Genomic DNA, 57,671 nt, shown 5'->3' on the forward strand with positions numbered 1-57,671 from the left:
TCGACCGAGCCGGAGGAGTAGCCGAGTCCGATGCTCGGCTTCAGCCCGCCGGGCACCTCGGGGACACCCATGTCGTAGGACCAGGCGAAGTCACCAGTGTTGAGGTTGGTCTGCCAGGTCGCGGACGGGGCGAGAGTGGTCGCCTTGTAGTCGCCGATGGCCGCGCTGTCATCCGCCACGGCGGCGAGCACGGTCGGCTGCGCGGAGCTGAGCCGCACCGACGGGGCGGTGAGCGCGCCGCCCTCCGTGTCGTTCACACTCTCGAGCGGCTTCTGAGTACGGCACTTGGCCCGTTCCGGCGTCCTCAGGACGCAGGCGGGCAACTGGACCAGGCCGAGCCGGGCGCCGTAGCCGCCGCCGTAGGCCTGTGCGAGGTCGCGGTAGTCGACGCGTACCCGGGCAGCGCCGTCGGTGAAGTCCGTGCGCTCGGGGGCGAGTGTCACGAGCAGCCCGTCGATCGCGGCCTTCCGGGTCTGCCCCCGCCCGGCCAGCTCGACCCGCACGGCACCGGCGGCACCGCGCGTCTTCGCGGCTCCGACGGAGACCGGCAGCTTGCCTGCCCTGACCGGAGCCTGAGCCGCGCCCTTCGAGCCCTGCGCGTCCTTCCCGCTCGCCGATCCCTTCGCTCCCGCCGGGGTCCCGGTGAGTGTCACCCGGCCCGAACCCGCCCCCGGCCATTCGGCCTTGGGAGCGGTCCGCGGGGTGCGCGGGCCGCGTTCAAGGGTGCGGGGCTTCATCTTGGCCGCGGAACCGGCCACGGGCCGCTCCGCCTTCGGCAGGGCAGGCCGGCCCCGTCCGTCGTCCGCCACGGCTCCCGCGTTCGCGGGCGCGGTGATGCCCTGGAGCAACGTGGCGATCATGACTATTCCGGAAGCCAGTGCGGTCTTCCGTCTCCATCGGGCCGCGCGGCCAGGTCGTCCCGTATCCCTCATTGTTCCCCTTGATGTGTGACAGCTCGTGTGAAGCCGGCGGCGGCCCGGGCCAGACCCGGGCGGTGGCGCGGTGCCGGCCCGTACGCACAGGGCGACGGGTCGGCACCGCTTCCGGTCAGTCAGTGCCGGGTACCTCGGTGCCGACGCCAGGCATGCCCAGCGACAGATGAGCGATCTGGGACTCGCTCAGCGTGCCCTGGAAGGCCCAGACGTCGTCGATGGCGCCGGGCCAGTACTCGCCCCACGCCCCCGCCGTGCGGGCGCGGCCGATCTGGAGTCCGCCCGTGGCCTTGTACGACAGGACGTTCTCGGACCACGACAACCGGTCGGCGCAGGTGGTGTCGTCGGACTCGCCGTCACCGTCGTCGTCCGCGCAGGCGACCTCCTCCAGCTGCCCGTTCACATAGAGGCGGGCCTCCTTGGCGAAGCCGTCGTAGACGAGCGCCAGATGGTTCCAGTCCCGTGCGTCGTAGAACTGCTGGTTCTCGGTGCGTACGACGGTGGCGTCCGCCGCGTCGGAGTCCGGCATCGAGATCTGCCAGCTCCCCGCGCCCGCCTCACCCTCGGCGGCCGGTACGTGCCGGATCGCGAAGGCGCTGTTGGACGCACCGGGTGCGCTGAGGACGGCGGCGCTGTCGGTCGGCTCACCGGCGGACTGGGCCCAGCCCATCGCCGTGAAACTGGCACTTGTGTCGAGCGGCGCCGCGGTGGTGGCCGCGTAGTCGTCGACACCGTCCAGTTCCAGCGCGCCATCGTCGACCCAGCCGAACCCTGTCTTCGCACCGCCGCCCACGGTCAGGGCCCGGTTCTCGGCGGAGGCGTCCGGGCTGGTGGCCGGGGTGCCGGTGGCCACCGTGTCCAGCAGCCAGCGGCCCTTGACCAACGGCCGCTGCCGGAACATCTGCCGGACCTCATCGCCGGAGACAGGCCGGTCGAACAGGCTGACCTCGTCGATCTGGCCGGGGAAGAACGATCCTGGCGCGCCGTCGTAGGAGCCGGCGCCGATCTGCACCGCGCCGCCCGCGTACCACCCGGCCTGGAGATCCGTGTCCCCCGCCTTGACGCCGTTGACGTAGAGGGTGAGCTTGTTCGCGACGGTGTCGTGTACCCCCACCAGGTGGGTCCAGGTGTCGCCGTAGGCGGTCTGCCCATCGGCCTGCATCGCCCGGACCGGGGTGGCGGTCGAGGTGTCCGACGAGTACTGGTTGACCGCCCACCGGTCGTACGCCTTGGAGTAGTAAAGCTCGAGGCCGGGCCGGTGAGCGCCCGTCTGGGTCACGACGACCGCGGCGTGGTCAGGCTTGGTCTTGGGCAGCTTGGCCCAGGCCGAGACCGCGAAGCTGCGCTGGTTGTTCAGCAGCGGCCGCCCGGTGGAGGCGTAGTCGCCGTTCCCATCGAGGGTCAGGGCCTTGCCCGCGACGCCGGGCTGCCCCGGCGTGACGCCTCCGTAGAACGTCGCGGGCGCGACCTCCGCGGCACCGGTCAGGACGGTCGTGGGGTTGCCCGCGCTGTCCGTGGCCTTGTCGTCCAGCGGGAACACCGTCCGTGCGCTGCGGCCCGAGATGAGCGAGTCCTTCCCGTACAGCCGGGTCACCTCGCCGGACGACACCGGCTTGTCGAAGATCTGAAGCTCGTCGATGGCCCCGGGGAAGAACGACCCCGGCTGCCCGGTGTAGGAGCCGGCGCCGATCTGGAGCCCGCGCCGCGCGTCCCACGGCGAGTCGTACGTCGTGGTCCCGGCCGTCTGTCCGTTGACGTAGAGTTTCATCTCGTCGCTGGTCGCGCTGTAGGAGCCCACCAGATGGGTCCATTCACCGGCCTTGACGCCGCCCGGCGACGCCTGCATGGCCCGTACGATGCCCGCGCCCGCGGTGTCGGACGTGTACTGGTTGAACGCCCACCGGTCGTAGGCCTTCGAGTAGTACAGCTCGAATCCCGGGGAGTGGTTGCCGGGCTGCGCCGCGATGATCGCCGCCCGGGCCGGCATCGCCGACAGCTTCGCCCATGCCGAGACCGAGAAGCCGGTCGAGGTGTCCACCGTGGGGATGTCCGTGACCGCGTAGTCGTCTACACCGTCGAACGACGCCGCGTTACCCTTGACCCCCGCCACACCGAGAGTGACACCGCCGCGCAGCTCCGCGGTGCGCTCCGGCGCCGAGCCTTTGGCCGCGCTCGCCCCGGCGCCCTCGTCCAGCTGCCAGGTCGCCCGCTCCGGCTGTCCGGCCTTGACCCGGAACTGGTAGGTACGGATCTCGCTGTCGTTCCCCGCCGAGTCGAACGCCTGCGCCGTGATGAAGTTGAGCCCGGCCTTGGCGGGCAGCACAGGGGCGGTCTTCAGGGCACCGGAGGACGTGGTCAGCGTGTTCTTCGAGGTCGGGTCACCGTTGATACCGAACCAGTACTTCGTCACATCGGTCTCGGCCGCGTCGATGTCGAAGAAGCCGTACTTGCCGACGCCGTCGTACCACGGGTCCCCGGGGTTCTCCGGGTCGGAGGCCGGGTACTCACCGGATGCGATCGTCGGTGCCTTGGGCACCTTGGTGTCGTAGACGAAGTAACAGCCCGTGGGGTCACCGGTGTACGACCACGGCGAGTACTGGCCCCCGTCATAGGAGCGCGCGTACCAGTGCACCGTCTTGTTCGCGGTGACCGATGGCAGCGTGACGGAGAAATTGGAGCCCGACTTCTTGTACGAGGTCAGCGCGGGCTTCCACCGGGCGATGAGGCCCTTGCCGTCACCAGAGTCCCACTTGGCCTGGAACTGGACGGCGATCTTGTCGCCGTCGGGGTCGGTGACGTTGTTCGCGTAGACCTTGCCCAGCGTGCCCACGCGGGCAGGCGCCGAGGGCTTCTTGCAGGTGCCGCCGTACTCCGCCGTCAGCTGGGACATCTTGATCTGGGACGGCGGGCGGTTGTACTTGACCCGCAGGAACGCGTCGTCCGAGAAGCGCTTCCAGCCGTACTTGTCTGTTTCGCTGGATGCTCTCAGACCGAAGGTCATCGTCGGCCACTTGCCGCTCGCCGCCTGCTGGACCGCTGAGCGCACGTCGAACTCCGCGTCCTTGGCCGCGCAGCCGTCGTAGCCGTGGGCGAAGCTTTCCGTCTTGAGATGGTCGTTCCAGAAGCTCGACTTGTCCTGGGAGTTCCAGGTGGTCGACGAATTGATGTCATCGGTGAGCCACAGCTGGACCCCGCGGTCCGAGCACGACGCCGACCAGGTGTTGCGCACCACGAACTCCGCCGACAGGATGCTCCGGCCCGCGAACTTGGAGACCGGGATGCGGTAGAAGAGCCGCTTGGTGTCGTGCGGTTGGCAGTAGTGCCAGCCGCAGTAGCCCATGCCGGCGGTGGACTCGCCATTGAACTTCCACTGCGGAGCCGACGCCCAGTACTTGGACACCATCGTCCACGCGGTCGCCTTGGGCGAGTACCACTGCGGGTCGATGAAGACTGGGTACTGCGTTTCCAGGCCCCTCAGGACGGCCTGGTCCGGCTTGAGGACCAGTTCCCGGCCCGTGGCGAGCAATTCCACGTCGACGGGCGCGAGCTTGCCGGACTCGGCGGCGGCGGTCCCGTCGCCGCTTCCTCCCGTCGGAGCGGCCTCCCCGCCCCCGGCCACGAGGGCGACCTTGGCACGCTCCACGCTTCCGCCCGACTTGGCCGCGGCGGTCGCGCTCTCGCCGGTGCTGGAGTCCCACATGACTGGTCGCGGCGCCTCGAACACCGTGCTGCCCGCACCCACGTCGACGGCTTCCAGACCGCCCGTGGCAGTCTCGCGTACCTCCAGATCCTGAGCGGACAGCCTCAGCCGAAGTTCATTCAGTTCTGGACTGGCGGCTGCCTCGGCGGACTTGACGACGAGCAGTTGGGTGAAACCGTCCTCCTGCGCGCCCATACGCAGGTCCACCTCCGGAAGAACGTTCCGGTAGGTGGCGATGTCCCCGTCGAGTTCCGGTGCCGGAAGCTGCGTCGGCCAGGACAGGGCGAGTTCACGTCCGGCGCGCTCCATGCGTACCAGGGGTTCGTCGCCGCCTCCGGAGAACTCCAGCCGTACCGTGGTCGCTCCGGGCGCCACGGTACCGTCGGCGCGCTTCGCGAGGCCGGTGTCGATCGGCTTCCACGCGCCGTCGACCCGGGCGCGTACGGGGCGCAGGTGTTCCCGCGCTTCCAGCTTGCCGTCCGGTGTCGCGTACACCTCGTTGCTCTCGCCACGCAGCGACAGGATCTCCACGTCCTTGCCGGTCCGCTTGGCCTCGGCCAGCGCGTCGGCCTCGGACAGGGTCTCAGCACTCATGGTCGGTGCGGACGTCTGCTGCTGTGCCGAGGCCGATGCGGTCGTGGTCGCCGCAGGTGGCAGTGCGACCACCAGGCCCAGCCCCAGGGCCACGGACAGCGCGCCGCCCACGACGCGTCTTCGCGACTTCCCTTCGGTGCTCACACACCTCACCCCCCTATATGAAGATTTCATGAGAACAAGCTGACGGACTGTACTCCGAGGAAAGCGTGATGATCGAGAGGAGAATCAGGGCATACGGAAACCGCCTCACGCGGGTGATCATGATCTTGGTCACATCACTGGTAGCAACGTCCGTACGAGAACAGGAAGCCGACGTCATGACCGACAAGCTCACCGTGAGCGTCCTGGGCACCGGCATCATGGGCGCCGCGATGGCCCGCAATCTCGTGAGGGGCCGGGCACACCGTCCGCGCCTGGAACCGCACCCGGGCCAAGGCCGAACCCCTGGCCGCCGACGGCGCCTTCGTCGCCGGCACCCCCGCCGAGGCGGTCCAGGGTGCCGACGTCGTCCTGACCATGCTGTACGACGGTCCCGGGACGCTGGACGTGATGCGGGGGGGGTCGGCGCCCGGGCTGCGCTCCGGTGCCGCGTGGATGCAGTCGACGACTGTCGGCATCGACGCCATGCCCGAGCTGACCGGATTCGCCCGCGAGCACGGCCTGGTCTTCTACGACGCCCCCGTCCTGGGCACCCGACAGCCCGCCGAGGCCGGTCAGCTGACCGTGCTGGCAGCGGGGCCGGTAGAGGGGCGGAAGACGCTGACTCAGGTGTTCGACGCCGTCGGCGCCCGGACGGTGTGGACCGGTGAGGACGGCGGGGCGGGCACCGCGACCAGGCTGAAGCTGGTCGCCAACAGCTGGGTACTCGCGGTGACCAACGCCGCCGGTGAGGTGCTCGCGCTGTCCAAGGCCCTCGACGTCGACCCGCAGCGGTTCTTCGAGGTGATCGACGGCGGCCCGCTCGACATGGGGTATCTGCGGGCCACGGCCGGGCTGGTGCTGAACGACGGGCTGTCCCCGGCACAGTTCGCGGTGGGGACGGCCGCCAAGGACGCGCGGCTCATCGTGGAGGCCGGCGAGCGGTACGGCGCCCGCCTGGACGTGGCCGAGGCGACTGCGCGGCGCTTCGAGCGGGCGGCCGCGCTGGGGCATGGAGACGAGGACATGGCGGCGGCGTACTTCGCCAGTTTCGCGGGGGACGGGGAGCAGGCCGCCGAGTGAGCCGGGCGCTCCTCGCCGGGCGGAGCCCGTGCCACCCTTGCCCCATGACTGAGGACACTGCCCTGCTCGTGATCGTCGACGCCGCGAACGTCGTGGGGTCGGTGCCCGACGGGTGGTGGCGGGAGCGGCGGGGGGCCGCGGAGCGGCTGCGGGACCGGCTGGCGGCGGACGGGGTGCCGGGGCGGGCAGGGGCGGACGTGGAGATCGTGCTCGTCGTCGAGGGGGCCGCTCGTGGTGTGGAGAGCGTGCCGGGGGTGCGGGTGGAGTCCGCCGCCGGCAGCGGGGACGACCACATGGTCGAGTTGGTCGCGCGGGCGGGCGGACGGCCCTGCCTGGTGGTGACCGCGGATCGGGAACTGCGGCGGCGAGTGACGGAGTCGGGGGCGGAAGTGGCGGGGCCGCGCACGGTTCGGCCGTAGCCGATTGCCGTGCGCGGCCCGCGCCCGGGCTCCGGGGTCCGGCTACGCGCTGCTTCCGGGCTCGCCCTTCTCCGCCTCCTGCACCGTCGTCTCCTCGTGCCGGCCCAGTCGGCTGTGCGAGCGGCCGTAGAGGAAGTACACGACGAAGCCGGCGGCCATCCAGATCGCGAAGCGGACCCACGTCTCGGCGGGAAGGTTGATCATCAGCCACAGCGAGGCGCACACCGACAGGATCGGGATGACCGGCACCCACGGGGTGCGGAAGGCCCGGGGCAGGTCGGGGCGGCTCTTGCGGAGGATGATCACACCGATGGCGACGACCACGAAGGCGAACAGCGTGCCGATGTTGACCAGCGCGGCCAGCTCCGTCAGCGGCGTGAACCCGGCGAGGACGGCGATGATCACACCGAGCAGGATCGTCGGCCGGTGCGGTGTCCTGAACCGCGGGTGGACGCGCGAGAAGAAGCGCGGCAGCAGGCCGTCGCGGCTCATCGCGAAGAACACACGCGTCTGACCGAGCAGCAGGATCATGCACACGGTCGTCAGGCCGACCGCGGCGCCGAAGCTGATGAAGCCCGCGTACCAGGGATGCCCGGTGGCCTTGAACGCGTCGGCGAGGGGGGCGTCGACGGACAGTTGGCTGTAATGCTGCATGCCGGTGACGACGATCGACACGAGGACGTACAGCGTCGTGCAGATGACGAGGGAGCCGAGGATGCCGCGCGGCATGTCGCGCTGCGGGTTCTTGGTCTCCTCGGCGGCCGTGGCCACGACGTCGAAGCCGATGAAGGCGAAGAACACGACCGAGGCGGCGGTGAAGATGCCCATCACGCCGAAGTTGGAGGGCGCCCAGCCGAACATCAGCTGGATCAGCGGGGAGTCGAGACTCGCCCCGGCCTCCACGGGCTGCGCCTTCGGGATGAACGGGTCGTAGTTGTCGGCCTTGATGAGGAACGCGCCCGCGATGATGACGACGAGGACGACCGTCACCTTGATGGCGACGACGACCGACGTGATCCGCGCGGACAGCTTCATGCCGACCACGAGGATGCCGGTGAGGACCAGGACCAGCGCGGCGGCGAGGATGTCGAAACCGAAGGTGCCGGCGCCCTCCCTGCTGCCCAGGGCCGCGGGCATCACCCAGCCCGCGTTGTCCATGAGCGACTGGATGTAGCCGGACCAGCCGACGGCCACCACCGCCGTGCCGAGTGCGAACTCCAGAACCAGGTCCCAGCCGATGATCCAGGCGGGCAGTTCACCGAGGGAGGCGTACGAGAACGTGTAGGCGGACCCGGCGACCGGGACGGTGGAGGCGAACTCGGCGTAACAGAGGGCGGCCAGGGCGCAGGCGACACCGGCCACCACGAACGCCAGAGCCGTGGCCGGCCCGGCGTTGTTCTTGGCGACTGTGCCGGTGAGAACGAAGATGCCGGTACCGATGATCACACCGACGCCGAAGACGGTCAGATCCAGCGCGGACAAGGACTTCTTGAGCGCGTGTTCCGGCTCCTCGGTGTCGAGGATGGACTGCTCGACCTTCTTCGTCCGGAAGAGGGTACTGCTCACGGGGTTACCTCCCACGCTCGTCGTCCTCGACATGATCGAGAGGTGGCATCACCCGTATGCCCCGGCACGGACGAATTCACGCCAACGGGCCGGTTCCCCCACCCTCTTGGTGGGGAAACCGGCCCGTCCGGTAACCGTCCGGTACCCGTTCGGCCGCATCGGCCCCGTCGGCCCGGTCAGTCGCGCGCGCTCTCCACGGCGTCCGCGGCACTGCGGCCGGTGGGGAGTCCGTCCAGCTTGGCGACCAGGCCGGTCACCTGCCGGGCGATGTCCGGCGCGGTCAGACCGATCTCGGCCAGGACCTCGGCGCGGGAGGCGTGGTCGAGGAAGCGCGGCGGGATCCCGAAGTCCCGCAGCGGCACGTCCACGCCCGCGTCGCGCAGCGCCTGGGCGATCGTCGAACCGACGCCACCGACCCGGCTGTTGTCCTCGACGGTGACGACCACGCGGTGCTGTTCGGCGAGCGGCGCCATGGCCTCGTCGACGGGTTTGACCCAGCGCGGGTCGACGACGGTCGTGGAGATGCCCTGCTTGTCGAGCAGACCGGCGATCTCCAGGCACATCGGCGCGAGGGCACCGACCGAGACCAGCAGCACGTCCGGCCGGTCGGTGCCGGGCTCGCGCAGGACGTCCATGCCGCCGACGCGCCGCACGGCGGGCACGGCGGGGCCGACGGCGCCCTTGGAGAAGCGGACCACGGTCGGCGCGTCGTCGACGGCGACGGCCTCGCGCAGCTGGGCGCGCACCTGGTCGGCGTCGCGCGGCGCGGCCAGCCGCAGCCCCGGGACGACCTGAAGGATCGACATGTCCCACATGCCGTTGTGGGAGGCCCCGTCGGTGCCCGTGACGCCGGCCCGGTCGAGCACGAAGGTGACGCCGCACTTGTGCAGGGCCACGTCCATCAGCACCTGGTCGAAGGCGCGGTTGAGGAACGTGGCGTACACGGCGAACACCGGGTGCACGCCGCCCGTGGCCAGACCGGCCGCGGAGACGGCGCCGTGCTGCTCGGCGATGCCGACGTCGTAGACGCGCTTGGGGAAACGCTTGGCGAACTTGTCCAGGCCCACCGGCTGGAGCATGGCCGCCGTGATGGCGACGATGTCCTCGCGCTCCTCGCCGAGTTGGACCATCTCCTCGCCGAAGACGGACGTCCAGTCGGCGCCGGCGCTGGCGATCGGCAGGCCGGTGTCGGGGTGGATCTTGCCGACGGCGTGGAACCGGTCCGCCTCGTCCTGGAGGGCGGGCTGGTAGCCGCGGCCCTTCTCGGTGAGGCAGTGCACGATGACCGGCCCGCCGAACCGCTTGGCCTTGGCGAGCGCCGACTCCAGGGCCTCCAGGTCGTGCCCGTCGATCGGGCCGACGTACTTCAGGCCGAGGTCCTCGAACATGCCCTGCGGGGCGATGAAGTCCTTCAGCCCCTTCTTGGCGCCGTGCAGGGTGTCGTAGAGCGGCCGTCCGACGACGGGCGTGCGCTCCAGGACCTCCCTGGTGCGGGCCAGGAAGCGCTCGTAGCCGTCGGTGGTGCGCAGGGTCGCCAGGTGGTTGGCGAGGCCGCCGATGGTCGGCGCGTAGGAGCGCTCGTTGTCGTTGACGACGATGACGAGCGGGCGGTCCTTGGCGTCGGCGATGTTGTTCAGCGCCTCCCAGGCCATGCCGCCGGTCAGCGCCCCGTCACCGATCACGGCCACGACGTGGTCGTCGCGCTCCAGGATCTGGTTGGCCTTGGCGATGCCGTCGGCCCAGCCGAGGACGGTCGAGGCGTGCGAGTTCTCGATGACGTCGTGCTCGGACTCGGCCTGCGAGGGGTAGCCCGACAGGCCGCCCTTCATCTTCAGCTTCGAGAAGTCCTGACGGCCGGTGAGCAGCTTGTGGACGTAGGACTGGTGGCCGGTGTCCCAGAGCACCTTGTCCTTGGGCGAGTCGAAGACCCGGTGCAGGGCGATGGTGAGCTCCACCACGCCGAGGTTGGGGCCGAGGTGTCCGCCGGTCTTGGAGACCGCTTCCACGAGGAAGGTCCGGATCTCCTCCGCCAGCTGGTTCAGCTCCTCCAGGTTGAGCCGGTCCAGATCGCGCGGTCCCCTGATGCGGGTCAGCAGCGGCACCCGTGCCTCCTTGCAGTAGAGCTGTTGCCGGGCTTGTCGAGTCTAATGTTCCGCCGCGGCGGAAGGCGTCCGGGCGGTGCGTCGTACGTCACCCGATGTGCCGTACCCGGTTACGGCCCGCTCCATGACACGGCTGTGCCCGGCACCCCTGGGGTGCCGGGCACAGCTTCCGGACGGCCGTCGGCGGCGTTACGCGCGACCCGCCGTCCGCTGGGTCTTGCGGGTGACCGAGTCGATGACCACGGTCGCCAGCAGCACGCCACCGGTGATCATGTACTGGACCGGCGCTCCGGTGCCCTGGAGGGCCAGGCCGTACTGGATCGAGGTGATCACCATGACACCGAGCAGGGCGTTCCAGATGCGGCCGCGGCCGCCGAAGAGGCTGGTGCCGCCGATGACGGCCGCCGCGATGACGTTCATCAGCAGGTCACCGGCGCCGGCGCTCTGGTTGGCGGCCGCGATCTTGGAGGCCCAGAAGAGGCCGCCGATCGCGGCGAACAGGCCCGCGAGGGCGAACACCGAGACACGGACCGCGACGACGTTGATGCCCGCGCGGCGGGACGCCTCGACGCTGCCGCCGAGCGCGAACACCTTGCGGCCGTACGAGGTGCGGCGCACCAGGAAGTCCATGGCGACCAGGACGACGAGGAACAGCAGCAGGGCCAGGGGCAGGCCCTTGTACTGGTTGAACATGACCGCGGCGGCGTAGGCGACGACGGCCAGCAGACCGGTGCGCAGCAGAATGTCGCTCAGCGGCCGGGACGGGACTCCCGCGGCCTCCCGGCGGCGGCTGTCGAAGAAGGCGGAGAGGAAGTAACCCGCGACGGCGAGCGTCGCCAGGCCGTACGCGGCGGCGACGTCGGAGAAGTAGTACGTGGTCAGCTGCCCGACCACGCCCTCGCTGTCGAGGTTGATGGTGCCGTTCTGGCCCAGCAGCTGGAGCATGAAGCCGTTCCAGAACAGCAACCCCGCCAGGGTGACCGCGAAGGCCGGAGCCCCGATCCTGGCGAAGAAGAAGCCGTGCAGGGCGCCGATCGCCGCGCCGCCGACGACGGCGATCACCAGGGCGAGCCATTCGTTCACGCCGTGGGTGATGGAGAGGACGGCGAAGACGGCACCGGAGACACCGCTGACCGAGCCGACCGACAGGTCGATCTCCCCGAGCAGCAGCACGAAGATGATGCCGACCGACATCATGCCGGTCGCGACCATGGCGACGGAGATGTCGTTGAGGTTCTTCGCGGACAGGAACGCCGAGTTCAGGCTCTGGAACGTGACGCAGATGACGACCAGGCCGACGACGACCGGGATGGAACCCAGGTCACCGCCGCGGATCTTGCGCTTGAACTCGGTGAGGTAGCCGGCGAAGCCCTGCTCCCGGACGAGCAGCCGGGGGTCGACGGCGGTGTCGGAGCCGGGGGCGGCCTCGGGGTTCTCCACGACGTGCCCGTCGGTGGGCGTGGAGGTCTTTTCGATGCTCACTTCTGAGCCTCCCCGTTGGTGCGCGCCGCACGGCGGGTCACGGCGTTGTCCGTGGCACCGGTGATGGCGGAGATGATCTCTTCCTGTGAGGTCGACTTGACCTCGAAGACACCGTTGTTGCGCCCGAGGCGCAGCACGGCGACCTTGTCCGCGACCGCCTTCACATCGGCCATGTTGTGGCTGATGAGCACCACGGCGTGGCCGCGCTCACGGAGCCGCTCGACCAGGTCGAGGACCTGTGCGGTCTGCTCCACGCCGAGCGCCGCGGTCGGCTCGTCGAGGATGACCAGCTTCGGCTCGCCGAGCATGGAGCGGGCGATGGCCACGGTCTGGCGCTGACCGCCGGAGAGCGAGGCGATCGGGATGCGGACGCTGGGGATGCGGATCGACAGCGTGTCGAGCAGCTCGCGCGAGCGGCGCTCCATCTCGACCTCGTCGAGGACGCCGCGGCGGCGCACTTCCCGGCCCAGGAACAGGTTGCCGACGACGTCGATGTTGTCGCACAGCGCGAGGTCCTGGTAGACGGTCGCGATGCCCAGGTTCTGGGCGTCGTGCGGCTTGTTGATCGATACGGCCTTGCCCTCCCACTCGATGACGCCGTCATCGATGGGGTGCACGCCGGCGATCGTCTTGACCAGCGTGGACTTTCCGGCGCCGTTGTCGCCGACCAGGGCGACCACTTCACCGGCATGGACCTCAAGCTCTACGTCGGTGAGCGCCTGGACGGCACCGAATCGCTTGGAGACCCCGCGCAACGCCAGCACGGGCGTAGCGGACACGTGAATCATCTCCTTCGCCGCCTGACCCGGCGGAAGGTAGTGCAGAAGAATTGGGGGTTCCGTCCGGCGCCCCGCCTAGCTTGCGGGGCTGGTGTGTGCGGGGCGCCGGAGGAGCTGTGCGCGGTCGTCCCGCAGGCCTGGTGACCTGCGGGACGACCGTCGGACCGTTTAGTTGAGGCCGATCTTGTCGCAGGCGGCCTTGTACTTGGCGGTGCAGATCTCGTTGACGGTGTAGACGCCGTCCTTGATGACGGTGTCCTGGATGTTGTCCTGGGTCAGCGAGACGACCGGGACGAGCACGGAGGGGACGCCCTTGGTGGTGGGGCTGTCGACCTTGTCCTTGGCGACGGAGTCGAGCGACTCGCCGTGGGCCAGCGCGACTGCCATCTTCGCGGCGGCCTCGGCCTCGGGGGCGTACGGCTTGTAGACGCTCATGTACTGCTCGCCGGCGACGATGCGCTGCACACCGGCGAGTTCGGCGTCCTGGCCGGTCACGGGCGGCAGCTTGTCGAAGCCGCCGGCCTTGAGCGCGGTGATGATACCGCCGGCCATGCCGTCGTTGGCGGAGTAGACGCCGACGATCTTGTCCTTACCGAGGGCGGAGATGGCGCCCTCCATGTTCTTGTTGGCGTTCTCCGGCTTCCACTCCTTGGTGTCGTACTCCTTGCCGATCTTCACCTTGCCGTCGAGGACGGAGTGGGCGCCCTTCTTGAACAGGGCGGCGTTCGGGTCGGTGATCGACCCGTTCATCATGACGATCTGCCCGTCCTCGGCCTTGTCGCCCAGGGCCTTGAGCAGGGCCTCGCCCTGGGTCTTGCCGACCTGCTCGTTGTCGAACGAGGTGTAGGCGTCGATCGGGCCCTCGGCCAGGCGGTCGTAGGCGACGACCGGGATGCCGGCATCCTTGGCCTTCTTCACCGAGTTGGCGATGGCCTTGGCATCCACGGCGTCCAGGATGAGCACGTCCACCTTGTTGGTGATCATGGTCTCGACCTGCTGGTTCTGGGTCGTGGCATCCTGCTTGGCGTTGGCGTAGACGACCTCGCCCTTGTTGTTCGTCAGCTCCTTGATCTGCTTCTCGATCAGGGGCCGGTCGAACTTCTCGTAACGCGCGGTCTGGTTCTCCGGGAGCAGGAGACCGACCTTGATGTTGTCGCCCTTCTTGGCGGCCGCGTCCGACGAGGAGTCACTGCCGCCGTCGGCCTCCTTGGCGCTGCCACAGGCGGCGAGGGAAACGGCCATGGCCGTGGCGGCGACGGCGAAGACGGTGCGGCGCATGCGGGTGTTCACTTCTAGAAACCTCCCTGACGAGGCCGCGACATTGCGGCCGAGGTGGCTGGAAGTCAACTCGGCCACACGTGCGACGTCAAGAAGTAAATCCTTAACGAGATGGCAACGGTGCCATCCGTTCTCTAAGTGAAGGCAGGGGCAGTGGCCTTCAGGGGGCCCGTGGCAGTCCCGTCCAAAAGGGTCGAATCGCCCATCTCGCTGAGAGCGAGAGCGAGCGCTCCGAGCACCTCCGCACGGCCGCCGAGGGCACCGGGGAGAACGGACAACTGGCGTGCCGCACTGGGGATCGCGTAGCGGCCGACAGACTCCCGGATCGGCCCGAGCACCAGCTCACCGGCCTCGGCGAGATCACCGCCGAGGACCACCCGGCTCGGGTTCAGCAAGTTGCAGAGATTGGCCACCCCACTGCCGATGTGGCGGCCGACGTCGGCGATCACCCGACGACAGCCCGGGTCTCCGTCCCGAGCGAGCCGTACGACGCCCTCCATGGTCAGATCGGTGCCGTGACTGGACTGGAGGAGCGGGAGCACGTACCGCGCGGCCGCGAAGGTCTCCAGGCAGCCGCGGTTGCCGCAACGGCACACCGGGCCGGATTCATCGAGTGTAATATGTCCTATTTCTCCAGCGGTGCCGCCGGGTCCGCGATAAATCTTGCCGTCGATCACCAGGCCGGCGCCGACACCGCTCGCGACCTTGATGTAGGCCAGGTCGCGGACGCCCCTGCCGCTGCCCCAGACCATTTCGCCGAGGGCGCCGAGATTGGCGTCGTTGTCCACGTGCACGGGGACGCCGAGGCGTCCGCGCAGCTCCTCGGCGGGGTTGGTGCCGGTCCAGCCGGGGAGGATGGCGGTCGAACCGAGGGTGCCGGACTCGACGTCGATGGGGCCCGGGACGCCGAGACCGACTCCGGCGATCTTGGAGCGGTCGACGCCCGTGGCTTCGATCAGGCGGCTGACCAGCTGTTCCGCGCGGTCGAAGCCCTGCGTGGACGAGGCGTCCACGTCCAGCGGCTCGGACTCCTCGGCGAGAACCTGGTGGGCGAGGTTGCCGATCGCGACGCGCAGGTGGGTGTGGCCGAAGTCGACGCCTATGACGATGCCGGCGTCACCGCTCAGCGACACGCTGCGGGCCCTGCGGCCGCCGGCGGAGGTCGGAGTGACCTCGACGGTGCCGCCGTCCTTCAACTCCCGGACGATGTTGGAGACCGTCGCCGCGGACAGACCTGTCGTCCGCGCGATCTCGGCCTGGGTGAGGGAGCCCGCCAGGCGCACGGCTCGTACGACCCGCTCCAGGTTGGCTCGGTGCAGCGACGACTGCGACCCCGGAGTCTCCACGACGACCTCCTGCGCACGGGGCCGCATCGATGAGACCCCGTCTATGTCCAACTAGTGAACTCTAAGCTGAGCCGTTCGGGTCGCCTCCCGTCAAGAGGTTGAACTGATTCCGGGGTGTACGCGGGTCGTCGCGGAGCGCTATGTGGGGGTACGCGCTTTCTGCTGGGGTGGTGGCTGTGCGGCTGTCCGGGGTGTTTCGGGGGCACCTCCTCACCGGGCGCCGACGGCGGGTCGGCACCGGAGGGTGTCCGTCCTCGGAGCGGCGCGATGGGGTTGCGTGCCGACCGGCTGTTCGTTGACGCGCCGACCGCTGCGGGCGGACATCCCCCGGCACGGCCCCTCGCGTACGACGGCGCGTGCGGGAGCGTTGTGGTGCGCGCCCGTCCCGCCCGGGCTGCGGGCAAGGCGACAGCGCCGGGCGCCTACCGCCGCTCAGGGCTACTTCAGCGCGCCGGCCGTCAGGCCTTGCACCACCTGCCGCTGGAAGATGATGTACGCGGCGAGGACCGGCAGCATCGCCATCACCAGGCCCGCGAAGAGGCCCGACCAGTCGCCCTTGTAGCCCTGGCTGACCGCCAGCTGGACCAGGCCCTGGGTGAGGACACGCTTGTCCGGGTCGGTGTTGAGGACCGTGGGGAGCATGTACTGGTTCCACTGGCCCAGGAAGTTGAAGATGCCGACGCTGATCAGGCCGGGCTTGGCCATGGGGAGCATGATCTGGAAGAACGTGCGGCTGTGCGACGCGCCGTCGACGAAGGCCGCTTCGGCGATCGACGTCGGCAGCGTGCGGAAGAACGCCGTCAGGAAGAACACCGTGAACGGCAGCGAGTAGGCGATGTAGACCAGGATCAGGCCGTGGATGCTGTTCAGCAGGCCCATGTTGTTCACCACGTAGAACAGCGGGACCAGCGCGAGCATGATCGGGAAGCTCATGCCGCCGATGAACAGGTAGTAGATGAAACGGTTGCCCGGGAAGTCGAAGCGGGCCAGGACGTAGGCCGCCATCGAGCCGAGGACCAGTGTGCCGATGAGCGAACCACCCACCACCGGGACGGTGTTGAGGAAGTAGTCGCTCATGTCGGCCTGGGTCCACGCCCGTGACCAGTTGTCGAAGCGCAGGGAGTCCGGGAGCGACCAGGGGGAGCTGAAGATGGAACGGTCGTCCTTGAAGGAGGTCATGACCGCCCAGAGCAGCGGCATGACCACCATGAACGCCCAGATGACCAGGACGCCGTGGGAGAAGACGTTGAGGACGGTGCCCTCTTTCTTCTCCCTGGGGGGTGCCGGCGGCCGGATGTCCGTCTTGGTGATCGGGGCTCCGGACTCGGCCGGCAGCAGCGCGGGGGTTTCGGTCGTCTTCATCGGAAATCTCCGTGGATACTCCGCCCTCCAGGGCGGAGAGGAAACGGACCCCTGCGAAGCAGGGCATTGTGCGGGGTTTCGCCCCCTGGGCGAAACCCCGTGCTCTGACCAGCAGCTTTGTTCTTTACCTGTCCCGACGCTAATTTGTGAGAGTGGCCACGACGCATGTGAAGCGGGCGTTCAAGTACCGCTTCTATCCCACGGGTGAGCAGGCAGCAGAGCTGTCGCGCACGTTCGGCTGCGTCCGCAAGGTCTACAACATGGCGCTCGCCGCCCGCACAGAGGCATGGACGCGGCAGGAGCGGGTGAACTACAACCAGACGTCGGCGATGCTGACGGCGTGGAAAAAGACCGAGGAACTGGCGTTCCTCAACGAGGTCTCTTCCGTGCCGCTGCAGCAGTGCCTGCGCCATCTGCAAGTCGCGTTCACACACTTCTTCGGCAAGCGGGCGAAGTACCCGCGCTTCAAGTCGAAGAAGAAGTCCCGGAAGTCCGCCGAGTACACCACCAGCGGTTTCCGCTTCCGCGACGGTGAGCTGACGCTCGCCAAGATGCGCGAGCCGCTGGACATCGTGTGGTCCCGGCCGCTCCCCGAGGGTGCGAAGCCGTCCACGGTGACCGTGTCGCAGGACGCGGCTGGGCGCTGGTACGTGTCGATGCTGTGCGACGACCCGACGGTGAAGCCGCTGCCCGCGAGCAATGCCGCCGTAGGTGTGGATGTCGGCCTGGATCACCTCCTCACGCTCTCCACTGGCGAGAAGGTCGCCAACCCCAGGCACGAGCGCAAGGATCGTTCCCGTCTCGCCCTGGCTCAGCGGCGTCTGGCGAAGAAGGCCAAGGGGTCGGCCAATCGCGTCAAGGCGCGGCGTAAGGTCGCCAAGATCCATGCCCGTATCGCGGACCGTCGCCGTGACGGGCTCCACAAGCTGACCACTCGACTCGTTCGTGAGAACCAAACGATCGTGATCGAGGACCTGACCGTGCGCAACATGGTCAAGAACCGGACCCTGGCCCGCGCCATCAGCGACGCGGCGTGGTCGGAGTTCCGGAGCGTGCTGGAGTACAAGGCCGCCTGGTATGGGCGGGAAGTGATCGCGGTGGACCGCTTCTTCCCCTCGTCCAAGCTGTGCTCCACCTGCGGCACCCTCCAGCAGAAGATGCCGCTGCACGTCCGCACATGGACGTGCGACTGCGGCACGACCCACGATCGGGACGTGAACGCAGCGAAGAACATGCTGGCCGCCGGACGGGCGGTGTCGGCCTGTGGAGCTGGTGTAAGACCTCAACGGAGCACTCCGGGCGGGCAGTCGGCGATGAACCAGGAAGTCTCACGGCGCGAGCCGTAAGAATCCCCTCCCTTCAGGGAGAGGAACGTCAACGGTCAGTACTCCAGCCGCTCGCGACGGCCCAGCCGCATCACCACGGCGGCGAAGGCCAGCGTGACGACGAGCAGGGCGACACCGATGGTGGTGGCGTAGGCGGCCTGCCCGTCGCGGAACGCCTTCTGGTACACGTACAGGACCATGACGGTGGTCGAGTAGTCGGGACCGCCCGGTCCGGTCGTCATGATCTGCACGACCGCGAACGACTCGGCGCCCAGGGCGAGGATGCCCATGTAGACCCAGCCGGACTGCACCGTGTCCCAGAGGAGGGGCAGGGTGACCCGGAAGAACGTGGTGACGCGGTTCGCGCCGTCCAGGAGCGCCGCCTCGTACATCTCCGCCGGGATGGAGGCCATGCCTGCGGAGAAGAGGACCACGAAGAAGCCGACCGTGGACCAGACGAGGACCGCCATGACGGCCCACAGCGCCAGGTCGGGGTCGCCGAGCCACAGGGGCTGGACGTCGTCGAGGCCGATGCCGCGCAGGAGCGAGTTGATCGCGCCGCTGTCCGGCCTGTACACGAACGCGAACAGCAGCGCGACGATGGCGATCGAGAGGACCTGCGGGAAGAAGTAGACGATCTTGTAGAACGAGGAGCCTCGGACGCCGGTGATCACCGGGCCGTTCCTTCTCTTTCTGCCGCCCACGTTGATCATGAAGGCGAAGAACAGCGCGAGACCGATCGTCACCACCGGCAGCAGGAGGGCGAACAGCAGGCTGTGCTGCAACGACTTCCAGAAGATGTCGTCATCGAGCATGCGGCTGTAGTTGCCGAAACCGACCATCTTGTATTCGGGGCTCAGGCCGGTCCAGTCCGTGAACGAGTAATAGATGGACTGGATGAACGGCCAGACCACGAAGAGCGCGTACAGGCCGAGGGGCAACGCGAGGAAGCCCACGATGAACCGGTACTTGCCGTGCTGCATCGCCACTCCGGTGCCGTTGCGGGAATTGGGTTTCCGGTGCCGTTACTGGTGCTTGTAGTGCTTGATGGAGTCGTCCTCGGCGGCCTCGTCGGCGAAGGCCTGGATCTTCTTGATGGCCTCGGCCGGGGTGAGGCGGCCGGCCATCATCTCGCCCAGACCGGACACGCCGATCTTCTCCTTCTGCAACTGCACATACCAGTCCTGGAGACGGGGATTCACCACGTTCTCCCCGGCCTTGTCCAGCGCCGCGACACCCGACTTCAGACCGGGGGTGAGGGCGACGCCGTCGGTACCGCCGTTGTACGCGGTCAGCGACTTCACCTTGCCGGTGAAGTTCTTCGAGGAGGCCTCGCTGAGCATGATGCGGAGCTGTTCCATACCGCCGGCGGCGTTGTTCGCCTTGGCCGGGACGATGAAAGGCTCTCCGCCGGAGGCCCAGATGGTGCCGAAGGGCATCTTGTCGGAGGAGTCGAGGCCGGTGGGCGCGGAGACGGCCAGGTCGAAGTCCTCCGGGATGACGTTGGCGGACTCGTTCTCCACCCAGGAGCCGTTCGGGATGAACAGCGCCTTGCCCTCGGCCCAGGCGGTTTGCGACTGGATGTGGTCCAGGCCCGGGGTGCCCTTGAGGACGTAGCCCTTCCTGTAGAGCTCGTAGTACGCCTCGAAGCAGGCCTTGACGGCCGGGTGCTTCCAGGCGTTCGGCTCCAGGTTGTCGATCGCGTCGAGGACTTCACGGCCGCCGACCTTGCCGATCATCGGGTAGAGCGAGAAGGGGAGGTAGTACGGGTATTTGCCCGCGTACGTCCAACCCGCCATGCCCTTCTTCTTGGCCTTCGCGCACACCGCGAGCATCTGGTCCCAGGTCTCGGGGTACTGCTCGTCGAGCGAGTCCAGGGCCTTCTGCGAGTACCAGACGCCGTACACCGTGTAGGCGTAGTACAGGATCCAGACCTTCTCGCCGTCGAACTGGCCCATCTCCACGATGCCGGGGCGCAGCGTGTCGCGGACCTTCTTGTCCGGGTCGTCGTAGGAGGGCGCGTCCAGCAGCGGGGTGAGGTCGGTGAGCTGGTTCTTGCCGACCAGGACGCCCATGTCCATCTGCTCGGCGCCGGAGTTGTCGATGAGGTCCGGCGGGGTGCCCTGGTTGAAGCGGGGCTGGAGGGTGGACTGGATCTTCTGGGTGGCGGAGAACTTCACCTGGGCCTTGGGGAAGTTCTTCTCGTAGATCTTCACGGCGTCCTCGGCGTACTCCTTGCCGAAACCGCCGTCGAACAGGACGAATTCCATGCGGGCCGTGTCATTGACGGCGAGCGGGTTCTTCGCGGTCTTCTTTCCGGCCTTGGCCTTGTCTCCACTGTCGCCGCCGCCGCTGCTGGCGCAGGCCGACAGGAAGCTCATGGTGGGGACGGAGATCAGACCGAGCGCGGCAGACCTCCTGATCAGATCGCGGCGGCCGACACCTTCGGTGCCGTGGTTCTCGGCGGAAGTGGATCCCATGCTCAAGTCCTCGCCTTCTCCAGGACTCAGGCGGTGAACCGGATCCTCCGGCACCGCGATCGGGTCAAGCTGGGTCGTGCAGGGAAGTGCGGGTGCTGACGTGCGGATCGTGTGAATGCCCGACAGGTATAGTCCATTTTCCGTCGGCGGATCAAGATCGAGTACAAGGTTGGCCATGGGTCTTATCCGAGTTGAGACCTCGCGGAAGTATGAGCGGCTTGCGGGTGCTCCGCCGGAAATATCCCGGACACCACGCCCTGGTGCCACAGCAACACCCTTGACACTCTCCGCCACTTGGGCAACTACTGGTCCTTGCGCATCGAAGGTGACAACGTTGTCCACTGCGCAGGGAGGGTACCCGTTGATACAGCGGAAAGCTCGGCACAGATGGGGTTCGGCGGTCGTGTCGGCGACCGCCTTAGCTCTAGCCCTGGCTTCACAGGGCGTTGCGATCGCACTGCCCCTGGCCCCCGAGAGACCCGATCGGGAGTTCAGGTCCTCCTTCGAGGCGGACGACCCGCTTCCGGAGTGGACGAACACGGTCGACACCGGTCCCGGCGGCGGCAAGCGCGCCTCCGGAGTGGACGGCGGCTACAGCAGCGGCATACCGGGCCATGTGACCGACCGGGTCACCGACGTCCGGGCCAGCGCCGAGAACACCGGCGGTGGCGAGGTGAAGGAGAACCTCGTCGACGGCGAGCCGAGCACCAAGTGGCTGGCCTTCGAGCCCACCGGCTGGGTGGAGTTCGACCTGGACAAACCAGTCAGAATAGTGCGATATGCACTGACCTCGGCCAATGACGCCGATGAACGCGACCCCGAGGACTGGACCCTGAAGGGCTCGGCCGACGGCACGGAGTGGACGACGCTCGACATCCGTGCCGGCGAGTCCTTCACCGAGCGGTTCCAGACGAAGACCTACGACCTGGCCGAACCCGCCGACTACCGGCACTTCCGGCTGGAGGTCACCCGGAACAACGGCGGCGGCATCCTGCAGCTCGCCGACCTCCAGCTGTCCACGGGCGGCGGCGCCGGACCGGCCCCGCCGGACATGCTCTCGCTGGTCGACCGGGGGCCGAGCGGTTCCCCCACCGCCAAGGCGGGCGCCGGGTTCACGGGCAAGCGCGCGCTGCGCTACGCCGGCCGGCACACCGCCGAGGGACGGGCGTACTCGTACAACAAGGTCTACGACGTGAACGTCGCCGTCGGCCGGAACACGCGGCTGGCGTACCGGATCTTCCCGTCGATGACCGACGGCGACCTCGACTACGACGCGACGAACGTCTCCGTCGACCTGGCCTTCACCGACGGCACCCACCTGAGCGACCTGCGCGCCACCGACCAGCACGGCTTCCCGCTGACCCCGCGGGGGCAGGGCGCCTCCAAGATCCTTTACGTCAACCAGTGGAACGACGTGGCCTCACGGATCGGCTCGGTCGCGGCCGGGAAGACCGTGGACCGGATCCTGGTGGCCTACGACTCCCCCGAGGGCCCGGCGAAGTTCCGCGGCTGGCTGGACGACGTGAGCATCGCCTCCGTCGCCCCCGAGCGGCCGAAGGCGCATCTGTCGGACTACGCGGTGACCACCCGCGGCACCAACTCCAGCGGCGGCTTCTCGCGGGGCAACAACTTCCCGGCGACGGCGGTGCCGCACGGCTTCAACTTCTGGACGCCGGTGACCAACGCCGGTTCGCTGAGCTGGCTGTACGACTACGCGCGGGGGAACAACGCGGACAACCTGCCGACGATCCAGGCGTTCAGCGCGAGCCACGAGCCGAGTCCCTGGATGGGCGACCGGCAGACCTTCCAGGTGATGCCGTCGCTCGCCACCGGTACTCCGGACCTCGGCCGGGAAGCGCGCGAGCTGGCCTTCCGGCACGAGAACGAGACCGCGCGGCCGTACTACTACGGGGTGCGGTTCGAGAACGGGCTGAAGGCCGAGATGGCGCCGACGGACCACGCGGCGGCGCTGCGCTTCACCTACCCGGGTGACGACGCGAGCGTCCTGTTCGACAACGTGACGGACCAGGCGGGGCTCACACTCGACAAGGACAAGGGGGTCGTCACCGGCTACTCGGACGTGAAGTCCGGGCTGTCGACGGGCGCGACCCGGCTGTTCGTCTACGGCGAGTTCGACCAGCCGGTGGCCGAGGGCGACTCCAGCGGCGTCAAGGGCCACCTCCGCTTCAAGGCCGACGACCGCACGGTCACCCTGCGCCTGGCGACCTCGCTCATCAGCCTCGACCAGGCCAGGGACAACCTCCGTCAGGAGATCCCGGAGGGCAGGTCCTTCGAAGCGGTGAAGAAGAGCGCCCAGCGGCAGTGGGACCGGCTGCTCGGCAAGGTCGAGGTGGAGGGCGCGACCCCCGACCAGCTGACGACGCTGTACTCCAGCCTGTACCGGCTGTACCTGTACCCGAACTCCGGCTTCGAGAAGGTCGACGGGGAGTACCGGTACGCCTCGCCCTTCTCCCCCATGCCGAACCCGGACACCCCGACGCACACCGGCGCGAAGATCGTCGACGGCAAGGTGTACGTCAACAACGGCTTCTGGGACACCTACCGCACGACCTGGCCGGCGTACTCGCTCCTCACGCCGGGCCAGGCGGGTGAGTTGGTCGACGGGTTCGTGCAGCAGTACAAGGACGGCGGCTGGACCTCGCGCTGGTCCTCCCCCGGCTACGCGGACCTCATGACGGGCACCTCGTCGGACGTGGCGTTCGCGGACGCGTACGTCAAGGGCGTGGACTTCGACGCCAAGGCGGCGTACGAGGCGGCCGTGAAGAACGCGACGGTCGTCCCGCCGAACTCGGGCGTCGGCCGCAAGGGCATGACCACCTCCCCCTTCCTCGGCTACACGAGCACCGAGACCCATGAGGGCCTGTCCTGGGCGCTGGAGGGCTACCTCAACGACTACGGCATCTCCCGCATGGCCCGAAAGCTCTACGAGGAGACGGGCGAGCGGCGCTACAAGGAGGAGTCGGAGTACTTCCTGAACCGCGCCCGGGACTATGTGAACCTCTTCGATCGGAAGGCCGGGTTCTTCCAGGGCCGGAACGCCAAGGGCGACTGGCGGGTCGCGTCCTCGACGTACGACCCGCGGGTGTGGGGCCACGACTACACCGAGACCAACGGCTGGGGGTACGCCTTCACCGCCCCGCAGGACAGCCGGGGCCTGGCCAACCTGTACGGCGGGCGCGAGGGCCTCGCCGGCAAGCTGGACGCGTACCTGTCCACCCCCGAGACGGCCTCCCCCGAGTTCGTCGGCTCCTACGGCGGTGTCATCCACGAGATGACCGAGGCCCGGGACGTGCGGATGGGCATGTACGGGCACTCCAACCAGGTCGCCCACCACGCCCTGTACATGTACGACGCGGCCGGGCAGCCCTGGAAGACGCAGAAGAACGTGCGTGAGGTGCTGTCCCGGCTGTACACGGGCAGCGAGATCGGTCAGGGCTACCACGGCGACGAGGACAACGGCGAGCAGTCGGCCTGGTACCTGTTCTCCGCGCTCGGCTTCTACCCGCTGGTGATGGGCAGCGGCGAGTATGCGATCGGCTCGCCCCTGTTCGAGAAGGCGACCGTGCATCTGGAGAACGGGCGCGAGCTCGTGGTGAGGGCGCCCCGGAACAGCGCCAAGAACGTCTACGTGCAGGGGCTGAAGGTCAATGGCCGCACCTGGTCGAAGACCTCGCTGCCGCACTCGGTGGTCGCCAAGGGCGGTGTCCTGGAGTTCGACATGGGCTCGCGACCGTCGTCCTGGGGCACGGGCAAGGACGCGGCGCCGGTGTCGATCACCCAGGACGACGAGGTGCCCACGCCCCGGGCGGACCTGCTGAAGGGCGACGGTGTCCTGTTCGACGACACGTCGGCGACCGATGCCGCGGTGACCTCCGTGGACCTGCCGGTCCGCGAGGGCGCCGAGGCGCTCCAGTACACCCTGACGTCGTCGACGGACCGGGCGAAGGCACCGGCCGGCTGGACGCTCCAGGGCTCCTCGGACGGCGAGACGTGGCGGACGCTGGACCGGCGCTCCGGGGAATCCTTCGCCTGGGACCGGCAGACCCGCGCGTTCTCGGTGACGTCACCGGGTACGTACGGGAAGTACCGCCTGGTCCTCGACGGCGAGGCGACGCTGGCGGAGGTCGAACTGCTGAGCTGAGCAGCTGAGTTGGGAGTCTCATGCCGCTTCCCGTGCCCGCCCTGCCCGACGGTGTCGACCCGGCCTGGCTGCCACCCGCGGCCTTCCGGGCGATCGGTGGCCGCCGGACGCTGATCCGAGGATCGGGTTTGCTGGTGGAGACGGTGCACGGGGAGGTGGCGGAGGCCTGCCGGAGGTTCGGGGGCCGGGTCGTACGGGACGCGTCGGACGACGGCCCGTACGACCTGGTCCTCGGCCTCGGTGCCGACGGCCTCGGCGACGAGGGCTTCGCCACCGCGCGCGAGGGCGGCACGACGACCGTCACCGCCTCCGGCGGTCGCGGGCTGCTGTACGGGCTGTTCCACGTCGTGCGCCTCGGGGAGGCGGCCTTCACCGGCACGTGGGCGCGGGAGATCCGTCGTCCCGCCCTCGCGCCGCGCATGCTCGACCACTGGGACAACGTGGCCGTGCACCCGGTCATGGGCCAGGTGGAGCGCGGGTACGCGGGCGGCTCCCTGTTCTGGGAGGACGGCAGGGCACGAGGCGAACCCGGCCGGGTGCGGGCCTACGGCAGGCTGCTGGCGGCGTGCGGGATCAACGCGCTCTCCGTGAACAACGTCAACGTGCACGCCACCGAGGCGCGTCTGCTGACCGACCGGATCGGTGAAGTGGCCGCGATCGCCGAGGCGTTGCGGCCCTACGGCATCCGCACCCACCTGTCGGTCTCCTTCGCCGCCCCGATCACGCTCGGCGGACTCCCCACGGCCGACCCGCTGGACGAGGCCGTGCGCTCCTGGTGGGCCGGGGTGACCCGGCGGGTGTACGAGGCGATACCCGACTTCGGCGGGTACGTCGTGAAGGCCGACTCGGAGGGGCAGCCGGGCCCGTCCGCCTACGGCCGCGGTCACGCCGAGGGCGCGAACCTGCTGGCGGCGGCGCTGGAGCCGTTCGGCGGCACGGTGCACTGGCGGGCCTTCGTCTACGACCACCGCCAGGACTGGCGGGACCGGACGACCGACCGCGCCCGGGCCGCGTACGACCACTTCGTGCCCCTGGACGGCGCGTTCGCGGCGAACGCCGTGCTCCAGGTGAAACACGGGCCGATGGACTTCCAGGTGCGTGAGCCGGTCTCGCCGCTCATCGGGGCGATGCCGCGCACCCGGCTGGCGGTGGAGCTGCAGGCCACCCAGGAGTACACCGGGCAGCAACGGCACGTGTGCTGGCTGGGGCCGATGTGGAGCGAGGTGCTGCGTTTCCGGCACGCACCCGGGTCCGCGGTCGGCGCGTCGGCGCGGGGCGGGCTCGTCGCCGTGTCGAACGCCGGTGACGACCCGTTCTGGACGGGGCATCCGCTGGCGCAGGCCAACCTGTACACCTTCGGGCGGCTGGCCTGGCAGCCGGACGCCGAGCCGCGCGCGGTGCTGGACGAGTGGATCGCGCTCAGCTTCCCGGACGCCCCCGCCCGGCTGGCCGACGGGCTGCACGCCGTGCTCGACGGTTCATGGCGGACGTACGAGAAGTACACCGCTCCCCTGGGCGTGGGCTTCATGGTGCAGCCGGGACACCACTACGGGCCGAGCGTGGACGGGTACGAGTACAGCCCGTGGGGGACCTATCACTTCGCCGACCGGGACGGGATCGGCGTCGACCGCAGTGCGACGACCGGCACGGGTTTCGCCGGGCAGTACGGCAAGCCGTGGTCCGAGCTGTACGAGTCGCCGCAGACCTGCCCCGACGAGCTGCTGCTGTTCTTCCACCATGTGCCCTACGGGCATGTGCTCACGAGCGGGAAGACCGTTGTCCAGCACATCTACGACACGCACTTCGAGGGCGTCGAGGAGGTCGAGGAGGCCCGCCGGGTGTGGGCGGGCCTCGCGGACCTCGTCGACCCGGGGCGCCACGCGCGGGTGGCCGAGCGCTACGAGGAGCAGCTCCGCGGTGCCCGCGAGTGGCGCGACCAGATCAACAGCTACTTCCTCCGCAAGTCCGGGGTGCCGGACGCGCGAGGGCGGCGGATCTGCTGAAGGACCGCCACGCCCAGGGGGCCGAGGACCAGGGGGGCGCCCGGGGCCGCCCGTTCGCCGGTGAGCAGGTCGGTGGCCGGGGCGTGGGCGGTCAGCCGGGCCGGTCGCGGGGCGTGGTTGAGGAGGAAGAGCAGACGGGTGCCGTCGACCGCCACCCGGGTGGCGGTCTCCACCGCCGGCCCCTTGACCATGTACAGGGCGGGGACGAGGACCACGTCATGCGGTGAAGTCCTTCCGCGTCTCGGCGATCACGGCCCGGCTGCCGTGCAGCAGGGACAGCAGCAGCGGGGCGGCCAGCAGGGCGGGCAGGGCCTCGGTCAGCAGGGCCGTCGACGCGGCCGTGAGCATGAGCAGGGAGGCGGCGGAGAGGGTGGCGTGGCCGTGCCACAGGAAGTACGCGGCGAGGCGGGCGGTGTCGCGGGCGCGGAAGGTGAACAGCGAGGTGAGGACGAGGGCGTGGGCGCCCCACAGGAGGGAGCCGGCGCCGATCACGGCGAGCAGAAGCGCCCACCAGCGGGGCAGGCCGGTGGCGGGGAAGTGCGTGAGGGTGAAGGCGATGACCGTCAGCCAGGCCAGCAGGGGTGCCCACAGCTTCAGTGCCGGTACGGCGTTGAGCCGCCAGCCGCGGAGGTAGGTCCGGGCCGGGTGCAGCTCGGTCACGTCGCGGCCGCGGTGGTGCAGGGCGTAGAGCCCGGCGGACAGGGCCGGACCGAGGGGCAGCAGGCACAGGGCCGCAAGGGGAAGGTTCGCGGGGTCGGGGCCCAGCAGGAGCAGCCCGGCCAGGCCCGGGGAGGCGGCGAGGAGCAGCAGTGCCTCGACGGTGAGGACGGTGTGGATGAGGGCGGAGGCCCGGGAGAGGGGGCCGGTGCCGAAGTCGGAGGTCCGTGCGGTGCTCACGCCGTGACCTCCCTACCCGGTGCCGGGTGGGGCCGGGTGACGGCGGGCCGGTCGCGGGGCGTGTCGGGGACCCGGTTCACCCGTTCTCCTTCCTGTACCGCTCGTACGCCTTGTTGTGCAGGTCGACGAGTTGCTGCATGTTCTTCGCCTTCAGCTCGGCGAGGTAGTCGTCCCACTGGGACAGCGGGCGCTTGCCGAGGACGAACCGGAGGGTGTTCTGGATGACGTGATCCTTGAGCGGGGTGTCCCAGAGGGTCGCCTGCTCCTGCTCGAAGGACTGGAGGGGGTGGGCCGGGTCGATGGGCAGTTCCTCGCGCCGGGCCATGACGTCCTGGAACTTCTGCTCGTCCGGGCCGAACGAGGAGGAGACCAGGTCCCAGCTGCCGCCGTAGGTGAAGACGCCGTTGAAGAAGCCGTAGTCCTTCTGGAGGTCCTTCGGCGCGTCCGGGTCCGAGCCCATGAGCGAGATGCCGGGCTTCGGCTCGAACCGGCCGCCGGAGCGGGTGTAGGTGACGCCCTCGACGCCCCACTTGCAGAACCTCTGGCCCTCGTCCGAGTACCAGAGCCAGTCGAGGAACTGCATCATCGCGACGAAGTGGTCGCTCTCGAGGGCCTTGCTGGACACCATGACGCCGTTCTCCAGCCGGGTGCCGCCGAGCACCACGGGACCGGCCGGGCCGAGCGGCACCGGCACCATCTCGATCGTCGCGCCCTTGACCTGCTTCCCCAGGTTGTAGCGGTAGTTCTGCACCAGCTCCTGCGGATTGGCGCTGATCACGAACGACTTCCCGGCCAGCAGCTTCTGCACCGCCTGCTCGTCCTGCTGCGCGAAGCTCTCCGGGTCCAGCAGCTTCTCGGCGACGACCTTTCTCAGGTACTCGATCATGTGGCGGTAGCCGTCCGTCGCCCCGTTGAAGACGAACCGGCCCGCCTCGGCGTCGAAGGTGATGTTGTCGTACGTCCAGCCCGCCTTGACCCCGTGGGCCTGGCCGAGGTAGCTGAACAACGCGCCGCAGGGGAAGGGCGTGTTGGTGCTCCAGCGGTCGGTCCAGGGGTAGGTGCCGGGGTGCTCCTCCTTCAGGGCCTTGAGGACGTCGTACACCTCGTCCCAGGTGGTGGGCAGGCGGAGGCCGTGCCGGTCGAGGACGTCCGTGCGGAAGGACAGCGAGTAGTTGGACTTGGGCTTCTCGTGCAGGCCGGGCAGCAGGTAGTACCTGCCGTCGGACTGGCGGATCGAGTCGAGTTCGGGCTCCAGCTTCCACTTGCGCACCTTGTCGCGGAAGTTGGGCATCAGCTTCACGTAGTCGCTGACCGGCAGGATCGCGCCCGAGGAGACGAAGGCCACCTCGGAGGGGTGGTACGTCTTGGGGATCAGGAAGGGCGCGTCGCCGGCGCCGATGAGGACACTGCGCTTCTTCTCGTAGTCGGCCAGCGGGACGTCGACCGGCTTGAGGGTCACACCGGTGCGCTGGGTCAGCTCCTTCCAGAACAGCCAGCCGTCCTTCATCGGGTAGACCGGGTTGTTGTTGTGCAGCACCGAGAAGGACAGCGGCCGTGCCGCTTTGAAGCGCTGTCCGGCCCGGTAGTTCTTCATGGCCCCGTCCTGCTTCTTCGACAGGTCCTTCCCGTCGCCGCCGCCGTCCCCGCCGCCGCAGCCGGTGACCGTGGCGAGACCGATGGACCCGGCGGCGGCGAGGATCTGACGCCGCGACAGCTGCCCTGTGTTCTTCACGGAAACTCCCTTGTTCCGTAGACCAGTTGAGGGGTGGTGCGGCGTCAGCCCTTGACCGCCCCGAGCATCACGCCCGAGACGAAGAAGCGCTGGACGAAGGGGTACACGAGGAGGATCGGCAGGGCGGTGAGGACGATGGTGACCGCCTGGATGCTCGCGCCGACCTGGCTGAGCTCCGCGGTGCCCGCGCCCGCGTTGGCGCCTGCGGTGGCTCCGGCGATGAGATTGCGCAGATAGACGGTGACCGGCATCAGGTCGGAGTGGTCCATGTACAGGAACGCGCTGAACCAGGAGTTCCAGAAGGACACCGAGTAGAAGAGCAGCATCGTCGCCACGACCGCCTTGGACAGGGGCAGCACGATCCTGAGCAGGATGCCGTAGGTGCTCAGGCCGTCGATCTGCGCGGCCTCCTCCAGTTCCGTCGGCAGGTTCTCGAAGAAGGCCTTCATCACCAGCAGGTTGAAGACGCTGATGGCGTTCGGCAGGGCGATCGCCCACACGCTGTTCTTCAGGCCGAGGCTCGTGACCAGGAGGTAGTTCGGGATCAGGCCGCCGGTGAAGAACATGGTGAACACGGCGATGCCGACGAGTACGCCGCGCCCCTTGAGGTGCCGTTTCGACAGGACGTAGGCGTAACAGGTCGTCAGGACCATGGCGATGGCCGTCGCCACGACCGTGTAGAACACGGTGTTGCCGTAGGTGCGCCAGAACATCGAGTCCTGGAACACGATCTTGTACGTGGTGAGGTTGAACCCTTTGGGCCACAGGCCCACCTCACCGGCCCGGATCTGGCGCTCCCCGCTGAAGGACCTCGCGATGATGTTGACGAAGGGGTAGAGGGTCACCAGCACGACGAGCGTGAGAACCACGCCGTTGACGCCCTGGAAAACCCGGTGGGAACGGCTCGGCTTCACCACAGGCTGGTCCCCACTGTGCGGCGCGAGAGCGTGTTGGCGGAGGTGATCAGGACCAGGCCGATGATCGCCTCGAACAGGCCGATGGCGGCGGCGTAACTGAAGCTGCTGGACTCGACACCGGCCCGGTAGACGTAGGTCGAGATCACGTCGGCGGTCGGATAGGTCAGCGGGTTGTACAGCAGCAGCACCTTCTCGAAGCCGACCGCCATGAAGGTGCCGACGTTGAGGATCAGCAGCGTGATCATGGTGGGGCGGATGCCGGGCAGGGTGACGTGCCAGATCTGCCGCCAGCGGCCCGCGCCGTCGATCCGGGCGGCCTCGTACAGGTCCTCGTCGATCGTGGTGAGCGCGGCGAGGTAGAGGATCGTGCCCCAGCCGGCGGTCTGCCAGATCTCCGATCCGACGTAGATGGTGCGGAACCACTCGGGTTCCTGGATGAAGCGGACCGGTTCGTGGCCGAGCATCCCGAGGACGTGGTTGACCGGGCCGTCGCTCGCCAGCATCTGCATCGTGATGCCCGCGACGATCACGATCGACAGGAAGTGCGGCAGATACGACACCGATTGCACGAACCGCTTCAGGGAACGCCGGCGCACCTCGTTGAGCAGCAGCGCGAGCACGATCGGGATCGGGAAGCAGAAGACGAGCGTGAGGCCGCCCAGCCACAGGGTGTTGCGGAACACCTGCCAGAAGGTGGGGTCGCCGAGAAACATCCGCACATAGCGCAGGCCCACCCATTCCTCGCCGAAGGGCGAACCACCGGGCTCGAAGCGCCGGAACGCGATCACGTTGCCGATCATCGGCAGATAGCGGAACACCAGGAAGAACAGCAGCGGCAGGATCGCCAGTGAGTACAACTGCCAGTCGCGGCGCAGCGCCCGCCGCCAGCCGGTCCGGGCGGGTGTCCGCCCGCCGGGCTCGGGGGCGGCCCGCTCCGCAGGCGGATCCTGGGTGCCCGGCGGGGCCGGTGTGGTGGAGGTGCTCATTGCTCGGGCCTCCCGTGAGCGGGGACACGGAACCGAAACTTTCGAGCTCTTACCGGTAACTCGCGGCAACTTAGGCGCAGCAGAAAGCGCTGTCAATGGGAACCGCGCGAGTCGTACGGGGCGCCTGTTCCGGGATGGATCCCCGTCGAGGGCGGTGACCACCGGGGATCAACCCCCCTGGGACCGCCGCAAGTTTCTGTCATGCGGCCGATTCCTGCGAGGGGCCGCCGCGCCCGCGCGCCACCCGGCTCCGACGGAGCCGGGTGGCGGGGATGACGACGGGGACGACTGCGACGGGGATGGGGGGCAGGGACTGCGACGGGGATGGCGACGGCGCGCTGTTCGCACGACGGCACCGCCGGCTTGGGGGACAGGGCGTTCGGCGGCGGAACGCCGGGAGTACCGGCCCGCGGCGGAACGCCGGGAGTACCGGCCCTCGATGGACCACCGGGAGTACCGGCCCCCGATGGAGCACCGGAGCACCGGTCCTCTCGTAGCCGAGATGCGCAACAGGACCCTGTGTGCCGGCCGTAGACAACCGGGCCGACTGACGCTACCTTCCGCAACAGGCGGGGTGGGAGCGCTCCCATAGCGGTGGACCGGAACCCGCCCTCGAGTGCCCCCACCCCGCGCATCCGTGCACACACATCCGCAGGCCCGTACCCCCACGAACGGATGATGCTGTCATGATCACGACAAGTCGCCCGGGAGGATCCGCGATGCCACGATCAGCGCTCCCCCACCGGGCCAGAGCCCTCTTACTGGTGCTGCTCTCCCTCCTCGTCACCATCCCGGCCATCGGCCTGGTCATGACGGCCGGTGGTGAGGCGGAGGCGCACGGCACCCCCATGAAGCCCGGCAGCCGTACGTTCCTGTGCTGGCAGGACGGACTGACCGACACCGGCGAGATCAAGCCGGTGAACCCCGCGTGCCGGGGCGCGCAACAGGTCAGCGGCACGACGCCGTTCTACAACTGGTTCTCGGTGCTCCGCTCGGACGGCGCCGGCCGCACCCGGGGCTTCGTACCGGACGGCGAGCTGTGCAGCGGCGGCAACCCCAACTTCACCGGGTTCAACACGCCCAGCAAGGACTGGCCGCTCACCCATCTCACCCCGGGCGCGACCGTCGACTTCTCGTACAACGCCTGGGCGGCGCACCCGGGTTGGTTCTACGTCTACATCACCAAGGACGGCTTCGACCCCACCAAGACGCTCACCTGGAACGACATGGAGGAGCGGCCGTTCCTGAGTGTCGACCACCCGCCGCTGAACGGCTCACCGGGCACGGTCGAGGCCAACTACTCCTGGGCCGGGAAGCTCCCCGACAACAAGTCGGGTCGCCACATCATCTACATGGTCTGGCAGCGCTCCGACAGCCAGGAGACTTTTTACTCCTGCTCCGACGTGGTCTTCGACGGCGGCAACGGCGAGGTGACCGGCATCAAGCAGCCGGGCACCCCGTCCGAGCCGGTGCCCGGCACCTGCACGGCCACCCGCAAGACCACCGGCACCTGGAACGGCGGCTACCAGTCCGAGGTGACCGTCACCAACACCGGCACGGTCCCGATGCTCGGCTGGATGGTCGACTGGACCCTCCCGTCGGGCCAGAAGGTCGAGAGCCTGTGGAGCGGCAGTCCGACCTACAACGGCCAGGCGGTGATGGTCCACAACACCGACTGGAACGGCTCCCTCGCCCCGGGCAAGAGCACGACGTTCGGCTACGTCGTCTCCGGGCCGGGGGGTGACAGCGCGAGCGGCCTGCCCTGCCGGGTGGGCTGAACCGTCCCCCACGGCGGGCCCGGTGACCGGAAGGGTCCGGTGACCGGGCCCGTCGGCACGGCAGGTGCCGCAGGACGGCGTGCGGCCGGAGCACACCGGCCCGGCCCCCTCGCCGGGATCTTGACCGCGCGGTTCGACGCCATGGTGCGGGGGCCGTGGCGGCACCGGTCGACACCGGGGTGCGGGGGTGAGGGCGGTGGCCGATCCGTCGGGGGCGCGAGGGCCGCGGCCGATGCGGCGGGAGCACGTGAGCCGCAGCCGATCCGGCGGGCGCGCGAGGGCAGGCCGATCCGGCGGGAGCGCGAGGGCAGGCCGATCCGGCGGGCGCGCGAGGGCAGGCCGGGGCCCGCAGCAGCGCCCGGCCCGGGCGCGGCGGAAGCCGGTGGGGTGGGACGCCGGGACCCGTCGGGCACCGTCGGCCGAACCCGGCCGTTCGCCCCATATGTCACAGATATCAAGGTATGCGATTCTGTTGGAGGGTGCCCTGCCGCTCATGTGCGGCGTGGATCCACCATGGGAGGCGCGACGCCGCGCAGCCGCTCCCGTGCCCGCGTCGTCGATCACCTGAGTTCCGGGACTCCCACCTGCCGGTGGCTGCGGCATGGACGGGAGGTGGATGCGGAACATGCCCCATTACGGCGATGCCCGGGCCGCGGTCCCGGACCTTCGGGCGCCGGGAAACGGAGGCACCGGTCCGTCACGTCCCACGCCGGAGCTCGCCGCCCGGGCGCGCGTGCTGGCGTTCGCCGGGGTGGCCCTGGCAGCGGTGTACGTGCGGTGCGAGGACGGCACGGAACTCGGGCTGACGGAGGTGGCGGCGGCCGGGTCCGAGCCGCCTTACGAGGTGCCGGGGCGTGTGGTCACAACTGCCGCGAAGGGGGCTCCGGGCTCGGGGGCGGGCACTCCTCCCGGACCGGGCTCGAACCCCACTCCGGACCGTACGCGCTCCCCCGCCTCTTCACCTTCTTCCGCCTCACCACCCTCTGCCGCCTCATCGCCCTCTCCCACTCCCCGGGATGCCAACGCCCCGGCGCCCCCGGACCCGTCGGGCACGGGCGGCGACGGCTCGCCCGTCGCCGAGGCCTATCTGCGGGGGCGGCCGGTGTGGCGCGCCGCTGCGATGCCCGTCGGCCGGGAGGAAGGCACGGCCGCCTCCGTCCCGCTCGGGGCGCTGCCGCTGGGGGCCGGCGGCGGGTGGCTGGGCTGTCTCCTCGTCGTGGGAGAGGCCGGGGAGGGGTTCGGGGCCGAGCAGCGGGAGTTCCTGGAGCGGTATGCCGAGGCCGTCGCCGAGCGGCTGCGGGGCGAGGCCGACCGGTCGGCCCCCTCACCGGTGCTGGATCCGGCCCTGCGCGCCATGGGGGTCGGTTCCTTCGCCCTGTCGCCCGGCACCGGGCTGGTCGAGACGGACTCCGCCCTGCTCGAACTCGTCGGCATCCCCGCGGGCGGCTTCGACGGCAAGACCGACACCCTGCTCTCGTGCAGTGTCCCGGAGGACGTCCCCGCCCTGATGTCGGTCATCGAACCGTCCGCGCAGACGCCGGGCCGCCGTGAGCTGGAGTTCCGCATCCGCCGCCCGACCGGTGAACTGCGCTGGCTGCGGCTGAGCTGCCGGGTGCTGAAGGGGCCCGAGGGTGCCCCGGAGCGGGTGCTGGGCGTGGTGACGGCGGCCCCCGTGCTGCGCCGCAGCGCCAGCGACGTGGCCCGGATCCAGTGGCTGACGGCCGCGCTGGACGACGCCATGACCGTCCGGGACGTCAGCCGTGTGGTAATCGCCGCGCTGCGAGAGCCGCTCGGTGCCGACCGGGTGGCGCTCGCCGAGCTGCTGGAGGACCGGCTGGCGGTCACCGTGCTCGATCCGCCGGGTCCCGGTGCCTGGCCGGAGCTGTGGCGGCGTGAATGGCGCTCGGAGTGGCCCGACGCGCCGGTCACCGCCCTGCCCACGCTCCAGGCGGCGCTGCGGGACGGGCGGCTGAGCCTGTGGCCGACGGGTTCCGTGCTGGAACCCGGGCTCGCGGGGATCGGCCCCGGGGGGCTGGCGGTGCTGCCGCTGCCGGCCAAGCGAAGGGTGGCCGGGGTGTGCCTGATCGGCTGGGACACCCCGCACGAGTTCGCCCCCGAGGAGCGGGCTCTGCTGACCGCGACCGCCGGGCTGGTCGGGCAGGCACTGAAACGCGCGCACGCCTACGACGCCGAGCAGGAACTCGCGACGATGCTCCAGCGCAGCCTGCTGCCTCGCCGGCTCCCCCAGCTGCCCGGGGGCACCGCCGTGGCCCGCTATCTGCCCGCCCGCCGCGGACTCCAGGTGGGCGGCGACTGGTACGACGTGATCGCGCTGTCGGAGAGCAAGGTGGCCCTGGTCATCGGGGATGTGCAGGGGCACAGCGCCGGAGCCGCGACGATCATGGGCCAGATGCGTACGGCGGTCCGGGCCTACGCCGTGGAGGGGCATCCGCCGGACGTGGTCGTCGCGCACGCCAACCGGCTGCTCGTCGGCATGGAGACCGACCTGTTCGCCACCTGCTGCTATGTCGAGCTGGACATGGAGGAGGGCAACGCGCTGTTCGTGCGGGCCGGGCATCTGGCCCCGCTGGTGCGGCACCCCGACGGCGGCACCGCGGAGATCGCGGTCGAGGGCGGACTCCCCTTGGGCGTCCTCGCGGACGCGGAGTTCCCCCTGACGGCGCTGGCGCTGGCCCCGGGCTCGGTGCTCACGCTGGTGACGGACGGCCTGGTCGAGTCGGCGGATCTCCACGTGGACGAGGGGATGCGGCTCGTGCGTCAGGCACTCGCCGCGGCCGATCCCGCGGACCCGGGACGGATGGCCGACGCGTTGCTCGGCGAGGCCGGGCGCCGTGAGGACGACGTGGCGGTGCTGCTGCTGCGCTACGACGGGATGCGGGTACGGCCGGTGCGGGCGGGCTGGGTGGTGTGGCGGCTGCCGGACGCGGTGATGCACGCACGCCGGTTCAGTGCGCGCACGCTGCGTTCGTGGGGCATCACGGACGAGGCCGACACCGCGCTGCTGGTCGTGTCGGAGCTGGTCACCAACGCGCTGGTGCACACACAGGGCGCGGTCCGGGTGGAACTGACCCTGGCGGCGGACCGGCTGCGGGTGACCGTGAGCGACTCCTCGCCCCGGGCGCCGGCCAAGCCGGTGGTCGTGGACTGGGAGTCGACGGGCGGCCGGGGGCTCTTCCTGGTCGAGGCCGTGTCGGCGGCCTGGGGCTCGGTGCCGGTGGGCGGTGGCAAACAGGTGTGGAGCGAGATCGTCGTCACCCGCACGGACCCGGACGCGGAACCCGATGAGGAGCCGGAGCCGGAGCCGGAACCGGAGACCGCGCCGGAGGCGGATCGCAGGCCGGGCCGCGGGTGGGGCCTCGGCCGTGACCGCACCTGGGGCCTGGGCCGCAACCGCGACCGCCGCAGGGCACGCGAGCAGGGCCGGGACCGCGACGACCGGCCCCCGGCCCGCGAGAGCGAACCCGCCACCGACCACGACGGCGACCCGGCCACCGACCGCGACAGCGACTCGGCCGCCGCCCGCGACCCCGCCACGGACCGCGACAGCACCCCGGCCACCGACCGCGCCGGCGGCCCCGCCACCCACCACCCCGGCAACCTCACCACCAGCCACCACGGCGACCCGCGCCAGGGCCGGCCCGACCCGGGAGGTGCCTGATGCGTGGTCCCGGCCGGCGTGGTGCCGCGTGGCTGCTGGCGGTCGTGCTCGCCGTGTCCCTGGCGGGGTGTTCCGACAGCGGCGGGGAGAGCGGGGACGGCCTGACCATCGGGCTGCTGCTGCCGAGCCGGGCCGTGCCGCGCTGGGAGAAGTCCGACAAGCCCCTGATCGAGAGGCGGATCAAGGAGCTGTGCCCGGACTGCACGGTCGTGTACGCCAACGCCGAGAACGACGCGGCGAGCCAGCGGCAGCAGATGAACTCCATGATCACCCGGGGCGTCTCGGCCCTGATCCTGGACGTCGTCGATCCCAAGGCCCTGCGCTCCTCGGTCCGGGCGGCCCGGCGCGAGGGCATCCCGGTCCTCGCCTACGACCGGCTCGCCGAGGGCCCGGTGTCGGGTTTCGTCAGCTTCGACGGCGGCCAGGTCGGCCGGCTCCAGGGCCGCGCACTCCTCAAGGGCATGGGCGCCAGGGCCGACGGCGGCGGTGTCGTCATGATGAACGGGGATCCGTCCAGCCCCAACACCGCCTGGTACGAGGGCGGGGCCCGGTCCGTCCTCCGGGACGAGGCCCGGATCCTGAAGTCGTACAACACCCTCGGGTGGCGTACGGAGAACGCGAACGACCACATGTCCGCCGCGATCAGCGACCTCGGCCCGAACCGGATCGACGGGGTGCTCGCGGCCAACGACTCGATCGCCGCCGGTGTCATCGCGGCGCTCAAGAGCGCCCGTGTCTCGCCGCTGCCCCCGGTCACCGGGCAGGACGCCGACCTCGAGGCCGTGCAGCGCATCGTCAAGGGCGAGCAGTACATGACCGTCTACAAACCGTTCCGGCTGGAGACCGAGGCGGCGTCCGCGATGGCCGTCGCCCTGGCGCGTGGCGAGGACATCGACGCCCTGGTCACGACGACGGTGGACAGCCCCACGAACGAGGGCGTCCCGGCACTCCTGCTCACCCCGACGGCCGTGACGCGCGAGACGATCGTCCCCACGCTCGTCCGGGACGGTGTCTACACGCTCGGCCAGATCTGCACCCCGAAGCTCCGCCCGGCCTGCGACCGGGCCGGGCTCACCCGGTGAGCGAGGTGGTTCTCCGTGGTCCATCCACCCGTGCTGGTGCTGCGCGGCATCACCAAGCGGTTCGGGGGCGTCCAGGCCCTTGTGGACGTCGACCTGAAGGTCCGGGCCGGTGAGGTGGTGGCCTTGGCGGGCGACAACGGGGCCGGCAAGTCCACCCTGGTCAAGGTGATCTCCGGGATCAGTCCCGCCGACCGGGGCGTCATCGAGTGGGAGGGTCGGCCGGTGCAGATCAAACGCCCGCACGACGCCCACGCCCTGGGCATCGCGACCGTCTACCAGGACCTCGCCATGTGCGACAACCTGGATGTCGTGGGCAATCTGTTCCTCGGCCGCGAGATCGACCGGGTGGGCATCCTCGACGAGGTCGAGATGGAGCGCCGTGCCCGTGACCTGATGCGCGCTCTGTCGATCCGCATCCCCGACGTGCGGATGCCGGTCGCCGCGCTGTCGGCCGGGCAGCGGCAGGCCGTCGCGATCTCCCGCTCGCTCATGGGTGCCCCCAAGGTGCTGCTGCTCGACGAGCCCACCGCCGCCCTGGGCGTGGAGCAGACCAGCCATCTGCTCGACCTGATCGAGGAGGTGCGCGACCGGGGTATGGCGATCATCCTCATCAGTCACAACATGGGCGACATCAAGGCCGTCGCGGACCGGGTCGCCGTACTGCGGCTGGGCCGTAACAACGGCTTGTTCGACGTGAGCACGGTGACCCAGGAGCAGATCATCTCCTCCGTCACGGGGGCGGCGGACAACGCCGTCGCCCATCGCACGAAGGGGGACGAGGAGGCCTGGCCGTGAGCCGCGGCGGGACGCAACGCGACGGCGGACCGTCCGAGCCGGGCAGCGCGGGGCCGGTCAACGCCGGCGGCGAGCAGCGCGCCCGCGGCCGGGGGGACGGCCTGCGGGAGTACGTCCGGGGGATCCGAGTCAGTGTGGGGGACGGCGAGCGGGGACCGTTCCTGGTCATCACCGGGTTGCTCGTGATCTGGATCGTCTTCCAGAGCCTGGACGACAAGTTCCTCTCGCCGCGCAACCTGTCCAACCTCAGCGTGGACATCGTCGGGACCGGCCTGGTCGCCGTCGGCATCGTGTTCGTCCTGCTGATCCGCGAGATCGATCTGTCGGTGGGTTCCGTCAGCGGGCTCGCCGGGGCCGCCTTCGCCGTGCTGAACGTGAACCACGGGGTGCCGGAGTGGCTCGCGGTGATCGTGGCGGTGGCCGCGGGGACGGCCGTGGGCGCCTTCCACGGGGCCTTCTTCGCCTGGCTCGGCGTGCCCGCGTTCGTGGTGACGCTGGCCGGGCTGCTGATCTGGAACGGCCTGACGCTCTACCTGCTGGGGGCGAGCGGCACGATCAACATCGACGAGGAGGGCCTGGTCGCCTCCCTGACCAGCCGGCACTTCGGCGACGACCTGGCGGCGTACGCGGTCGCGGCGCTCGGCACGGCCGGCTACTTTCTGGCCGCCCGCCGCCGGCAGAGCCGCTACCGGGCCGCCGGGATGCCCTACCGGCCCGCGGGTGACATCTGGCTGCGCACCGGTCTGCTCGCCGTGGTCGCCTTCGCCGCGGCCCACACCCTCAACCGGTTCCAGGGGCTGCCGCTGGCGCTGCTGATCTTCCTGGTGGTCCTGGTCGTCTCGGACTACCTGCTGCGCCGCACCCGCCACGGGCGGCGGGTCTACGCGCTCGGCGGCGGGGTCGAGGCGGCGCGCCGGGCGGGCATCGGCGTGGAGCGGGTGCGGGTCGCGATGTTCATGGTGTCGGGGACACTGGCCGCGGTCGGCGGTCTTTTCGTGGCGTCGGGGCTGACCTCGGCCAGCCCCACGACGGCGCGCGCCGCCGGCTCCGGGATGTTGCTGATCAACGCGATCGCGGCGGCCGTCATCGGCGGGACCAGTCTGTTCGGTGGGCGAGGGTCGCCCTGGTCGGTGCTGCTCGGTGTGGTGGTCATCCAGTCGATCGCCTCGGGCATGGCGCTGCTGGGGGTCCAGGACGCCGTGCAGTTCATGATCACGGGTGGCGTGCTGCTGGCCGCCGTGGCGGCCGACGCGCTGTCGCGGCGGGCCCAGGCCAGACACGGCCGGCCGTGAGCCCCGACTTGCACCAAGAGACGCCTGTTATCCCTTTTGTCATGAAATGTCTAATAAACGGCAAAGGCGGGTAAGGGCCGGAGTGCCATGAAACGCAGCCGCCTCACCTTGGCCGCCGTGGCCGCCACGGCCGCCGCCGGCCTGGCCCTCGCCGGGTGCGGTGACGTCGACGTCTCCGGTGTCGAGGAGCAGGCCGGGCTACGGGTGCTCGCGACGGACGTGCCGCAGGTGCAGACCCTCAAGAAGCTCACCAAGAAGTACTTCACGGCGGAGACCGGCATCACCGTCGACTACACGGTCCTGCCGGAGAACGAGGCGCGGGAGACGATGAACCGCGAGTTCGCGACCCAGGCCGGACACTACGACGTGGCGAGCGTCAGCGCGTACGAGGTGCCGATCTACGCGGACCACGGCTGGCTCGCCCCGCTGGACTCCTACGTGAAGGCGGACAAGGACTTCGACCAGGGCGACGTCTTCCCGAACCTGGCGTCCTCGCTGACCGGGGAGGACGGCAAGCTCTACGCCGAGCCCTTCTACGGCGAGGGCTCCTTTCTGATGTACCGCAAGGACCTGTTCCGCAAGGACGGGCTGACCATGCCGCCGAACCCGACCTGGAAGCAGGTCGCCGACCTCGCCGCGCAGGTCGACGGCGCCGACGGCGCGAGCGGCATCTGCCTGCGCGGCCTGCCGGGCTGGGGCCAGAACCTCGCCCCGATCAACACGGTCGTCAACACCTTCGGCGGCACCTGGTACGACATGGACTGGAACGCCCGCCTGACCGCGCCCGAGTTCAGGGAGGCCGTCGGGTTCTACGTCGACCTGCTCCGCACCCACGGCCAGCCCGGCGCCGAACGGATGGGGGTGCTGGAGATCCTGGACCGTTTCGTCGCGGGCGAGTGCGCCATGATGTACGACGCCACTTCGCTGGCCTCGTCGGTCGAGGCCGACAGTTCCTCGGTCAAGGGCAAGGTGGGCTACGTCCAGGCCCCGCACGAACGGACCGACAAGGCCGGCTGGCTGTGGACCTGGGCCTGGGGAATCCAGCAGGCGGCCGAGCACAAGGACGCCGCCTGGGAGTTCATCTCCTGGGCCTCCTCCAAGGAGTACCAGGAGCTGGTCGGCGAGGAGGTCGGCTGGACCTCGGCGCCCGCCGGGAACCGCAAGTCGCTCTACGAGAAGCCCGAGTACCGGCAGGCGGCCGGTGCCTGGTACCGGCAGGAGTACAGCGCCGCGACGGACTCCGCCGACCCGAAGGATCCCGGCGTCGCCCCCCGCCCCTACGACGGCATCGGTTTCCTGGGCATTCCCGAGTTCGCCGTGCTGGGAACGGCGGTCTCCGAGCAGATCGCCGCGGCCATCGCCGGTCACCAGTCGGTGGACGCGGCCCTGGAGAAGTCACAGGACCTCGCCCAGGCCGCGGCGGCGAAGTACCGCGGCGAGTGACCCGGCCGCCCCTCAGCACCGCTCGGAGAGCCCACCGGCACCCCGCCGGGCGAGGACGGTTCCGTTCCGCTCGGCAACTCGACGGTGAACTCGGCGTGGCCCGGCGGGGCACGCACCCGGAACCGTCCACCATGCGCGGACGCCATCGCCGCGACGACCGCCGGGCCGAGACCGGCGATGTCCTGCCGTGAACGGCGCGGGCCGCGCCCCCGGTCACCCGGGAACGCGGCCCTCGAACCGCCGTGCCGGTCCGCCTACTTGCGGATCAGGCTGCGCAGCACGTACTGCATGATGCCGCCGTTGCGGTAGTAGTCCGCCTCGCCGGGGGTGTCGATGCGGACGACCGCGTCGAACTCGACGCCGGTGTCGGTGGTGACCTTCACCGTGCGCGGGGTGGTGCCGTTGTTGAGCTCCTCGACGCCGGTGAAGTCGAAGGTCTCCTCACCGGTGAGGCCGAGGGACTCGGCGGACCGGCCCTCGGGGAACTGCAGCGGCAGGACGCCCATGCCGATGAGGTTCGAGCGGTGGATGCGCTCGTACGACTCGGCGATGACGGCCTTGACGCCGAGGAGCGCGGTGCCCTTGGCGGCCCAGTCGCGGGACGAGCCGGAGCCGTACTCCTTGCCGGCCAGGACGACCAGCGGGATGCCGGCGGCCTGGTAGTTCTGCGAGGCGTCGTAGATGAAGGAGACCGGGCCGTCCTCCTGCGTGAAGTCGCGGGTGTAGCCGCCCTCGGTGCCCGGCGCGATCTGGTTGCGCAGGCGGATGTTGGCGAACGTGCCGCGGATCATGACCTCGTGGTTGCCTCGGCGCGAGCCGTAGGAGTTGAAGTCACGACGCTCCACACCGTGCTCGGTGAGGTACTTGCCGGCCGGGGTGTCGGCCTTGATGGCGCCGGCCGGGGAGATGTGGTCGGTGGTGACCGAGTCGCCGAGCTTGGCGAGCACCCGGGCGCCGGAGATGTCGGAGACCGGGGTGGTCTCCATCGTCATGCCCTCGAAGTACGGGGGCTTGCGCACGTAGGTGGACTCGGCGTCCCACTCGAAGGTGTTGCCGGTGGGGATCGGCAGCGCCTGCCACTGGGCGTCGCCCGCGAAGACGTCGCTGTAGGACTTGGCGAACATGTCCTCGCCGATGGCGCTGGCGACGACCTCGTTGACCTCGGCCTCGGTCGGCCAGATGTCCTTGAGGAAGACCGGGTTGCCGTCCTGGTCGGTGCCCAGGGCGTCCTTGGTGACGTCCACCTTCATGGAGCCGGCGAGGGCGTACGCGACGACCAGCGGCGGCGACGCGAGGTAGTTCATCTTGACGTCGGGGTTGATGCGGCCCTCGAAGTTCCGGTTGCCGGAGAGGACCGAGGTGACCGCGAGGTCGTGGTCGTTGACGGCCTTGGAGACCTCCTCCGGCAGCGGGCCGGAGTTGCCGATGCAGGTGGTGCAGCCGTAGCCGACGAGGTTGAAGCCGACCTTGTCGAGGTACGGGGTCAGGCCCGCCTTCTCGAAGTAGTCGGTGACGACCTTGGAGCCCGGGGCGAGGGTGGTCTTGACCCACGGCTTGCGGGTCAGGCCCTTCTCCACCGCCTTCTTGGCCACCAGGGCGGCGGCGACCATGACGTACGGGTTGGAGGTGTTGGTGCAGGAGGTGATGGCCGCGACCGTCACCGCACCGTGGTCGATCTCGTAGGTCGAGCCGTCGGGGGCGGTGACGGTGACCGGGTTCGACGGAACGGCGGCACCGGTGCCGTCGGCGTGCTGCGGCGCGCCGGCGCCGTTCTCCTGGCTGCCGTAGGCCGGGGCGTCGGAGGCCGGGAAGGACTCGGCGCTCGCCTCGTCGACCGGGGAGGCGGACGCGCCGGGCTGCTGTGCGACCGGGGCCTCGACGTAGTTGAGGACGTCCTTGGCGAACTGCCGGGCGGCCTCGGCGAGGACGATGCGGTCCTGCGGGCGCTTCGGGCCGGCGATGGACGGCACGACCGTCGACAGGTCGAGCTCCAGCTTCTCGGAGAAGTCCGGCTCGGCCTTCGGGTCCAGCCAGAGGCCCTGCTCCTTGGCGTAGGCCTCGACCAGCGCGAGCTGCTGCTCGCTGCGGCCGGTGAGCCGCATGTAGTTGATGGTCTCGTCGTCGATCGGGAAGATCGCGGCGGTGGAGCCGAACTCCGGCGACATGTTGCCGATGGTGGCGCGGTTGGCCAGCGAGGTGGCGGCGACGCCCTCGCCGTAGAACTCGACGAACTTGCCGACGACGCCGTGCTTGCGCAGCATCTCGGTGATGGTCAGCACGAGGTCGGTGGCGGTGGTGCCCGGGGTGAGCTCACCGGTCAGCTTGAAGCCGACGACGCGCGGGATCAGCATGGAGACCGGCTGGCCGAGCATGGCGGCCTCGGCCTCGATGCCGCCGACGCCCCAGCCGAGCACGCCGAGGCCGTTGACCATGGTGGTGTGCGAGTCGGTGCCGACCAGGGTGTCCGGGTAGGCCTTGCCCTCGCGGACCATGACGACCCGGGCCAGGTGCTCGATGTTCACCTGGTGGACGATGCCGGTGCCGGGCGGGACGACCTTGAACTCGTCGAAGGCGGTCTGGCCCCAGCGCAGGAACTGGTAGCGCTCCTTGTTGCGGCCGTACTCCAGGTCGACGTTCTGCTTGAAGGCGTCGTTGGTGCCGAACTTGTCGGCGATGACGGAGTGGTCGATGACCAGCTCGGCCGGCGCCAGCGGGTTGATCTTCGCCGGGTCGCCGCCCAGCTCCTTCACGGCCTCGCGCATGGTCGCGAGGTCCACCACACAGGGAACGCCGGTGAAGTCCTGCATGATCACGCGGGCCGGCGTGAACTGGATCTCCTGGCTGGGCTGGGCCTGCGAGTCCCATCCGCCGAGGGCACGGATGTGGTCGGCGGTGATGTTCGCGCCGTCCTCGGTGCGGAGCAGGTTCTCCAGCAGGACCTTGAGGCTGTACGGAAGGCGGGCCGAGCCCTCCACCTTGTCCAGCCGGAAGATCTCGTACGACTCGTCGCCCACCTGCAGCGTGCTGCGGGCGTCGAAGCTGTTCGCCGACACGACAGTCTCCTTCATTGATGTGCGCGTACCACCACGATCCTGCCGCCACGGCATCCTGGCCGATCCGCTAAGGTAAGGCTAAGTTAGGTAGCCCTTACCGGGGTGGCGGCTGCGGTGCTCTCTCGGCAGATATCTCGATGTCGAGATAACTCTAGTACACGAGTGCCGGATGGTCATGCCCCGGCGCCCACCGTGCGGTCATGTGCGCCCTTTTCCCGGGTATCCGAACCGGGTATCCACCCAAGACGGAGGAGGGGACAGGCATGCCGCTCACGTTCCGCAAGAGTTTCCGGATCCTTCCGGGGGTGCGGCTGAACATCAACAAGCGCTCCTGGTCCATCACCACCGGCGGCGGAAAGAACGGCCCGCGTTACACCCGCAGCAGCACCGGACGTCGTACGACATCCATGGATCTGCCCGGACCTTTCGGGTGGCGGCGCACCACGAGGGAGCGTCGACACTGAGACCCCGGGCGGGATTGACGTCCCGTCACCCGTTCGGACCCCCGATCGGGCGCCATCTCATATCTGAGATAACCTCAGCCACATGGCAGACGACTACCTCGTACGCATCGGCAAGCTCATCCGTGACGCCCGGCAGCACCGGGGCTGGACACAGTCGCAGCTGGCCGAGGCGCTCGGAACCAGCCAGAGCGCCGTCAACCGGATCGAGCGCGGCAACCAGAACATCAGCCTTGAGATGATCGCGCGTATCGGGGAGGCCCTCGACAGCGAGATCGTGTCGCTCGGCTACGCCGGCCCGATGCATCTGCGGGTGGTCGGCGGACGCCGGCTGTCCGGTGCCATCGACGTCAAGACGAGCAAGAACGCGTGCGTGGCGCTGCTGTGCGCCTCACTGCTCAACGAGGGGCGCACGGTGCTGCGCCGCGTCGCCCGCATCGAGGAGGTGTACCGCCTCCTCGAGGTGCTGGGCTCCATCGGGGTGCGCACCCGCTGGATCAACGACGGCGTCGACCTGGAGATCGTGCCGTCCGCCGAGCTGGACCTGGCCTCGATCGACGCCACCGCGGCCCGCCGCACCCGCTCCATCATCATGTTCCTCGGGCCGCTGCTGCACCGCCTGGACTCGTTCAAACTGCCCTACGCAGGCGGCTGCGACCTCGGTACGCGCACCGTCGAGCCGCACATGATCGCGCTGCGCCGCTTCGGCCTCGACATCGCCGCCACCGAGGGCCAGTACCACGCCCAGGTGGACCGTTCCGTCAGCCCCGACCGCCCGATCGTCCTGACCGAACGCGGCGACACGGTCACCGAGAACGCGCTGCTCGCCGCCGCCCGGCACGACGGCATCACCGTCATCCGCAACGCCTCGTCCAACTACATGGTCCAGGACCTCTGCTTCTTCCTGGAGGCCCTCGGCGTCAAGGTCGACGGCATCGGCACGACCACGCTCACCGTGCACGGCGTGCCGACCATCGACGTCGACGTGGACTACTCCCCCTCCGAGGACCCGGTCGAGGCGATGAGCCTGGTAGCGGCGGCCGTCGTCACCGAGTCAGAACTGACGGTGCGCCGGGTCCCGATCGAGTTCCTGGAGATCGAGCTGGCGGTCCTGGAGGAGATGGGCCTCGACCACGACCGCACGCCCGAGTACTTCGCCGACAACGGCCGCACCCGGCTGGTGGACCTCACCGTCCGGCCCTCCAAGCTGGAGGCGCCGATCGACAAGATCCACCCCATGCCGTTCCCGGGCCTGAACATCGACAACGTCCCGTTCTTCGCGGCCATCGCGGCGGTCGCCCAGGGCCAGACCCTCATCCACGACTGGGTCTACGACAACCGCGCCATCTACCTGACCGACCTGAACCGCCTCGGCGGCCGGCTCCAGCTCCTGGACCCCCACCGGGTCCTGGTCGACGGCCCGACCCGCTGGCGCGCCGCGGAGATGATGTGCCCGCCGGCCCTGCGCCCCGCGGTGGTCGTCCTGCTGGCGATGATGGCGGCCGAGGGCACCTCGGTGCTGCGCAACGTGTACGTCATCAACCGGGGTTACGAGGACCTGGCGGAGCGCCTGAACTCCATCGGGGCGCAGATCGAGACGTTCCGGGACATCTGAAGGCTCTGCGGAAATGCAGCGCGAAACCGAGCGGCGGCTCGGGGAGACGGCGGTACTGACGCAGGAGTGGGACGCCGGCCACCGTCTGACCGAGCAGAGGGTCCTCGGCCGAGTCGCCTCCGACACGGGTTCACCGGACGAGACCCTGTTGCACCGCTCGTACACGTACGGACCGGACGGCGGCCTGACCGCCGTCGAGGACCAGACCCACGGCACCCGCCGGTTCAGCCGTGACCGACTCGGCCGGGTGGAGGCGGTCTCCGCCACCGGGTGGTCCGAGCGCTACGCCTACGACGCGGCGGGCAACATCAGCCGGGCGGACGCACCGGAGGGCCCGCAGGGGGAACGGGTCCACGACGGCACACTCATCCGCAGGGCCGGACACATCACCTACGTCCACGACGCACAGGGGCGCCTCGTGCGGCAGACGCAAGCTGCTGTCCGGGGGAACGAGGGAGTGGACGTATACATGGGACGCCGAGGACCGGCTCACTGAGGTCACGACCCCCGACGGGCGTCGCTGGGCTTACGTCTACGACGGCCTCGGCCGCCGCGTCGCCAAGCGCCTGCTGTCCGACGCCGGTCTGCCGGTCGAGGAGACGGTCTTCACCTGGGACGGCTCCCACCTGGTGGAACAGCGCAGTTCCGCCGGCGGTCCCACCCGAAGCTGGGAATGGGCTCCCGGCACCGACCGTGCGCTGCTGCAGATCGACCAGGACGAGGTCGACGCGCCAGGGCCGGGCAGGACAGCCACCTGCACCGCTTAGAACACGGCGAGCCCGTGGGCATCAACGGCAGCGGGAGGGAGACCAGGGACGTGGAAGTCGTCATCCGCGACGGCCATATCCATACGGCGTATCCGGTCTGAGAGACCGGCCTGCCCGGCACGGAGTGGTCTAACGTGCCGATGAACACCTGCCCGGCAGCCAGTCCCGATTGTGAGGACCCACGTGCACATCGCGCCCCTCAGCCCCGACGATCCCGCCGAGCTGGGCGGATACGAGCTGCTCGGGCGGATCGGGCAGGGCGGCATGGGCCAGGTGTATCTGGGGGAGTCGCCGGGTGGGGAACCGGCCGCCGTGAAGGTGATCAAGCCGTCCGTCGTGGACTCCGAGACGCGGCTGAGGTTCGCGCAGGAGGTGGAGATCCTCAAGACGGTGTGGGGCGCCAGGATCGCCGCCCTCCTGGACGCCGACCCGGAGGCGGACCCGCCGTGGCTGGCGACGGAGTACGTCGAGGGGCTGGACCTCAGCAGGCATGTGGCCAGTCACGGACCGCTGGACGCCCTGCTCACCGCCTCGCTGGGCGCGACGCTCGCGGAGGCGCTGGCCACGGTGCACAAGCAGGGGCTGCTGCACCGCGATCTCAAGCCGGCCAACGTGCTCCTCGGCCCCAACGGACCGAAGGTGATCGACTTCGGCCTCGCGGTGTTCGCGGAGTCCAGCGTGTCGCTGACCGCCGCCAACACGGTCGTCGGCACGCCCTCCTGCATGCCGCCCGAACAGGCGAACGGTGAGAAGCCGCTGACCCCCGCTGTCGACGTGTACGCGCTGGGTGCCGTGCTGCTTTTCGCGTGCTCGGGCCATGCTCCCTATCGGGCCGACAACATCCATCTCCTGTTCCACCAGGTCGTCGATCCCGCGACCGCGCCGGACCTCTCGGGTGCACCGGAGGAACTCGCGCCGCTGCTGACGGCGATGCTGGCCCACCGTCCGGAGGACCGGCCCGCGCTCGACGACGTCGTTCGGCAGTGCCGGGCCTTGATCGAGGCACAGGGCCTGAAGGTCGCCCAGGCGCGGCGCAGGCTCACGAACTACACGGCCGCTCCGGCCCACGTCCTCGACGACCTGCTCGCCGTGAGCCGCCCGGCCACGGAAAGGTCGGCGACCCGCGCGCGAGCCACGGCGGACGGCCCGGTAGCCGCTCCATCCCCTCGGCAGGAACCGGGCAGCTCTACGCCTGGGCCGGCCCGGCAGGAGCCGAGCGGGTTCCGGACCGGCCGCCGGGCTCCCGAGGTGCCCTCGCCCACGTCGCCGAAGCCACCGGCGCAGATGCCGCCGCCCACGGATCCGCGACTGCTCTTCGCCCGTGTCGACACCCCCGCACCCCCACCGGCCGACGACGCGCCCGCCTCCCCGGTGGCAGGGCAGCCGCCGGCGGACAGAACGGCGGAGCGGGACAGCGCGCGGCCCTCGCTCCCCTCTGCGGGCCGGGGCACCCTGGGCGGCGGCGACGGCAGCGTGCGACGGCGCTCCGTGCGGCATTCCGCGCAGGCCCGGATCACCGCACAGCGGCTGCGTGAGGCATACGCGGCCAGTACCCCCTTCTGACCCGTACGCCCCTGCGACCCGCGATAATGGCCGGGCCCTGATGGGGCCCTGACCCTGTACGACCGAACCGCCTCAGGAGGCCATGAGTGACCGCCGTCCAGACAAGTGCGGAGCAGAGCGGCGTCACGACCGGCCAGGATCAGTACCCGGCCGGTGCCCAGGTGGTCGTGCGGGACGAGGAGTGGCTGGTCAGGAGCTCGATGCCGACGGAGGACGACGGTACCCGGATCGAGGTCGTCGGGGTGTCGGAGTTCGTTCGTGACCAGGAGGCCGTGTTCTTCTCCGGCCTGGACCGCATCGAGCTGCTCGACCCTCGGGAGACGTCTCTCGTCATGGACGACTCCCCGAACTACCGGCGCTCCCGGCTGTTCCTGGAGGCGGTCCTGCGACGCACCGCGCTCCCCCAGTCGGAGCGTCGGCTCGCGCTGGCCGACTCGTTCCTGATGGACCCGCTGCCGTACCAGCGGCGCCCCGCCGAGCTGGCTCTGTCCGGCGCCAACCTCCGCCCGCGCCTGCTGATCGCGGACGTGGTGGGCCTCGGCAAGACCCTGGAGATCGGTCTGACGCTGGCCGAGCTGATCCGTCGCGGCCGGGGCGAGCGCATCCTGGTCGTCACCCCGCAGCATGTGCTGGAGCAGTTCCAGCACGAGCTGTGGACGCGGTTCGCGATTCCGCTGGTGCGGCTGGACTCGGTCGGCATCGAGCGGATCCAGCGGGAGATTCCGGCCGGCCGCAACCCCTTCACCTCGTTCAAGCGGGTCATCGTCTCCATCGACACCCTGAAGAACACCGCCCAGTACCAGCATCATCTGGAGCAGATCCGCTGGGACGCGGTCGTCATCGACGAGTCGCACAACCTGATCAACCGCGGCTCCCTGCGCAACCAGCTCGCGCGCACGCTCGCCCCCCGCACCGACGCCCTGATCCTCGCGTCGGCGACCCCGCACAACGGCGACGCCAAGTCGTTCGCGGAGCTGATCAGTCTGCTGGACCCGGTGGCGATCCGGGACCCGGAGAACTACCGCGCGGCCGACATCGAGCACCTCTTCATCCGCCGGACGAAGATCAGCCCCGAGGTGCGCGAGCAGATGAAGGGCCAGTGGGCGGGCCGCGGCCCCTCCCGCTCCGTGCACTGCCCGGCCACCCCCGCCGAGGAGAAGATCTTCGAGGAGCTGGCGGCCGTGTGGCTGCCCGGTGACGGCGGCACCTCGGTGAGTTCGGTGCCCCTCTTCCCGTACACGCTGCTGAAGTCGTTCCTGTCCTCGCACGCGGCGCTGCGGGCCACGGTCTCCGCGCGGATCAAGACGCTGGAGAAGAAGGACGACCCGCAGGACACCGAGGCCGAACTGGCGGCTCTCCATCGGCTGTCGGAACTGGCCGCCGACCTCACCGAGGCGGACTCGGCGAAGTTCGCCGCGCTCGTCCGTCAGCTGCGCGAGGAGATCGGTGTCGGGCCCTCTTCCGACGAACGGGTCGTGGTGTTCTCCGAACGTGTGCAGACCCTGGAGTGGCTGGCCGAGGTGCTGCCCGCGGCACTGGGCTTCAGAGGCCGGGCCGCCCGGGACTGCGTCCGGGTCATGCACGGCGGTCTCTCCGACGAGCAACAGATGGCCTGTGTCGAGGAGTTCGGCCTGGCCGACACGCCCGTACGGGTCCTGGTGACCGGTGATGTGGCCTCCGAGGGTGTCAACCTGCACCGGCAGTGTCACCAGTTGGTGCACTACGACGTGCCGTGGTCGCTGATCCGTATCGAGCAGCGCAACGGCCGTATCGACCGCTACGGGCAGGCCAGGCCCCCGGAGTTCCGCGCGCTGATCCTGACCAGCGAGGTCGAGGGGGCCAAGGACGACACGGTGGTCGCCGAACGGCTGCTGGAACGCGAGGACCAGGCCCACCGTTCCCTGGGAACGGCGGAGGCCGTGACCGGTCTGTACCGGGCGGAGGCGGAGGAGAAGTCCCTCATCCAGGACCTGCTGCGCGGCCGGACCGTGGACGAGTCCCTGGACGCCCGCCGCTCCGGCGAGGAGGTTCAGGACGCGGGCCTGGACGACTTTCTCGCGGACTTCTTCGGCCCGGTCGGCGAGGAAGCGCCATCGGCGGAACCCACGGAAGCTGACGGCTCCGCTCCCGCTGCCGCCCCGTCTGCCGCTGTCGGTACCGAGTCGTCGGGCGGCCGGGCCGCCGCGAGCCCCGTGCTCCCCCGGCTCTTCGACTCGACCGCGCAGTTCCTGGACGACGCGCTGCGCGAGGTGTACCCGGACGCCCGTGAGCGGCTGGACCTGGACCGTGACCAGCAGTCGGGGCTGCTCTCGTTCCGCCCGCCGACGGAACTCGTCCACCGCCTCAAGGCGCTCCCGAGCGACTACCTGCGCGAGCAGCGGCTGCGCGAGCGCATGCTCGTGACGTTCAACCGTCGCCTCGCCGAACACTCCCTCCAGCGCGCCCGGGAGTCGTCCACGTCGAGCTGGCCGGAGATCTCCCTCCTCACGGACCTGCACCCCGTCGTCGAGTGGCTCACCGACAAGGTTCTCGTCGGGATGGGCCGCCAGGAGGCCCCGATGATCACGGCGAACGTGGCGGAGCCCGTCTATCTCGTCCAGGGCGTGTACTCGAACAAGCTGGGCAGGCCCACGGTGGTGAAGTGGATGGGGGTCACCTGGCGGAAGGCGAGCAGGGAAGGCCTGGTCGACGACGACATGGTGTCGCTGCTGCGCCGCTGCGGTGTCGGCCCCACCATGGCGAACAAGCGCCGCTACCGCGATCCGGCGCCGCTGTGCGAGGCCCTCCCCGATGTCCTGGACACGGCCGAGGCGTTCCTCGACACGCATCGCGACGCCTGGGACGAACCGCTGCGCGAACCCATCGAGCAGTACAAGCGGCGGCTCGGCACCTGGCGCCAGCCCACGCTTGCCGGGGAGCGTACGAAGGAGCGCCTCGCCGATCTCGCCGACTCCCTGCTGACGACGGGCCGGCCACTGCTGCGGGTCCTCGCGGTGCTCGTGCCGGACCCGGACCGCGAGGACGACGACGGCCCGCCGCCCGTCTCCCTCACCGCCCCGGCCGCGTCCCCGTCCCGGTTCTGAGAGAAGCCCTGCCATGACGTACGACTCCCTCGTCAACCGCGGCGACTACTTCTCGGCCCACTATCTGGCCGAGGTGCTCCCGAAGGACCTCAAGTCGGGCCTGTTGCAGGCGTGGAAGGACCGCGAGGAGGCGGCGAAGCCGCCCGCCGGAGGTGCCGCCGCCACGGAGGCCGACGCACTCGACGCGTCGACGCCCGGCGCCGACGGGCTGCCCGTGACCCCCCGCGCGGGGCTGCGGGCGCTGCGCCGCGACTACTTCCGGGCCCGGTCGTTCTTCGCCCTCCCCGAGGACGAGGACGGCATCCGCGTGGTACGGGAACGCGACGAGGAAGAGGTGACCTACGGCGACTCGACGTGGCGGGAGCGGGTACGGGCGCTCAACGCCGAGGTGTTGCGCGCTCTCGGCTACGACGCCAAGCCGCGCACGCTCACCGTGGTGCGCGCCGGGCAGACCCATGAGATCCCGGTCGCCCATGCCGAGAAGGGCCTGGTCGCGGTGGACTGCGGCTGGGCTGCCGAACCGGATGCCGCCCTGGACAAGAACGGCCGGGGCCGGCTGCTGGAGCCGGTGCCACTCGACGGTCTTCCCTCCCTGGAGACCGGCGACAAGCTGGCGAGGTTCCTGTTCGCCTGCGAGGAGCCTCCCCGGTACGTACTGCTGCTGTGCGGTGGGGTGATCGTCCTCGCCGACCGGGTGGTGTGGGGCGAGGGCCGTTCCCTCGGCGTCTCCCTGGACACCGCGCTCCAGCGCAACGACACCAGGGCGGGCGGCGAACTCGACACGGTGGCCGCGCTGTTCGGCGCGGACTCGCTGCGCACTCCGGAGGAGGGCGGCGAGAACCCGCTCGCCGAACTCGTCGGCAAGTCCGCGAAGCACGCGGTGGGCGTCTCCAGCGAACTGCGCGACGGCCTGCGCAAGAGCGTCGAACTCATCGCCAACGAAGTACTGGAGCGACTGCGCGAGCAGGACCTGCGCCCCGAGGACATCGGCGGACTCTCCGAACTGGGACGTCAGTTGACTCGCGAGTCACTGCGCTACCTCTACCGGATCCTGTTCCTCCTCTACGCCGAGGCCCGCCCCGACCTGGGCATCCTGCCGGCCGACTACCCCGAGTACCAGCAGGGGTACGGCCTCGGCCGCCTCGCCGAACTGATCGCCGACCGGGAACCGATCAGCGACGCCGCCCGCAAGGGTTTCTACCTCTACGAGTCCCTGGACCTGCTCTTCGGCAAGGTGCAGGACGGCTACCGCCCGCGCCGCACCCACGGCGTGGAGGCGACGGTCGACGGCGTCGACGCCAAGACCAGCGAGGACGTCGGCCTGCGCTTCGAACCGTTGCACAGCAAGCTGTTCGAGCGGGACGCCATCCGGCTGATCGGCGACGACAGCCTCCCCGACCCGCGCTTCGACTCCGACGAGGCCCTGGCCCGGGGCGAGTCCGTGCGCTACCTCGACACCCGGCTGCGCAACGCCACGCTCCACCAGGTGCTGCACCACCTGATGATCACCCGGGGCAAGCGGGGCGAACGCGGCGGCTTCATCTCCTACGCCCAGCTCGGCATCAACCAGCTCGGCGCGGTGTACGAGGGCCTGATGTCGTACAGCGGCTTCATCGCGGGCGAGGAGCTCTACGAGGTCGCCAAGGGCGGCGACCCGAAGGACGGCTCCTGGCTGGTCCCCAAGTCGAAGATCGACGAGTATCCCGACGCGGTGTTCGTACGACGCCGGGACCGGCACACGGGCGAGGACGTCCGGATGCGCTACCCCACGGGTTCGTTCGTGTACCGCCTCTCCGGACGCGACCGGCAGACCTCCGCCTCGTACTACACACCGGAGTCGCTGACGAAGGTCACCGTGCAGCTGGCCCTCCAGCAGCTGCTCACCGAGGAGACCGAGGCGAAGGAGCTGCTGAACTGGCGGATCTGCGAGCCGGCGCTCGGCTCGGGCGCGTTCCTCAACGAGGCGATCAACCAGGTCGCCGCCGAGTATCTGCGGCGCAGGCAGAGCGAGCTGGGCCGGTCGATCGACACCGAGCAGTACGCCGTCGAACTCCAGAAGGCCAAGGCCTACATCGCCCTGCACAACTCCTACGGCGTCGACCTCAACGAGACCGCCGTGGAGCTGGCCGAGGTGTCGCTGTGGCTCAACACGATGCACCCCGGTATGGAGGCGCCCTGGTTCGGCCTGCACCTGCGGCGCGGCAACTCGCTGATCGGCGGGCGGCGGGAGGTGTACGCCGCTGACCGTCTGAAGAAGGGCGGCTGGCTGGGGACGACTCCGGAGCGGTTCGCGCTGGCGGACGCGGTGGGGGGTGCGACGCTGCCGGAGGGCTCGGTGCACCACTTCCTGCTTCCGGCGAAGGAGTGGGGCGCGGTCGCCGCCGAGAAGGAGGCGAAGGCGCTCGCCCCGGAGGCGGCGAAGACGCTGGGCGCGTGGCGGAAGGCGATCACCAAGTCACCGACGGCCCGACAGACGGCCCGCCTTCAGGGGCTCGCCCGGCGGGCCGAGTACCTGTGGGGGCTGGTCGTACGGCGCCTGGAGCTGTCCGAGCGGGACATCTCGCGGCGCATCGGCGTGTGGGGCGCGGAGGACGACTGGCTGCGGCGGCCGGAGGTCGCGGTGCAGCGGGACGAGGTGCTGGCCGACCTCCATGCCGAGGACACGCCTTACTGGCGGCTCAAGACGCTCATGGACGCGTGGTGTGCGCTGTGGTTCTGGCCGGTGCAGGGCGCGGCGCTGCTGGACGGTACGGACGAACGGTATGCGCGGGCCGAGGCGTTGGCGGAGCGGGCGGCGGAGTTCGAGGCGGCCGGGGTATCGGCTGCGGCTGGTGAGGAAGACTCCGGGGTTCTGATGGCCTGGGAGGCGGACGCGCTTCCGGGTTTCTCGGCCGAGCCCCAGCAGATGACTCTGACGCGCGATTCGGTGTCGCGCCGCCGTACCGGGCGCCGGGCGGAGCAGGTCAAGGGGCAGCGCCGGGAGGTCATCCCGCTGGCGGGGCTGGACGACTGGCTCGACTTCGCCGAGGCGTTGCTGGGGACGCAGGACGTGCCGAGTGAGTCGCTGGTCTCGGCGTTCGAGACGCTGGACGACCTGTCGGTGTACGAGGGCGAGTTGCCCGAGTGGATGGGCATGGAGCGGTTCCATCGGCTGGAGAACCGGTTCTTGTGGGCGGCCATGGCCAGGGATGTGGCGAAGGCTCAGGGGTTCTTCCACTGGGAGTTGGAGTTCGCGCAGGTGTTTGCGCGGGGCGGGTTTGATTTGCAGGTTGGGAATCCGCCTTGGGTGCGGCCTCGGTGGCAGGAGGATGTGGTTCTGGCGGAGCTGGAGCCGTGGTTTGTACTGGCGGAGAAGCCGAGTGCGGTGGAGTGGCGGCTGCGGCGGGAGGAGGCTCTGAATTCCTCCGATGGCAATCAGGCCTACCTCTTGCGCGAGTTGGCCACTCACGAGGGATCTGTCGCTGTGCTGGGTAGCTCTGGCGTCTATCCCCTTCTCGCGGGAACACAGGGGGACCTTTACCGAGCCTTTATGTCGCAAGTGTGGCGGCACATGAAACTTTCCGGAAGCGCAGGTCTTATTCACCCGGACACCCACTTTGGCGGAGCCCGCGAAGGTGCACTTCGTGCAGCCGCATACCGTCATCTGCGCGTGCACGGTCATTTCGTCAACTCGGCCAACTGGGCGTTTGAAGATCTCGGGCGCACACAAGAGTTCGGTACGCACATCTATGGCTCTTCACGCGAGCCCGACTTCCTGCACGCCAGCGAACTGCGCGCTGCGGAGGTGTTGCCCGAATCACTGGACCACGACGGGCAAGGAGCGGTGCCCGGCATCAGGTACGGCGACACGTGGGACGTACGGCCGCATTTGGAACGCGTAGTGCACGTGAACACGGCGCTGCTGACCAGCTGGCAGACTCTTACGGGCTCGGCAGGTCCAGCCACTGAGGCGCCCTTGCTCTACCCGCTCCTGCGCGGGGAGGAGGCGGCCATCGAGGCACTCGCCGCCTATCACAGCATCCTTGCCGACTACAGGCCGATGATCACAAGGGGATATGACGAAGCCGGTGCCAAGAAAGAAGGGCTGATCCGTTGGGGAAACCAGGCCGTTCCGGAGCAGGCGGATGTCATCTTGCAGGGACCACATATCTCGGTAGCCCATCCCTTCTCAAAAGAGCCGAGGACCCCCTGCCGAAATCACCGGGACTGGGAACCTGTTGCGCCCACGGAACTGCCTGAGGCGTACGTACCAGTAACCAACTACGTGCGGGCGACTGATAGCGCGACGTACCTGACTGCCCAGAACTCCTGGAACGGAGAGCCTTCCACCTCATACTTCCGGCTCGCCTGGCGAGCCATGATCCCCTTCAACACATATCGCAGTCTGTTGGCCGCACTGTTCCCGCCCGGCCCTGCGCACGTCCACACAGTGCACTCGATGGCCCTGACCAACAATCGACTGACTGCTCTCAATGCGGGCTTTTGGGCAGCACTGCCTCTCGACTACCTGTTGCGCATCACAAGCCGCTCCCACCTCCAGGTAGCTGAGGCACACCAAATGCCCGCCCCCAACCTCGAACACCCGCTTGCCCCGGCACTCCTCCTCCGCACCCTCCGCCTGAACGCCCTCACCACCCACTACGCCCCCCTCTGGACGGAACTCTTTGACGCCCGCTGGGCTGGTTACGAGGACTGGGCCAACCCCGACTGGCCCTTCTTGAAGCCCCTCGCCGCAGGCCTCAAGCCGACCTGGGAATACGGAACCCCACTTCGCACCGAGCACGAACGCCGAGCCGCCCTCGTCGAACTCGACGCCCTCGTCGCCGTCTGGCTTGGGATCACCGCCGACCAGCTCGCCGCGATCTTCAAGTCCCGCTACCCCCAGCTGTACGACTACGAGTCGGCAACCTACTTCGACTGCAACGGCCGCAAGATCGCGGCCGACTTCAACACGTACGGCCACGGCCAGACCAAGCAGGACTACCTCGATCTCCTCGCCCACTTGGAGGACCCAGAGCGCACCCCTCCCCCAGAGGGCTACCAGGCCCCCTTCTACAAGGCCGACCGAGAGGCCGAGATGAGGGCCGCGCATGCGCACTTCCAGGCCCGTCTGGAAGCGGAGATCGCCGCAGGGCGCTGGACTCCGCCCGTCCGCGAAGCCGTACAGGCGTAGTCGGCGAGCCCCGCCGGACACAGGTCTGCCCCCTGGCGCCTCGCCGGGGGCAGATCGTCGTAGCTCTACTTGACGGCGAAGTCCAAAAACGCCTTCCAGGCCACAGAATCGACCGCAAGGCCAGGGCGGACCGTGTCCTTGGAGTCGCGCACGTGGATCGCCTGAGGGCAGGCGGCCACCTCGACGCACTCGCCCCCGGCCCCACCGCTGTAGCTGCTCCTGAACCAGTGCAGTTCCGCCGTAGCGCCCGTAGTTTCCACCTTCACACCTCTCCAAGCAGCTTCTCGACGAACGCCAGCGACTCGCGTGGAGTGAGAGCCTGCGCACGGACGATCCCGTAGCGCGACACGATTCCCTGGACCTCGCGCCGGTCGCTGACCATTGTGCTGCGTCCCTGGGCCTCCAGGTAGGCCACTTGATCGCCATCCGCACGCTGTAACACGGTGAACGGTCCGTCAACTCCGGCGTTGTCGTCCCGGTCCAGTGGCATCACCTGAACTTCTACGTTCCGGAACTCGGCAACCAGCATCAGGTACTCCAGTTGGCCGCGCATGACCCCCCAGCCACCAAGCGGCCTACGCAACACCGCCTCGTCCAGAAC

At 69.6% G+C, this 57,671-nt stretch carries 33 protein-coding genes and 3 pseudogenes (1 of these 36 running past the window's edge); 17 read left to right on the top strand and 19 right to left on the bottom strand.

Going from position 1 to position 57,671, the window contains the following annotated elements:
- Together ABTX62_RS24985 and ABTX62_RS24990 are read right to left on the bottom strand one after the other, a co-directional pair.
- Positions 1-860: pseudogene (locus ABTX62_RS24985) on the bottom strand (sugar-binding protein); the annotation flags it as partial.
- A gap of 187 nt (positions 861-1,047) precedes the next feature.
- Positions 1,048-5,226: a LamG-like jellyroll fold domain-containing protein gene (locus tag ABTX62_RS24990; RefSeq protein ID WP_352118345.1), complete on the bottom strand. Its 4,179-nt coding sequence runs from the start codon at positions 5,224-5,226 to the stop codon at positions 1,048-1,050.
- Positions 5,227-5,546: 320 nt separating this feature from the next.
- Here ABTX62_RS24990 and ABTX62_RS24995 point away from each other — a divergent pair.
- Both ABTX62_RS24995 and ABTX62_RS25000 read left to right on the top strand, forming a co-directional pair.
- A pseudogene (locus ABTX62_RS24995) lies at positions 5,547-6,450 on the top strand (NAD(P)-dependent oxidoreductase).
- 44 nt (positions 6,451-6,494) lie between these two features.
- On the top strand, positions 6,495-6,869 hold the full coding sequence (locus ABTX62_RS25000) for an NTP pyrophosphohydrolase (protein ID WP_352118295.1): 375 nt from the start codon (positions 6,495-6,497) through the stop codon (positions 6,867-6,869).
- Positions 6,870-6,911: 42 nt separating this feature from the next.
- Here ABTX62_RS25000 and ABTX62_RS25005 read toward each other — a convergent pair whose 3' ends face one another.
- From ABTX62_RS25005 to ABTX62_RS25035, 7 genes are all read right to left on the bottom strand, one after another.
- Positions 6,912-8,435 carry an amino acid permease gene (locus tag ABTX62_RS25005; protein WP_352118296.1) on the bottom strand — a complete coding sequence of 508 codons (1,524 nt, stop codon included), beginning with the start codon at positions 8,433-8,435 and terminating at the stop codon, positions 6,912-6,914.
- 176 nt (positions 8,436-8,611) lie between these two features.
- Positions 8,612-10,537, bottom strand: a complete 1,926-nt coding sequence (gene dxs, locus ABTX62_RS25010; protein WP_352118297.1) for a 1-deoxy-D-xylulose-5-phosphate synthase — start codon at positions 10,535-10,537, stop codon at positions 8,612-8,614.
- Positions 10,538-10,726: 189 nt separating this feature from the next.
- Positions 10,727-12,019 carry a sugar ABC transporter permease gene (locus ABTX62_RS25015; protein ID WP_352118298.1) on the bottom strand — a complete coding sequence of 431 codons (1,293 nt, stop codon included), beginning with the start codon at positions 12,017-12,019 and terminating at the stop codon, positions 10,727-10,729.
- Entirely contained in the window at positions 12,016-12,807 is a 792-nt protein-coding gene (locus tag ABTX62_RS25020; protein WP_352118299.1) for an ATP-binding cassette domain-containing protein, read from the bottom strand. The genes ABTX62_RS25015 and ABTX62_RS25020 overlap by 4 nt, the downstream gene beginning before the upstream one ends.
- A 159-nt stretch (positions 12,808-12,966) precedes the next feature.
- The gene (locus ABTX62_RS25025) at positions 12,967-14,076 is read right to left on the bottom strand and encodes a substrate-binding domain-containing protein (protein WP_352118346.1); all 1,110 of its coding nucleotides are present in this window, start codon (positions 14,074-14,076) and stop codon (positions 12,967-12,969) included.
- 134 nt (positions 14,077-14,210) lie between these two features.
- On the bottom strand, positions 14,211-15,422 hold the full coding sequence (locus ABTX62_RS25030) for an ROK family transcriptional regulator (protein WP_352118300.1): 1,212 nt from the start codon (positions 15,420-15,422) through the stop codon (positions 14,211-14,213).
- A 438-nt stretch (positions 15,423-15,860) separates the two neighbouring features.
- Positions 15,861-16,784 carry a carbohydrate ABC transporter permease gene (locus ABTX62_RS25035; protein ID WP_352118301.1) on the bottom strand — a complete coding sequence of 308 codons (924 nt, stop codon included), beginning with the start codon at positions 16,782-16,784 and terminating at the stop codon, positions 15,861-15,863.
- A gap of 152 nt (positions 16,785-16,936) precedes the next feature.
- On the opposite strand from ABTX62_RS25035, the gene ABTX62_RS25040 reads away from it, so the two are divergent.
- Positions 16,937-18,130 carry an RNA-guided endonuclease InsQ/TnpB family protein gene (locus ABTX62_RS25040; protein WP_352118302.1) on the top strand — a complete coding sequence of 398 codons (1,194 nt, stop codon included), beginning with the start codon at positions 16,937-16,939 and terminating at the stop codon, positions 18,128-18,130.
- A 35-nt stretch (positions 18,131-18,165) separates the two neighbouring features.
- On the opposite strand, the gene ABTX62_RS25045 is transcribed toward ABTX62_RS25040, so the two are convergent.
- Together ABTX62_RS25045 and ngcE are read right to left on the bottom strand one after the other, a co-directional pair.
- Entirely contained in the window at positions 18,166-19,092 is a 927-nt protein-coding gene (locus ABTX62_RS25045) for a carbohydrate ABC transporter permease (protein WP_352118303.1), read from the bottom strand.
- Positions 19,093-19,134: 42 nt separating this feature from the next.
- Positions 19,135-20,589 (bottom strand): N-acetylglucosamine/diacetylchitobiose ABC transporter substrate-binding protein, encoded by a 1,455-nt coding sequence (ngcE, locus tag ABTX62_RS25050; RefSeq protein ID WP_352118304.1) that lies wholly within the window; start codon positions 20,587-20,589, stop codon positions 19,135-19,137.
- 364 nt (positions 20,590-20,953) lie between these two features.
- Here ngcE and ABTX62_RS25055 point away from each other — a divergent pair, with 364 nt between their 5' ends.
- Both ABTX62_RS25055 and ABTX62_RS25060 read left to right on the top strand, forming a co-directional pair.
- On the top strand, positions 20,954-24,751 hold the full coding sequence (locus ABTX62_RS25055) for a GH92 family glycosyl hydrolase (RefSeq protein WP_352118347.1): 3,798 nt from the start codon (positions 20,954-20,956) through the stop codon (positions 24,749-24,751).
- 20 nt (positions 24,752-24,771) lie between these two features.
- Positions 24,772-26,754 carry an alpha-glucuronidase gene (locus ABTX62_RS25060; protein ID WP_352118305.1) on the top strand — a complete coding sequence of 661 codons (1,983 nt, stop codon included), beginning with the start codon at positions 24,772-24,774 and terminating at the stop codon, positions 26,752-26,754.
- On the opposite strand, the gene ABTX62_RS25065 is transcribed toward ABTX62_RS25060, so the two are convergent.
- The 5 genes from ABTX62_RS25065 to ABTX62_RS25085 all read right to left on the bottom strand — a co-directional run bounded on the left by ABTX62_RS25065 (position 26,700) and on the right by ABTX62_RS25085 (position 31,286).
- Positions 26,700-26,969 (bottom strand): Beta-galactosidase C-terminal domain, encoded by a 270-nt coding sequence (locus ABTX62_RS25065; RefSeq protein ID WP_352118306.1) that lies wholly within the window; start codon positions 26,967-26,969, stop codon positions 26,700-26,702. The two genes, ABTX62_RS25060 and ABTX62_RS25065, sit on opposite strands and share 55 nt — an antisense overlap.
- 1 nt (position 26,970) lies before the next feature.
- Positions 26,971-27,651 (bottom strand): YesL family protein, encoded by a 681-nt coding sequence (locus ABTX62_RS25070; protein ID WP_352118307.1) that lies wholly within the window; start codon positions 27,649-27,651, stop codon positions 26,971-26,973.
- 76 nt (positions 27,652-27,727) lie between these two features.
- Positions 27,728-29,383, bottom strand: coding sequence for an ABC transporter substrate-binding protein (locus ABTX62_RS25075; RefSeq protein WP_352118308.1), 1,656 nt, complete (start codon positions 29,381-29,383; stop codon positions 27,728-27,730).
- A 44-nt stretch (positions 29,384-29,427) separates the two neighbouring features.
- The gene (locus ABTX62_RS25080) at positions 29,428-30,300 is read right to left on the bottom strand and encodes a carbohydrate ABC transporter permease (protein WP_352118309.1); all 873 of its coding nucleotides are present in this window, start codon (positions 30,298-30,300) and stop codon (positions 29,428-29,430) included.
- Positions 30,294-31,286, bottom strand: coding sequence for an ABC transporter permease (locus ABTX62_RS25085; RefSeq protein WP_352118310.1), 993 nt, complete (start codon positions 31,284-31,286; stop codon positions 30,294-30,296). The genes ABTX62_RS25080 and ABTX62_RS25085 overlap by 7 nt, the downstream gene beginning before the upstream one ends.
- 719 nt (positions 31,287-32,005) lie before the next feature.
- Between ABTX62_RS25085 and ABTX62_RS25090 the strand changes: the two genes are divergently transcribed.
- The 6 genes and pseudogenes from ABTX62_RS25090 (at position 32,006) to ABTX62_RS25115 (ending at position 41,355) form a co-directional block, all read left to right on the top strand.
- Positions 32,006-33,064 carry a lytic polysaccharide monooxygenase auxiliary activity family 9 protein gene (locus tag ABTX62_RS25090; RefSeq protein ID WP_352118311.1) on the top strand — a complete coding sequence of 353 codons (1,059 nt, stop codon included), beginning with the start codon at positions 32,006-32,008 and terminating at the stop codon, positions 33,062-33,064.
- A gap of 1,120 nt (positions 33,065-34,184) precedes the next feature.
- A pseudogene (locus ABTX62_RS25095) lies at positions 34,185-36,428 on the top strand (SpoIIE family protein phosphatase); the annotation flags it as partial.
- Between the two features lie 314 nt (positions 36,429-36,742).
- Entirely contained in the window at positions 36,743-37,825 is a 1,083-nt protein-coding gene (locus tag ABTX62_RS25100) for a substrate-binding domain-containing protein (protein WP_352118312.1), read from the top strand.
- Between the two features lie 15 nt (positions 37,826-37,840).
- A complete protein-coding gene (locus tag ABTX62_RS25105; RefSeq protein WP_352118313.1) occupies positions 37,841-38,620 on the top strand; it encodes an ATP-binding cassette domain-containing protein in 780 nt (259 codons plus the stop codon).
- The gene (locus tag ABTX62_RS25110; RefSeq protein ID WP_502998011.1) at positions 38,617-39,912 is read left to right on the top strand and encodes a sugar ABC transporter permease; all 1,296 of its coding nucleotides are present in this window, start codon (positions 38,617-38,619) and stop codon (positions 39,910-39,912) included. The genes ABTX62_RS25105 and ABTX62_RS25110 overlap by 4 nt, the downstream gene beginning before the upstream one ends.
- Positions 39,913-39,999: 87 nt before the next feature.
- Complete coding sequence (locus tag ABTX62_RS25115) at positions 40,000-41,355, top strand: ABC transporter substrate-binding protein (RefSeq protein WP_352118314.1); 1,356 nt, start codon at positions 40,000-40,002, stop codon at positions 41,353-41,355.
- A 254-nt stretch (positions 41,356-41,609) separates the two neighbouring features.
- On the opposite strand, the gene ABTX62_RS25120 is transcribed toward ABTX62_RS25115, so the two are convergent.
- Positions 41,610-44,408, bottom strand: a complete 2,799-nt coding sequence (locus tag ABTX62_RS25120) for an aconitate hydratase (RefSeq protein ID WP_352118315.1) — start codon at positions 44,406-44,408, stop codon at positions 41,610-41,612.
- Positions 44,409-44,671: 263 nt separating this feature from the next.
- Between ABTX62_RS25120 and ABTX62_RS25125 the strand changes: the two genes are divergently transcribed.
- The 6 genes from ABTX62_RS25125 to ABTX62_RS25155 all read left to right on the top strand — a co-directional run bounded on the left by ABTX62_RS25125 (position 44,672) and on the right by ABTX62_RS25155 (position 57,070).
- Positions 44,672-44,872: a DUF4236 domain-containing protein gene (locus tag ABTX62_RS25125; protein ID WP_283970468.1), complete on the top strand. Its 201-nt coding sequence runs from the start codon at positions 44,672-44,674 to the stop codon at positions 44,870-44,872.
- A gap of 82 nt (positions 44,873-44,954) precedes the next feature.
- A complete protein-coding gene (locus ABTX62_RS25130; RefSeq protein ID WP_352118316.1) occupies positions 44,955-46,484 on the top strand; it encodes a helix-turn-helix domain-containing protein in 1,530 nt (509 codons plus the stop codon).
- A 13-nt stretch (positions 46,485-46,497) separates the two neighbouring features.
- On the top strand, positions 46,498-46,980 hold the full coding sequence (locus ABTX62_RS25135) for a hypothetical protein (RefSeq protein WP_352118317.1): 483 nt from the start codon (positions 46,498-46,500) through the stop codon (positions 46,978-46,980).
- Positions 46,981-47,434: 454 nt separating this feature from the next.
- The gene (locus ABTX62_RS25145) at positions 47,435-48,814 is read left to right on the top strand and encodes a serine/threonine-protein kinase (protein WP_352118318.1); all 1,380 of its coding nucleotides are present in this window, start codon (positions 47,435-47,437) and stop codon (positions 48,812-48,814) included.
- Positions 48,815-48,900: 86 nt separating this feature from the next.
- A complete protein-coding gene (locus ABTX62_RS25150) occupies positions 48,901-51,897 on the top strand; it encodes a DEAD/DEAH box helicase (RefSeq protein WP_352118319.1) in 2,997 nt (998 codons plus the stop codon).
- Positions 51,898-51,910: 13 nt separating this feature from the next.
- Positions 51,911-57,070, top strand: a complete 5,160-nt coding sequence (locus ABTX62_RS25155) for a class I SAM-dependent DNA methyltransferase (RefSeq protein WP_352118320.1) — start codon at positions 51,911-51,913, stop codon at positions 57,068-57,070.
- Between the two features lie 65 nt (positions 57,071-57,135).
- Here ABTX62_RS25155 and ABTX62_RS25160 read toward each other — a convergent pair whose 3' ends face one another.
- Together ABTX62_RS25160 and ABTX62_RS25165 are read right to left on the bottom strand one after the other, a co-directional pair.
- Positions 57,136-57,330, bottom strand: a complete 195-nt coding sequence (locus tag ABTX62_RS25160) for a DUF397 domain-containing protein (protein WP_352118321.1) — start codon at positions 57,328-57,330, stop codon at positions 57,136-57,138.
- A 2-nt stretch (positions 57,331-57,332) separates the two neighbouring features.
- On the bottom strand, positions 57,333-57,671 hold the end of the coding sequence (locus ABTX62_RS25165) for a helix-turn-helix domain-containing protein (protein ID WP_352118322.1). Its footprint extends 525 nt past the window's final position; the window shows 339 of its 864 coding nt (coding positions 526-864); its start codon lies beyond the right edge, outside the window; its stop codon occupies positions 57,333-57,335.

Origin of the sequence: Streptomyces sp. NPDC096046 (genome assembly GCF_040303285.1) — a bacterium.
In the GTDB taxonomy this organism is placed as follows: Bacteria; Actinomycetota; Actinomycetes; order Streptomycetales; family Streptomycetaceae; genus Streptomyces.

Bases quoted from the DNA above. Each gene is read 5' to 3' on its own strand.
- ABTX62_RS25000 (WP_352118295.1), top strand. From the start codon at position 6,495: ATGACTGAGGACACTGCCCTGCTCGTGATCGTCGACGCCGCGAACGTC.
- ABTX62_RS25130 (WP_352118316.1), top strand. From the start codon at position 44,955: ATGGCAGACGACTACCTCGTACGCATCGGCAAGCTCATCCGTGACGCC.
- ngcE (WP_352118304.1), bottom strand. From the start codon at position 20,589: ATGGGATCCACTTCCGCCGAGAACCACGGCACCGAAGGTGTCGGCCGC.
- ABTX62_RS25125 (WP_283970468.1), top strand. From the start codon at position 44,672: ATGCCGCTCACGTTCCGCAAGAGTTTCCGGATCCTTCCGGGGGTGCGG.
- ABTX62_RS25100 (WP_352118312.1), top strand. From the start codon at position 36,743: ATGCGTGGTCCCGGCCGGCGTGGTGCCGCGTGGCTGCTGGCGGTCGTG.
- ABTX62_RS25020 (WP_352118299.1), bottom strand. From the start codon at position 12,807: ATGATTCACGTGTCCGCTACGCCCGTGCTGGCGTTGCGCGGGGTCTCC.
- ABTX62_RS25085 (WP_352118310.1), bottom strand. From the start codon at position 31,286: ATGAGCACCTCCACCACACCGGCCCCGCCGGGCACCCAGGATCCGCCT.
- ABTX62_RS24990 (WP_352118345.1), bottom strand. From the start codon at position 5,226: ATGAGTGCTGAGACCCTGTCCGAGGCCGACGCGCTGGCCGAGGCCAAG.
- ABTX62_RS25135 (WP_352118317.1), top strand. From the start codon at position 46,498: ATGCAGCGCGAAACCGAGCGGCGGCTCGGGGAGACGGCGGTACTGACG.
- ABTX62_RS25025 (WP_352118346.1), bottom strand. From the start codon at position 14,076: ATGCGCCGCACCGTCTTCGCCGTCGCCGCCACGGCCATGGCCGTTTCC.
- ABTX62_RS25035 (WP_352118301.1), bottom strand. From the start codon at position 16,784: ATGAAGACGACCGAAACCCCCGCGCTGCTGCCGGCCGAGTCCGGAGCC.
- ABTX62_RS25115 (WP_352118314.1), top strand. From the start codon at position 40,000: ATGAAACGCAGCCGCCTCACCTTGGCCGCCGTGGCCGCCACGGCCGCC.
- ABTX62_RS25045 (WP_352118303.1), bottom strand. From the start codon at position 19,092: ATGCAGCACGGCAAGTACCGGTTCATCGTGGGCTTCCTCGCGTTGCCC.
- ABTX62_RS25090 (WP_352118311.1), top strand. From the start codon at position 32,006: ATGCCACGATCAGCGCTCCCCCACCGGGCCAGAGCCCTCTTACTGGTG.
- ABTX62_RS25060 (WP_352118305.1), top strand. From the start codon at position 24,772: ATGCCGCTTCCCGTGCCCGCCCTGCCCGACGGTGTCGACCCGGCCTGG.
- ABTX62_RS25155 (WP_352118320.1), top strand. From the start codon at position 51,911: ATGACGTACGACTCCCTCGTCAACCGCGGCGACTACTTCTCGGCCCAC.